The organism is Sinomonas terricola, from assembly GCF_034931225.1.
Lineage (GTDB): Bacteria > Actinomycetota > Actinomycetes > Actinomycetales > Micrococcaceae > Sinomonas > Sinomonas terricola.
The window spans coordinates 1-44,703 of sequence record NZ_JAYGGQ010000025.1; the positions used below are offsets into that span (position 1 = coordinate 1).

Below are 44,703 nucleotides of genomic sequence, written 5' to 3' on the forward strand. Positions count from 1 at the left end.
TCTACGTCGACGACGCCCAATTCCAACAGATCGTCCCAGCCAACTAACCCCACACACCCGACCCCCTGACACGACACTGTTCCGCCGCACCCCGACAGGGCGGCGGAACAGTGTCGTTCTCCGCATTAGGAGCTCAAGGCGGCTTGGGCTACTTCAGCACCAGCAACGGAGTCAAGTCTGGTTTTCTCCAGGTCATTCCATCGTCGATCCCACGGGCCGGCTTCACGGCGACCAATCCATAGCCCGCGCCTGAGCCCGGTCGGTGGGGGAAATCGACCGGCGCGCGGTCAGACTCCTTCTTGATCGCGAGGTGGTGAGGGAGCATCATCAGCATCAGCGACTCCGGCCCCGAGCTGATCGTGCGGCCCGGCACCGCCGTCGCGTTATTCCGCGCGGCCGGAACCTCGAAGCCTGGCCCCGGGAGTTAGGGGTAGCACGGGTCGCCCTTTGGGACGGGCCAGCTTCGGTAGCATCCTCAGCGTTGGGGGAGATCGCCCAAGTAGACCACTTGGCCTACCGAGCGAGCGACTTGGCGCATGGCCAGCTCGTGCAGGCCAGGGCTCGTGTCGGCAAGAGCGTCGGTTACCACGATGAACTCAACGTCCCGGGCTAGCGCCTCGAAGGCGGTCGCAACGACACCTTGGGATGCGAAGACGCCGACGACCAAGCGGCGCCCCCACCAGGTTGGCAGCGCCAAGCGGGTCTCATCTTCTCCAACGTACTTCAACCCTCCGTCCCACGGCTGTGCAGCGACTCTGCAGATCACCCCGCTGGCAGACCAACAAGGGATTCCGATAAGGGTCTTCGAGCTGCACGAAGATGACGGATGGGACTGTCCGAATAACGGTGGGAACGGCATGGCGTGCATTTAGTTGATCCGGCCTTCGAAGGCGATCGCGAACGCGTTCAGTGCCGGCTTCGTGCGCCGTGAGGCGCTGTTGATTCGAGTGGAGGTGAGAGACCGTCACCGCCGGGCCGTCGCAGCGGCCCGGTAGGAGCTGAGGGCAGCCTGTTCCGGGAGACGCCGGTGCGGGTGGGAGCAGCCCTGACAAAGCCGGGGTGCCGTAGCACTGCCAGATGCGATAGGTCCGGTGAGCAGGTTGGAGAGGAGTACGCGAGGAACCGATGCCATAACGCCCCTCAACGCTTTACCGGCTCGAATCTGGTGGATCTGGGCCGGGAGCGGCGCGCACTCGTCCTTTGGGCGGGAAACTCCCGGAAGCTGTGAAGCCTGTGACCGGGAGGCTGCCGGGAAGGACTGCGGCGTACTTGCAGCGAAGCCGCTGGGGCAGAGTCGGGCTCCTACTCCGACGAGCGAATCACAGTGAACACGGGAACTGCCCTTGGGCTGCCCCTCGGCCGTGCTTCCAGCGCGGCCGGGCGGGCTGGGTCCGTCGTCGGCCGATCGGTCAGGGGCAGGGCGGAGCCGCCGTAGTACTCCGAGCCGGGGAGAGCCCGGCGCATGGGGAAGGGCGGCAGCAGTTTCGAGGAGATGAGGATGTTGCAAGACCGAAAGACGCACCGGTGAACGCCGGTGCCCTGACAGTGGCGGCCGCGGGGCCGCGCGGGCGGGTATCGGAGATGCAGGCCAAGCTCCACCGTTGGGCGGTGGCCGATCCTGGCCGCCGGTTCGACGACCTGTTCAACTTCGTGCATGACCCGGCGACGCTGATCGTGGCGTTCGATCGGGTCGCGGGCAACCGTGGTGCGAACACTCCCGGCGTGGACGGCCTCAGCGTCGCCTGGGTCGAGGAGAGCATCGGGGTGCCCGGGTTCCTCGAGGGGCTGCGCGCAGCGCTGAAGGCGGGGACGTTCCGTCCTCTGCCGGTGCGAGAGCGTGCGATCCCGAAGCCCGGAGGTTCGGGGAAGGTCCGGAAGCTGGGCATTCCCACGATCGCCGACCGGGTGGTCCAAGCGGCGCTGAAGCTCGTGCTGGAGCCGATCTTCGAGGCGGGGTTCTCCCCGATCTCGTACGGTTTCCGGCCAGGGCGGCGGGCGCACGACGCAATCGCCGAGATCCACATGTTCGGCTCACGGGGATACCGGTGGGTGCTGGATGCGGACATCGAGGCGTGCTTCGACCGGATCGACCACACGGCTCTGCTGGAGCGCGTGAGGGCCCGGGTGAAGGACAAGCGTGTGCTGGCGCTGGTGAAGGCCTTCCTAAAAGCTGGTGTGCTCACCGAGCAGGCCGGGCTGAAGGAGTCCGATACCGGCACCCCGCAGGGTGGGATCCTCTCGCCGCTGCTGGCCAACATCGCCCTGACCGTGCTCGATGAGCACGTGATGGCACCATGGCGGCCCGAAGGGACGATGGGGACCACCTATCGGCGCCACGCGCGTCGGAGGAAGGGCCTGCCGACATGGAGGATCGTCCGCTACGCGGACGATTTCGTCGTGCTCGTGCATGGCAGCGAATCCGACGTCGAGGAGCTGCGCGAAGAGATCGCCGCTGTGCTCGCCCCGCTTGGCCTGCGCTTCTCGCCGGCCAAGACCCGGGTAGTGCACATGAGCGAGGGGTTCGACTTCCTCGGGTTCCGCATCCAGTGGCGCCGCAAGAGGGGAACCCAGCAGTGGTACGTCTACACCTTCATCGCCGAGCGTCCGTTCAAGGCGGTGAAGGAGAAGATACGGTCCATGACCCACAGGGTCTCGCAGGCCGATCCCGGCGCCATCCTCACCCGGATCAACCAGATCCTGCGGGGATGGGCGAACTACTTCCGGCACGCGGTGTGCAGCCATACCCTCGACAGCCTCAGGCACTTCGTCGAATGGCCGGTGATCAGGTGGCTGAGGAAACGGCACCGCATGCGCTGGAAGCAGCTGCGACGGCAATTCACCACCCCATCAGGGCGGTGGCTCCCGCTGTCGTGTAACGGGGTCGTGCTGTTCAACCCGGCATCGGTGACGGTTACCCGCTATCGGTACCGGGGAGCGATCCCCACCCCGTGGGCTGCATCGGACTGACCGACGGCAGAGACTGTGGAGAGCCCGGTGCGTCGAGAGGCGCACGCCGGGTTCGGCGAGCGGCCCGCAGAAACGGACCGGTGGCAACACCGGAACCGCGCTGCGGGCCGACTCAACCAGCGTGTGGCCCAGCGTGCCCTGCCGCGCCCTGTGGGGTCAAGGGACCTGGTGACCAGGTACAGGCACTTCAGTGCCGCTGCGTCGTTGGGGAAGTGGCCTCGGGCCCTCACCGCGCGCCGGTAGCGGGCGTTGAGGGACTCGATCGTTATCTCCAGTCCGAGGGCGGTTCATGCCTCTGACGTGGGGTTATGCGTTGTGGACGGTGTCTTCGACGCGGCTGCCTGAGGTGTTCTGAGCTCGTCCGCCGGTGTCTGATTGTTGTTCAAGCGTGATTTCCGTGGCTTCGGCTCGGCCCCTTGGGCATGCTGGCCCGTCCGCTGGTCGCCGAGGGCATGGGCGAGCCGGCGTCGGAGCTTGCCGTTTTCCTCGGTGAGCGTGCGGATGCGTTCGTTGGCCGCGTGCAGCCGGGCCAGCAGCGAGGCGTCGGAGGCGCGCTGGCTGGCTGGGATCGCGGGCGTCGGTGCGCGGCGGGTCGCAGCGCGGAGCCTTTCGATGTCCGCGCGGAGGTCGGGCTGGGCGTAGAGGAAGGCCCGCGAGACGCCGGCGTGGCGGGCGACGGCTTCGAAGGTGACGGGGGCGCCGGCCCGCTCGAGTTCTCTGAGAGTCCGGATCGTCTTGGACCGGGCGAGCTCGTGGCGCCGGTGCGCGGTGGCGGTGAGGTGCCCCGCGTTCTCAGCTGGCATCGGCTGCCCTGTCCGTGGGGACGGGATCATTCTGGAGTGTGCTGATGATGGTGTCGAGGTTCTGGGCGACCTGCCGGTTCATTTCGGCCAGCCGGGTCTGGCCGCGGGCTTCGGCGGCGCTGATGATCTGCAGGACCTGGGTGCGGTGTTCGCGGTGCTGGGGGAGGAACTCGCCGGTGGTGATGAACATAGGGCAGGTCAGGCAGGCGTTTGCGTGCGGGCACGTCTTCTGGACCGGGAGTCCGCAGAACCCGTTGGGCAGGGCTTGGGTGGCCCGGCCGAGGCGCTGCTTGGCCCAGGCCGCCTCGGCCAGTGTGCTCTGCGGGTCCAGGACGACGGTGGTGCCGCTGATGTCGATCTTCCGTGCGGTCTCCCAGTGGCGGCGGATGGTGGTGTCGTGGAGGCGGGCATAGTGGGCGGTCATCTGCGGCGAGTCGTGGTCGAGGATGCGGCGGACGACTTCCTGGGGGACGTCTTTGTTGATGAGGCGGGTTCCTAGCGTGTGCCGCCATTGGTGCGGAGTCAGATGCACCGGGCACCCGTGTTCGTCGCGGACCTCGCAGCGCTCCAGCCACCGGTAGAGGGCGCCCCGGTAGGTGCTGCCGCTCATCGGCTGGAGCCCGTCAGGGTTCTTCGTCGGTCTGGGGAACAGCAGCGGGGAGCGCCCGTGGCTGGACTGGCGGGCGGCGATCAGGGCCTGGAGCTCCTCGTCGATCGGCACCAGGGCCTCGCGTTTCATCTTGTGGTTGAAATAGCGCAGGTAGGGTGCCCGGTCCGCATCGAGCACGATGCAGTCGCGTTCCAGTCTCAGGGCGTCGTTCACGCGCAGGCCGCAGCGGATCAGGATCAGGGTGGCCAGCCGATGCGCGTCGTCCTCGAAGCGCTCGAGGTTCTCCCGATGTTCGATCTGGGCCATGACCTGTTCGGCCAGTGCCCGCGGAGGCCGTTCGGACCGGTGGGGATGGTCGGTGCCGAACAGCATGGCCGTGGCTGGCAGGGTTGTGTCCCATGCCTGGGTGCGGATGGCGGTGAGGAAGGAGTCGAGCTGGCCGATCTGGTCGCCGTGGCGCTGGCTGCCGGCCAGCTCGGCCTGCAGATCGGCCAGGTAGCGTTCGAGCACCGCCCGGTTCACGTCTGCCAGCGACCTCACCCCGGCCCGTTCGCAGACGAGGGCGAAGCGGATCAGGGAGCGAAGGCCGCGGCGAACTGTCTCCAGTACCAGGCCGGCAGAGAGCCGCCAGCGCACCCACCGCTTGGCCAGGCTCCGGAGCCAGGGCTGGGGAATCGGCTCGAAGCTCAGGGTGGGGTTGCCCTCGAAGCCGAGCCGGCGCAGCTGCCACACGTCCCGGCCGTACTCGCCTTCCCAGCCTCCGGCCTGGGCGAGGTCCTCGATCCGGCGGCGCGCGTAGAGCAGCAGCGCCCGGGGGGTGGAGTCCTTCGGCGCGGGTCGGCCGATGCTGGACCGCCAGTAGTTCTCGCTGTGGTCCAGCAGGGATGAGGCCGCCGTCCGGCGGAGGAACCTCACGACCTGCATCACCACGGCCGGGGGCGTCTTGGTGCTGCGGTCCCCGCGCCTGCATTGGAGTGCGTACTGGAGTTCGAGTTTGAGCTGCGGCGGGAGCCCGTCCAGCCTGACGACCTGGTCTCCGAGCACCGCGGACGGTTCGAACCTGCCGATGAACTCTTCGATGTCGGGCCGTCCGTTCGTCCGCCAGGTCGCGTCGTGGGCGTGGCACAGCTGTCCTGCGCCCTGGGGCCACAGAGTGCAGTGCGCGACGCGGCAGAGCGCCCCGGCCTGAGGCTGCTTGACCGTCGGCGCGGCCCGCAGCCAGCTCTCCAACTCGGGCTGGCCGCTGCGTTCCCATCGCTGAGCGTGCAGGGCACACATCCCCGACCGCGCGGAACCGTAGCCGCACCCTTCGATCCGGCAGGCCATGTTCGGCTGCTGCAGGCGCCACCGCGGGTCGGTCGCGGCGGCGAAGGCCTCCACGTCCGGCCGGCCGGCCTTCTGCCACCGCCCATGGTGGCCGGAACAGAACCCGTAACCCGCACGTCCCGCACGCCCGCACCCCTGCACACGGCAGAAGCCGGAGCCGAAGACCGGATCATCAGCCGCGAAGACCAGAGTGTCGCAGCGGAATTCCGCGGTCACGACGCCCAGCAGCCTTTCCAGAAGCCCCGCGCCGCCCACCCCAAGGCCGGGCTCCCGGGCCGCGGACGTCACAGGGTCACCCCGGTGCCGGCGAACCAGCCGGCCTTCTCCAGGACCGTCCGGGCATCCTCGGCAGTGAGATGGCCGTAGGTGTCAATCGTCGTGGTGACCGAGGCGTGCCCCAGCAGCGTGGAGACCACCTCCAGCGGCACCGAGTCCCGCAGCATCCGCGTCGCCGCCGAATGCCGGAACCAGTGCGGGTCGAAATCCACGCCGGTCCGCCGCCGGAGCCGCCCGACCAGGTCATAGACGGACCGGTAGGACAGGGCGTGGCCGACCCGCCCGCCCCAGAGGTTGACGAACACGTAGTCGTTGTCCAGATCGCCGTATTCGAGGTGCAGATAGTCCGAATAGAGCCGCAGCAGCTCGGCGCTGACCGGCACCGTCCGGGACCGCCCCGTCTTGGCCCGGGCCCCGTTCTCGTTCAGGTGCGCAACAACGCGGACCTCGCGCTCTGCCGCCGAGAGGTCATCGTGGCGAAGCCCGAGGACCTCGCCGATCCGCATCCCGGTGTCGAACAGGACAGCGAACAGGAAGCGGTCCCTCAATCGGGTGCACGCGTCCAGGATCGACTGGACTTCCCCGACGGTGAGCACCCGGGGCAGCTTGGCCGGGGCCTTCAGAGCTATTTCCCTGCGTCGTTGCGGGCGCCCCTTGCTGATGTGGTGCAGGAACGGCTTCCACGACGACCTTCCGCCCGGCGCCGCCCACCTCACCAGCAGATCACTCAGCTCGACCCCGTGCCGTGCCTGATGCTGGTAGAAGGAGCTCACCGCGGCGAGCTTCCTGTTGATCGTGCCGGGCCCGACCTGCGGGGACGTCACGGGCAGCACGGCCACCTGCCCCGTCCGCCCGGCGGGCGGCATCCGCAGCCACTCCACGAACCCGCCGACGTCCTCGAGCGTGACGCGGCGCCAGTCCAGGTCCCGATGGGCGAGGAAGACGAAGAAGTCCTTCAAATCGTGGGCGTACGCCTTCACCGTGTTCGGCGACCGCTCGATCGCGCTCAGAAAGGCCAGATAGGCCTCGAGCGGGGCGACCGGGACGTCATCGTCTCCGAGCACCGTCCACGACTCGACCCGAGACCCCGGGATAATCACCCTCTGCACCAACATTGGCCCTCCAGCCTGCTCCGTGATGGACACACCGGAGATAACCACGTCCACGACGGCGGTCAAAACAGCCAGAACGCCCCTCACCGACGTCAAGCACACGGCTCGGAGGACTGGAGATAACGATCGCGTTGGTCGAGCAGACCACGCGGCGGATCTCCACGTCCCAGTCCAGGAACGGGGCGAACTCGGCCCACGCGTTGCGCCAGAGCCTGCTGATGGCCGGGTACTGTGCGCCCCACTTCTCGTCGAACTCCTCGAACCGCTCTCTGGCCGCGGCCTCGGTCGGGGCCGTGTAGACGGGCTTGAGGTCCTTGCCCATCTCCTCCCAGTAGTGCCGGGAGGCGAACCGGAAGGTGTTGCGGATCAGGTGCACGCTATGCCGACGTCGGCATAGCGTGCATTATGCCGATGTCCTGATTATGCCGATGATGCCGGTGGATCCGTTGCGGGGCGCGGGGTCGGCGCTGGCGAGGTCGGCATAATCCGGTGGTCTGATCGACGCTCTTCTCATCCGTTCTTGGAGAGGGGAGCGTCATGGTCAAGGTATTGTGGTCGCTCGTGCGCGGCCCGTTGGAGTTGCATGTCGTCGGGTTCGCGGCGGCGTTGCTTGAGCAGGGCTATGCACGAAGTTCCGCGGAACAGCATGTGTGCTTCGTCGCTCATTTGGATCGCTGGATGCTCAGCGAGGGCGTCGGTCTGGATGAATTGAGTGGGCCGGTGCTGCAGCGGTATCTGGGAGAGCGACGAGCGGCCGGGTATCGGGAGTATCTGTCGATGAAGGCGTTCGCGCCGTTGCTGGCCTATCTGACGCCGTTGGGGGTCCTTCCGGTTGAGGAACCTGTTGCGCTGGGCCCGGTCGAGGAACTGCTGGACTGCTACCGCCGCTATCTGCTCGTCGAGCGTGGGCTGACGGTGAGGACTGCTCGGGGGTACGTGGACTGCGTACGCCCGTTAGTGACCGTCCGGATGCGGGGCGAGGCGCTGGATCTTGCCGGCATCAGCGCGGGCGACGTTACGGGGTTCGTGTCGTCTGCCTGTCCAGGCAGGGCAATGGGTTCCGCGAAGTTGATCGTGTGCGCACTGCGTTCGCAGCTGCGTTGGCTGCATCTGACCGGGCAGCTGCCGGCGTCGCTGGCCGCTGTGGTGCCGGCGGTGGCCGGGTGGCGGCTGTCGAGTCTGCCCATAGGGCTGGAGCCTGGCCAGCTGGAGCGGCTGCTGACCAGCTGCGACCGGCGCACGCCGACGGGTCGGAGGGACTACGCAGTGATGCTGCTGCTGTCCCGGCTGGGTCTGCGCGCCGGGGAGGTCTCCCGGCTCGGGCTGGATGACATCGACTGGCGTGCCGGTGAGATCACCGTCATCGGGAAGGGCAATCGGAGTGAGCGGCTGCCGCTGCCGGGGGACGTGGGAGCGGCGATCGCGGCGTATCTGCGTCACGGTCGACCGGCGGGCTCGGAAGGACGCAGCGTGTTCGTGCGAGTTCACGCCCCGCTGCGGGCGTTGACCACCGGCGGGGTGACGATGATCGTGTTCGACGCGGCCCAACGCGCGGGGCTTGGCAAGATGCACGCGCACCGGCTCCGGCATACTGCCGCGACCGCGATGCTCCGTGCCGGCAGCCCGCTGCCGGAGATCGGGCAGGTGCTGCGTCACCGGTCCGTGTTGAGCACGGCGATCTACGCGAAGGTCGACCGGGATGCGCTGAGTGTGCTGGCCAGGCCCTGGCCGACCATGATCGGGGATGGTCTCTCATGACCGGGCCGCTGCGGGACCAGCTCGCTGACTACCTGGCGTTGCGTCGTGCCCTGGGTTACCGGTTGGAGCGGCCTGAGAAGCTGCTGGGTCAGTTCCTCGGGCACCTCGAACACGACGGCGAGACGGTGATCACCGTCCCCAGCGCTCTGGCCTGGGCGCAGCTGCCCGCTGGCGGAGACTCGAACTGGCGGGCGTACCGGCTCTCCGTGGTGCGTGGGTTCGCGACCTACTTGCATGCGATCGACCCGGTCCACGAGGTGCCGGCCGCGGGCCTGTTGCCGCAGCGGCCGCTGCGCGCCAGCCCATACCTGTATTCCGATGCCGAGGTCGCGGCGTTGATCGCTGCCACGGCGACGTTGCGCACGCCGCTGCGCCGCGCCACTTTCGCGACGCTGATCGGGCTGCTGTCGGTGACCGGGATCCGGATCGGCGAGGCGATCAGCTTGGACCGCGGCGACGTCGACCTCGCCGGCGGGCGGCTCACGATCCGGTTCGGGAAGTTCGGCAAGACCCGGGAGCTGGCCCTGCACCCCAGCGCGGTCCAGGCGCTGCGCAACTACCGGCAAGCGCGCGACAGGTCCGCACCGCAGACAGGGACACCGGCGTTCTTCGTCTCAGCCGCCGGAACGCGGCTGATCTACTGCAACGTCCACAACACGTTCCACCGCCTCGTCCGGCACATCGGTCTGCTGCCGCGTTCGCCGTCGTGCCGGCCACGCATCCACGATCTGCGACACACCTTCGCAGTCAGGGCGATGCTCGACGCCTACGCTGCCGGCGAAGATGGGCAAGCCCGGCTCACGCTGCTGTCCGCCTGGCTCGGCCACGTCCATCCGGACAATACCTACTGGTACCTCTCCGCGGCCCCAGAGTTGATGGCGCTGGCCGGGCAACGGCTCGAAGCCCTCCTGACCGGCGGACCGGAGGCCCGATCATGAGCACGCTGGCCCCCACTCTGCAGGCGTTCTTCACTGACCGGCTGATCCGGCAACGGCTCTCCAGCGACCACACGATCGCCGCCTACCGCGACACGATGCGGCTGCTGCTCGGCTACGTCGCCGCCCGCACCGGCGTCGCACCCTCACGGTTGGACATCGGCGAGCTTGACGCGCCGATGATCGGCGGGTTCCTGGACTACCTCGAGCAGGAGCGCGGGAACAGCGTACGCACCCGCAACGCCAGGCTGTCCGCGATCCACTCGCTGTTCCAGTTCGCGGCCCTGGCCCATCCCGAGCACGCCGACAGCATCGCCCGCGTCCTCGCCATTCCACCCAAACGCTTCGACCGGGCGCTGATCGCATACCTCACCGACGACGAGGTCGACGCGCTGCTGGCCGCCTGCGACCTGGACACCTGGACCGGGCGGCGTGATCACGCATTGCTGCTGCTGGCCGTGCAGACCGGGCTGCGAGTCTCCGAGCTGACCGGCCTCAGCCCCGGCGACGTGCACCTCGGCACCGGTGCGCACGTCGCCTGCCACGGCAAGGGCCGCAAGGACCGGATCACCCCGCTCACGCAGGCCACCGTCACCGTGCTGCGCGACTGGATCACCGAACTCGGCGCGCTCCCCGGAGCCCCGCTGTTCCCGTCGCGCCGCGGCAGCCGGCTCAGCCGCGACGCGATCGAGCACCGCCTTGCGCACTACACCGCCAAGGTGAGCAACGTCTGCCCGTCGCTGCGCAACAAGACGATCACCGCGCACGTGCTGCGGCACACCACCGCGATGCGACTCCTGCATGCCGGAGTCGACACCAGCGTGATCGCGCTCTGGCTCGGACACGCCAGCGTCGACACCACGCAGATCTACCTGCACGCCGACATGACCCTCAAGGAGAAAGCACTCGCACGAACCAGCCCACCCCACGGGCAAGACAGCCGTTACCGGCCGCCGGACAGCCTCCTCGCGTGGCTCGAAGCGCTCTGATTATGCCGACCGCGCCAGCGCCGACCCCGCGCCCCGCAACGGATCCACCGGCATCATCGGCATAATCAGGACATCGGCATAATGGATGACGCAGGCCTGGACCATGGCGAGCTCCCAGACCGCGGTGATCGCGTCCGGGAGGCCCTTGAGCCCGTCGCAGACGGCGATGCACACGTCCTCCACCCCGCGGTTCTTGATCTCGGTCAGGACCCCGAGCCAGAACTTCGCGCCCTCCCCGCCGTCCCCGGCCCAGATCCCCAGGATGTCCCGTTCGCCGTTCACCGTCACGCCCAGGACCACATAGAACGGCTTGTTGCGCACCTGCCCGTCGCGGACCTTGACGTGGATCGCGTCGATGAAGATCACCGGGTAGACCCGGTCGAGGGGGCGGTTGGCCCATTCGGCCAGCTCCTCGGAGACCTTCTCGGTGATCCGGCTGATGGTGTCCTTGGAGACGCTGGCGCCGTAGACCTCCTCGAAATGCGCGGCGATCTCCCCGGTCGTCAGGCCCCGCGCGCTCAGGGACAGGACGACCTCGTCGATCCCGTCCAGGCGTCGTTTGCGCTTCTTGACGATCTGCGGCTCGAACGTGCCCTCCCGGTCCCGCGGGACCTCGATCTCCACCGGCCCGATCTCCGTAAGCACGGTCTTGGACCGCGTGCCGTTCCGCACGTTGGGCCCCTCGGCGGTACCGTGCCTCTCGTGGCCGAGGTGCTCGGTCATCTCCGCCTCGAGCGCGGTCTCCAGCACGGTCTTCGTCAGCCCGGCCAGCAGCCCGCCCGGGCCCACCAGCCCCACGCCCTGCTCCCTTGCCTGCGCCAGCAGCCGCTCCGCAAGCTGCCTCTGATCGATGATCTCCCCAGTCACAGGATCGATCATCTCGACGGTGTCGGTCATAGCCCTTCCTTTCGGTCAGGCCACGCCGTTCCCACCGTTAATCAGACAGTCCCTGACGGATCCGATGTCCTCGACCTCCGGGGCGTTCTGGAACATGTGCTCCACCGTGGCCGCCCTATCACGGGTCCAGAAGAAGAACCGCGGAGGACCTGAAGGGTCGAAGTCCGGGGTGGTTGGCATCGAGGGCATGTCGAAGATCGTGCCTCCATGGGAGGCCTCGCCTGGCTCGAATCCGAGAAGGAAAGCGTGCCACTTCACCGCTCATGGCACATCGCGCACGGGATGATGACTTGGCCGACGGTTCGCTCGATAGGCCTGCTCTTCATGGCAAGGGATCTATCGTGCAGTTGGCCGACGACCTTGTCAGTAGTTGGTCGAAGCGTTTCCGGCAAGCGCTCCGAACGTGATAATCAGCAGGCCGAAGGCGATGCCCGCGGAGCCGATGACGATTGCGGCGATTGCCAGCCCGCGTCCGCCCTCGCCGGTGCGCTTGATCTGGCTGAGCGCAACCACGCCAAGAATGAGGCCCACGATGGAGATGAAGAATGACGTGATAAGGGAGATGATCGCCAGTGCGTTCGTCCCGGTCTTCTGCTGGCTGTACGGGACGTACGCCGGGGCCTGGGTGTCTGGGTAGGCGTGCGGGTTCCGCTCCACGGGGGCGTGATGGGCGCTTTGTTCGCTTTGGGGCTGATGCGGCTGACTCATGTTGGTCCTTCGGGTTCGAGTCGACGTAAGAGTGTGTGATTGGGGACGGAAGGGCGGCTGGCAGGAGCTTGGTCCTGGCCTCAGTTCGAGAGGGCGTTGGCCAGAATGCCGCTCGCGCTGAGAGCGGATGCCAGGGCATTCGAGGTGGTCTCGAAGGCCCTGTTTGTCTTGGACGCTCCAACGGCGCCCCCTTTGAGCGCGCCGGAGGCCATGTTGCGATTGATCCGTGCGACGAGGCGTCCGGCATTGTCGACCATGAAGTCGATGCTGAAGGTGATCTGGAACTTCGAGCCCGCGAGGACGCCGAAGAGTGCCGTCAGCGTGGCGCTTCCTCGCTTGGCCAGCAGGCTGTTGTTAGGGGCGGGCGTGACCTCGAAGCCCTGCGCTGTGAGCGTGCTGGCGATGATCTGGCGCCCTTCCGCGTGGTCGCCGTGGAGGAAGAAGTCATGCGAGGAGGCCATAGCCAACCTTTCGAGGGTGTGTGAGCGGCAACGGGCTTGACGGTGTCGATCGCCCGCACGGTGAAGCTGATACAAGCTTAGACAATTGTTGATCCGAAATGAATGATTGGTCAGGCTTTCAATCATGTCAAATCAACTGGTGGGTGTTCATGGGCGTTTAACCTCAGCTCACCGTGCGGACTGGAGATGCGCGAGGATCGCCCCATCCGCTGCATCCAGTCCCAAACGCTCATTCAACGGCAAAGACCGGAAGATTCCGCGAAACGACCGCCACAACTCATCAACAACCGCCGATCCCCCATTCCTTCGCCCGCCCGGCCGATGATCAGATCGAACCATGCACACAACACCCACGGCAGCCGAGCACTTCGCCGCCAAACTCGCCTACGAAACCGACCCTTCCGACCTCGCCGCCGCCAGGGCGGCGGGCACCGCCCCCCTGGTCATCGATGTCCGCAACGAGCAAGCCTGGAACCAAGGACGAATCCCCGGGGCCATCCATGTGCCCAACCCAGACCTCCCCCGGCGAGCCGCCGAAGTCGCCCCCGACAAAGACGCCCCGGTCGTCCTCTACTGCTGGGGCCCCGGCTGCAACGGCAGCACCCGGGGCGCCCTCACCCTTGCCCGCCTTGGCTACACCAACGTCCGCGAACTCATCGGCGGTTACGAATACTGGACCCGCGAAGGACTCGCCACCGCCACCGACACTGGCCGCACCCGACAAGCACCCGACCCGCTCACGGCACCGACACACCCCAACCCGTGAGGTCCGGAGTTGGCGTCGTTCGCGCGGTCACTGCGTCCGAGTGCGCATCGATCCTCACGCTGGTCAGGGCGCACGCAGATTACGAACGCAGTTCGGCCGTGATATCCGAGGACTGGGCGGCCCGCGCCGCCGGATTGGTCAGGGACGGCAGGCTCGACCTGTTCGTTGCCGTGGCAGGGAGCAAGCCGGTCGGCTACGCGGCCGTCACGTATGACGTGGGCACGTGGAACGCGGCGACTTACGCCCACCTCGACTGTCTCTATGTGGTCGGCGACTACCGGGGCGTCGGCACCGGCAGGCGCCTCTTTGGCGCCGTCGTCCAGCATTCCCGGGACCTCGGGCACAGCGAGCTCCAATGGCAGACGCCCGCGTGGAACGACGGAGCAATCCGGTTCTACCGTCGGCTCAGCCCCGCCGAGCAGGCGAAGCAGCGCTTCACCCTCGACCTCGATCGCCAGTGACGGCGGGCGCCCACTTGCGATCGGGCTGAAGGCCAATCTTCGAGCCGTCCGGATGTGCGGCTACCCGAAGCCGGAGGATCGGCGACCGGCTTCGGGTCCTGCCTGTCGTGCCACCGGAACCTGAATGGGGCCCAGTACACATCCGTTGGCCTTCTGTCGGGGGTTGGCTCTAGCCGGCGTTTTAGGGAGGCTGTTGCTGACAATCAAGTGCCTCGAGGCTGACGGCCACCCCGGCGACGAGAACGGGCAGGGCAACTGGGATGGCGAACCGATGGTACGGGCTCTGCGTGAAGAGCAATTCGCGATTGTGGCGGGCTCCAGCGCTTCGCAGTTGTTACCCTGTGCTGCACGAGGACGGGCGCCCGCCAGTGGGAGACGCGCGCCCGTCCTCGTCACTCGCGCGACCGGGGAACAGGCACGGGCCGGGTCGCTTCCTCGAGCACTTCTAGGAGGTGCTCGTATGCTTCGCCCGTCGCCCGGGCCATCCCGAGCTCGCACGTGCGGTTGACCGAAACGTACCTTTCGAAGTCCCTTGTGGCCAGTTCAGCGGCTTCTGCTGCGGTGGCAGAGGCCGTGAGCTCCGGATGGAGCATGCCGCGATCTCCGGCGAACGCGCAGCACGACCAGTCGATGGGATCGTGGACGTCGTCGGAGAGGAACTCGGCGATGCGGGACACCTTGTCGTTGATTCCCAGACGTGTCGAGGAGCAGGTCCGGTGCACGGCGATCGACGAAATGGACCGTGTCCTGCTGAGCCGGGGCAGGACCATGTCGGCTGTGAATTCGACGGCATCGACGAAGCGCAGCTGCGAGGCCGCCGTCGAGTGCTGTGCGAGTTCGACGAGCCCTTCGGTGCAGGAGGAGGCGTCGACCATGATCGGGAGCCGGCCGTTGTCGCTGGCCCGCAGCAGCGCGTCGGCTGTCTTCTCAGCCATCATGCGGTACCCGTCCAGGTGCCCCTTCGACTTCCAGGGGGTTCCGCAGCACAGGGAGTCGATCCGCTCGGGGATAGCGATGCGGAACCCGGCACGCTCGCAGAGCGCGACGAACGCGGCGGACGAGCCGATGCTGGCGCCGTCGGGTCCGAACATTGCTCCGACGCACGCCGGAAAGAAGACAGCGTCGGGGCCTGCGGAGTGTCCTGGGTCCAGAGCCGCGCGGGGTGCCCCGCCTTTGGGGAGCTCCTTCGAGTAGAGCGGGATGCGCTCTGGCCCGGCGACGGTGCGAAGCATCCGCGTTGACGCGGTGGCCAGAGCGGGCATGGCTTGGGCGGCTGAGAGCGCAGTTGATCCGGCTCGGGTGATGGCTCCCCAGCCGTGTGAGGCTAGCTCCCAGCCGCGTTGCTCTGCTGGTTTCGATTTCTCGGCGCGCAGCCGTCGGATCAGGTCGCCTGTATTGATGTCGACGGGGCAGGCGACGGAGCACATGCCGTCGACTGCACAGGTCTGGATGCCGTCGTATTCAAAGTCGGCTTCCAGTTCTCGGAGCGTGTGGGTGTCGCCGCTTTCGCGGGCGGACTGCATTTCGCGGCGCATGACGATTCTCTGTCTGGGGGTGAGCGTTAGGTCCCGGCTCGGACAGGCAGGCTCGCAGTAGCCGCATTCGACGCAGCGGTCGACCTCGGGGTCGACGGTGGGCGATGTCTTCAGATGGTTCAGGTAGGAGTCCGGGCTGTCGGAGAGGACCACGCCCGGGTTGAGGATTCCCTGCGGGTCGCACAGCTCCTTGACCCGCTTCATGATCTCGTACAGCTCCTCGCCGAATTGGCGGCGCACGAACGGGGCCATGATGCGGCCTGTGCCGTGTTCGGCCTTCAGCGATCCTCCCGCTTCGAGGACAAGGGCGACCATCTCCTCGGTGAATTCCCTGTAACGGCCTAGGGAGGCTGGATCGTCGAATCTTTCGTTGATCATGAAGTGGATGTTGCCGTCCTTGGCGTGCCCGAAGATGACGGAGTCTTCGTAGCCGTGGGCCTCCAGGATGCCGGTGAGGTCCTTGCAGGTCTGGTAGAGCCGGTCGACGGGTACCGCGATGTCTTCCAGCAGGGCAGATGTTCCCGTGGGCCGCGCACCGGCGACGGCGGTGTAGAGCCCTTTGCGGATGTGCCACAGGGCTTCGCGCTTCTTGCGGTCGGTGTGGAAGTCCAGCGGCAGCGCCAGCCCGTAGCGCTGCGCGAGGTCGGTGTTCGCCGCGAGTACGGTCTGGAGCTCTGGAGCGGTTGCCGCTTGGAGCTCAACGAGGAAGGCTGCGTGCTGGTCAACCTCGAGCCCATCCAGTTCGTCGAGCCCGTCCTTGAGACCCTGCGCGACTCTCAGGGAGCGGGCGTCCATCAGCTCGATGGTCGTGAAGCCCCGCTTGGCCAGAGCTGGCAGCGCTTCGGTGGCGGATTCGAGCGTGGTGAAGACCATCAGCCCCGTGGCGGTGTGGGGAAGGACCTCGACAGTTTCGAAGGTTGCCTCGGCCACGAACGCGAGGGTGCCCTCGCTTCCGATGATCAGGTGGGTGAGGATGTCGATCGGCCGGGAGAAGTCCAAGAAAGAGTTGAGCCCGTAGCCCATAGTGTTCTTCATGGAGTATTGGCGCCGGATCTCAGATTCGAGGGCTGGGTCGGCAAGGACCTGCTGACGCATTTCGATCAGGCCGGCTGCGAGGTCGGGTTCGGCGTTGCGCAGCTGTTCGTCTGCGTCGGGATCCTGGGTGTCGAGAGCGGTCCCGCTGGGAAGGACGAATCTCATCGACCTGAGGGTCCGGTACGTGTTCCGTTCGGTGCCGCATGCCATGCCGCTGGAGTTGTTGGCGATGACCCCTCCGATCGTGCAGGCGACCTCGCTTGCGGGGTCGGGGCCGAGCTTCCTTCCGTATCCTGCGAGACGCGCGTTCACGGCTCGGACCGTTGCGCCCGGCTGCGCGCGAACGGTGAGGCCTCCAGGGCCGACCTCGACCTTCTTGAATGCTGAGCGTGTGTCGACGAGGGTGCTGTGCGTCAGGCCCTGCCCAGAGAGGCTGGTCCCCGCTGAGCGGAAGGTGACAGGCCTGCCTGTTGCCCGGGCGCGGCTCAGGATGGTCCTGACGTCGTCCACGGTGCGCGGTGCGGAGACCTCTTCGGGCACGAGCAGGTAGTGGGACGCATCGTGGGCCTTGGCGAGCCTGTCGGCCAGGCGGCTGGATGTGAGCTTGTCCTGGGCTTCGCCGGTCGCGGGTTTCGCAGAGGTGGTCTTCGGATGCATTCTCATCGGTGAGATTCCGCGGGAAACCCCTTGAGGGGCCCGATCAGTCGTCGGGAGCAGGCCTCGGCAGCGCGGGTCAGAATTCCCCCGCTCAGTGGACAGAAAGTCACAGTGCACACCTCGATCACGGTCGTCACGACACCAACAGGCTACAAGGATACCGGCTACATCGGTCCTAGGTCAGATGTAGTTGCAAGGGCACTCATTCGTCGATCAGGTCGCGGCGCGCGTGCGCTGCCCAGGCTGGTCACATGCTTATCTGAGCGCTTCGACTCCCCTCAGCATTCGATGACGTTGACCGCGAGGCCGCCGCGCGATGTCTCCTTGTACTTGACCTTCATGTCCGCGCCGGTCTCCCGCATCGTCTTGATCGCCTTGTCGAGCGAGACCTTGTGGCTGCCGTCCCCGAGCGCAATGCGGGCGCGTTGATCGCCTTGTTGCTCGCGATTGCGTTGCGCTCAATGCACGGGATCTGCACGAGCCCGCCCACGGGATCGCACGTAAAAGAAGAGGACCTCGGCGCCTCGGCGGTGGAGCTCCATGTATCCGAGCTCTTGTCTTAAGAGTCTCGCCGTTGGGTGCAGGCTTCTGCTTCGTAGTGTCCTAACGAGACTCGGCAGCCGCCTGGACGAGTCCTTCCCTGATGGCTCGGTAATTCGCCTTGAGAGAAGCCACTAGTTCCTGGTCGGCCTCCGGCCTAGTGGGTGAACCGGCATCAAAGGGAGGTTGCGGGTCGTATTCCATGGAGAGCTGGATCTTCCGGGCAATATCGGCTCCCGCAAGCTCTGCTGCGAGGGTGAGGGCGAAGTCGATCCCGCTAGTGACGCCACCGCCAGTAATCAGGTTCCCGTCACGAACGACTCGTGCTTCCTCTGGATCGGCCCCCATGAGACTCAGCATCGAATGCGATGCCCAGTGGGTAGTTGCCCGGCGCCCCGACAGTAGCCCCGCGGCGCCCAGAACGAAAGCGCCCGTGCAAACGCTGGTGACATAGCGAGCCCCAGCGGCCTGATGCTTTACGAAGTCGATCGCCACTTGATCGTCAAGGATGTCGAACGCGCCTTGGCCTCCGGGGACCATGAGGACATCTGCCTGAGGAGCCTCAGCGAACGATGCTGTTGGCACGATGGAGAATCCTGAATCCGTGGGCACCGGATCCGTCGAGTGCCATACCAGATCCACGGCTGCTCCGGGAACACGTGAAAGGAATTGCACAGGTCCCGTCAGGTCGAGCTGTGTGACGTTCGGAAAGACAAGGGCGACGATCCTGAGCTCAGCAGACATGAGGCTTATTATCCCGGCCGCCCACCGGCATACGCTGAACATCCACTCCGGAGATCCCAAGGCAAAGCAGGCCGAACCGCTGGCGAGAACTTAAAAGGCAGGACTCTTCTTACCATCAGACGACTGCTTCGAGGGCTTGTGAGGCGAGCTGCCCGGCGGGCTCTCCGTTGTCGCGTGCTCTGGCTAGGGCGCGGGTGTGGGAGGCGATCATCCTCCGGAAGACGGGCGCCGCGGATTTCTTGGGCTGGGCGTGGATGCAGCCGAGGCAGACGAGGCCGCGGCTGCAGTGCTCGAGGAGCTGCGCCGCGGTGGTGAACGGGTACGGCAGCGGCGTCGCATCCTCGACGATGCCGTCAGCGCCCACGGCGTCCTCGTCGACTGACGAAGCCACCGCCCACCGAGTAGAACGTCGCCTCGCGCAGGAGGCTCCCCGCGCCGTCGAACGCCCTGAAGACCATCCCGTTGGGGTGGGCCGGCAGCGAACGCCGCCGGTGCATCACCACGTCGTCCGCCCGGGTGAACGCGATGCGCCGCTCCCCGCGAGAAGGAGCTTGCCGTCGGCGCCCGCCTGAGCGACCCGCGCGTCGTCGGTGTCCACGGTCTCGGGCCGCTCCCCCTGCAGGCCCAGGATGACCGCCTTGTCCGAGCCGTGCCCGTGCCCGGTCGCGCCGAGAGATCCGAACAGCTCCGCCTTAGCGCGTTCGACGGCGCCCAGAAGCCCCTCCGCGCGCAGGTCGTCCGTGAAGCTGGCGGCGGCGCGCATCGGCTCGACCGTGTGCGAGGACGACGGGCCGATGCCCACGGAGAACATGTCGAGTGCGCTCAGTGCCATGGGACGGCCCTGCTGATGCCAGTTCTTATCGAAGCGAGCTTGCGGCAGCGGTCGGAAAAAGGCGCGGCCAGTAGCGGCGGCCCGGGACGGCAATGTCACGAGGTGCACGCGCGCGTCGCGCGCCGTTGAGGTGCTCTGGATGGCCATGGCGAGCTTGTGCAAGTCGTCGACCACGTCGGTCGGTCTCGCGCGGCTCGTTCATCGCCGCGAGGACGTTCTTCAGTCGCCAGCGCCTTCGGCAGCCCCGAGACCGTCAGCGGCTCGCTCACCGGACATCGGCCTCCTCGACAGGCTCAAGCGCCGCCTCCGGGTAGATCTGCACGCTCCCCGGCTCGCGCTCGCTCTCGACGCACACCCCGCGAGGCGTGAGGGCAGTCGAGTAGTACCCGACCACGCGCCCCTGCCACGACGAGCCCCGGACCTTGCGGACGCGGTCTCCCAGCTCGAAGCTCACGCGGTCTCCTCCTCGACCCAGCCGGGGATGTGCACCGTCGGGATCCCCAGCGCCCGCCACATGGCGACGACGCTGGGGTGGTGGAGGAACGGGCTGACGTCGGCGAGCGTGCCGTCGACGTCGACGATGTGACAGGGGATCAACCCTGCCTCCCTTCTGCTACGCGCAGGGCCAGCTTCCGGGAGGCGTCGCCTGCCCGGCGATCGCTGGGCGACCCCGCGATAGTGATCTGCCCCCCGTTGGGGTGGCGCATGATGTTGTGGCTGCCGCGCGAGAAGCACACGAAGTAGAAGCCCAGGCCGCGGGCGAACTTGTAGGCGTCCGGCTGCCACTTGCCCTTGAACCGGACCTCGCTCACGCCGCCTCCGGCCACTCGTCCGGGTGCCTGTGGTAGCCGGGATTGCGGCGCTCCGAGTAGAACGTCATCGGGTCCGGGGCCGTGCCGCACCATGGGATGCTCCGGCCCCTCCCCTCGGCGACCATCTTGTCCAGCCAGGCCGGCAGTAGTCCACGTCCACGGGGCGTCGGTTCTCGTCGTACCACCCGGCCAGCCCGAAGTTGGGGTCGAACCTCACGCGTAGCCCCAGATGCCGAAGGGGGTCGCTCCACTTTCAGGCGAGCAGCCTGCGCAGCCAGGCGAGCTGCCGCGCGACGTGGTGCTCTCCCCCGCCGTCGTGGTTGTTGAAGGCGTACTCCTCGATCGACTTCTCGACGGGCGCTGGGGCGGCTGCGTCTACGGCCGTGCCGTATTCGTTGTACGTGGCGTAGACGGTCGACGGCGGGCAGGTCGTGTCCCGCAGCGCGACCGAGAAGTACGCGGGCACCCGCGCGTAGCGGCCGAGATTGACCACGTCGAAGTACGGCAGTGTCGCGAACGCCGCCTCGACGTGGTCGCGGTGGCGCACGAGGTACCGCTCGAGCTCGGAGTACGGGCCGGTCGTCGCGACGTCGAGCGCGCGCGAGTAGTCCGCGAGGAAGTTGACGTCCGGGAGGCAGGCGATGACGCCGTCGACCCTTCCCGCCGCGAGGCCCGCCGCGGCGACCGCGAGCCCGCCGCCTTGAGAGTGGCCGTGGACGGCGACCCGCGTGTGGTCGACGTCAGGATGGGCCTGGACGGCCTCGATCGCGCGGACCGCGTCGGTGAAGATGCGCCGGTAGTAATACGTCTCGCGGCTCAGGATGCCGCGGGTCATGAGGCCCGGGTAGTTCACCCCGCCCGCGCTCGGGTGCGGGTCCGGGGTCTCCCCGAGCTGGCCGCCGTAGCCCTGACCGCGCGAGTCCATGATGAGCATCGCGTAGCCCGCCTGCGCCCACAGCGTGTTCTGGTGAGCGAGCCCGCGTCCGCCCGAGTAGCCGATGTAGTGCACGACGGCGGGCAGCGGCCCCCGGGCCTCCACCACCCGAGCGGCCGGCAGGTGCAGCCACGCCTTGATGGAGTCGCCGCCGTAGCCGGCAAACGTCACGTCGTACGTCTCGATGAGGGGCAGGTGGGTCTCGACTCGCTCGAAGCGCGCGTCGAGCGGGTACTCTTGCGCCTCGGCAATGGTCGCGTCCCAGAACGAGGTGAGGTCGGCGGGGAGTGGGCTGCTGCCGCGATACGCGCGCAGCTCGGGCAAGGGCAGGTCGATGGCTGGCATGGTATGCGTCCTAGGCGCTCAGGGGGTGTGGCGGATGCGGCGGAAGCGTCGGCCGGCGGTCGCTCATTTGACCGGCCGCGCCGGGGATCCTGGCTCGGCCGCCGAGCGTACGAGCTGGCGCTGGTGGCCAAGCCCATCGATGCCGAGAGTCATCGTGTCTCCGGGGGCGAGGTATACGGGCGGTTTGAAGCCCATTCCGACTCCCGGGGGCGTGCCGGTGTTGATGAGGTCGCCGGGCTCGAGGACCATGAACTGGCTGAGGTACTGGACCAGGAACAGGGGGTCGAAGATCATCTGGGAGGTCGACCCGGACTGTCGCCTCATCCCGTTCACATCGAGCCAGAGCTCGAGCGCCAGCACATCCTCCAGTTCGTCGGCCGTGACGAGCCATGGTCCGCAGGGGTTGAAGGTCTCGGCCGACTTCCCTTTGGACCACTGGCCGGTTCCTTCGAGCTGGAATTCGCGCTCGCTCACGTCGTTGCTGATCACGTAGCCGGCGATGGATGCTCGCGCTTCGTCGGAGGATGACAGATAGGAGGTGCGCTTGCCTATGACGATGCCGAGCTCGACCTCCCAGTCGGTCTTCCGGGATCGTCGGGGGATCAGGACGTCGTCGTACGGGCCGACGAGCGTGTTGGGTGACTTGGTGAAGAGGATGGGTTCCTTGGGGATGTCCTGCTTGGTCTCGGCTGCGTGGTCGGAGTAGTTGAGACCGACGCAGAGAATCTGGTGGGGTCGCGCGATCGGAGCGCCGATCCGCTCCCCCGCGAATCGGGACCATTCCCCGGCGACGATCCTCTGCTCTACCGTCTGTCGAATGCTGGCTACGCCCGAGGCGAAGAACTGCTCGTCGAAGTCCTTCACGAGGTCGCTCACGTCGACGTAGCGATCGTCGTCGATGCGGACCACGGGTCGCTCGTGCCCGGGATTGCCGATGCGCATCAGTTTCATCGTCTGTTCCTTTCAGTTGCCCGTCTCGGTAAGGCCGGGGTGGATTCGGCTTTCTGGCCGAGGGGGCCGGGCGCCGCCGGTCCTCGGATTGGTCTGCGACGCGCGGCTGGGCTTCCGTCCGGGCCTTGGACCCGGCCTTTCCGGGGTAGCCGGGGTGCCCCTTTGGGAGCTGTGTCTGTCGGAGTTGGCTGGCCTGCGGCTAGGCGTGTGCAGGCTGTTCTGGGTCTGATGCCTGGGGTTTGGATGCGAGTGTGCTCAGGAATCGTTCGATGGCTGCGAGAGCTTCACGCTGTGGCGCGCCTTGGGTGGAGTAGAGGAAGCCGTGCTCCGTGCCCGGGATGAGCCGCACTTCTGCCTGTGTTCCCGACTTGCGCAGCTTCTGCGCCCAGGCGTGGACGTAGGAGTGCGGGAACACCTTCTCGTCCTCGGCGAGCAGGATCAGGAAGGGAGGCAGATCTCCGGTGACGTGGTGCTCGGGAGAGATGCTGCGGAAGGCGTCGGGGTGCATTTCGTAGGTGGTCCGGCAGAGCTTCTGCACAGATTCCTTGATTTGCGCTGGGATTCCCTCCCACTCCAGCAGAGTGCCGGGACCGTTGATCGGGATGCACCCGGAGGGTATACGCCATGGGCTGGCCAGTTCCGGTGCCCATGGTGCAGGGCCGGTCTCGGCCAGCATGGTCGCCAGATGCGCTCCCGCGGAGCTGCCCATGAGGACTGGTGCCCGTTCGCCGCGTTCGCCGAGCAGTTCGGCGAAGCGGAGGTATCCGGTGGCGGCGTCTGCCATCTTCTCGGCCATGGTGGATTCTTCGTCGGTGCGGTATCCGACGCTTGCACAGGGGTAGCCTCTGGCTGCGAACCACTCCATGACTTCGTGGAAGGCGTCGCGGCTGCCTGCGTACCACCCGCCGCCGTGGACGAGGCAGACAGCTGGCAGTCCCGTCGCAGTCTCCGGCAGGATCACGTCCACTGCCCGAGGTTCCTGGTGGGAGCTGTCGTAGAAGATGGTTCTGATGCTCATGGTCTGCTCCTGGTTCTGGGTGGCCGGCGAGCCGCCTGGGTCGGGCTTCGGCCTTCGGCTCAGTCGTGGGTCGGGTTCAGGTCGTGCAGAAGGGCAGTCGTGCCGCCGTCGACCATCAGCTCGGTGCCGGTGACCATGCGGCTGGAGTCGGAGACGAGGAAGGCTACAGCGTTTCCGACGTCGATCGGGCGCACCGGGCAGTGGAGTATCTGGCGGGTGTCGGCGAAGGCGAGGTGCCGGCTCCGAACTTCGGGGTCACCCGTCACAGGGTCCAGGTCGCCTTCCTGCCGGACAGCCCCGGGATGGACGACGTTGCATCGGATGCGGTCGGGACCGAGTTCGGTGGCCAGGGCCCGGCTCATCGCCACAAGGGCCGCCTTCGTCGCGGCGTAGAGTCCGTAGCCCGGGGCGGCATTGCGCGCGTGGACTGATCCGATGTTGACGATGCTCCCGCCTCCGGCCTCCGCCATGGCGGGGGCTACGGCGCGGGCGCACCAGAGGGCTCCGCGGACGTTCACGTGCATGAGCCGGTCGAACTGCTCCGGGGTTGTCTCCGTCAGGGGCGAATCAAGTCCGACTCCCGCGGAGTTCACAAGCCCGTCGATCCTTCCCAGGCGGGCAAGGACGCCTCCGACGCAGGATTCGACCGATTCCGTGTTCGCCACATCAACGGCGACTGCGGTTGCCTGGTGGTGGCCGAGACCGGCCAGTCGCGCCACAGTTCCCTCTGCTGCACGGAGGGAGCGATCGGCGACCACGACGTGGTAGCCGTGCTGTGCGAGGGCTTCGCAGATGCCCCAGCCCACGTGCGGTCCTCCGCCACCGGTGACGAGGCACACCTTCCCTGGCTCTTCCGGCCGGTTGGGGCCAGCCGTGTCAGTCCCGTGGTGCACGATCGGCTTCCCGGCATTCCGGAGCTGTCCGGCTTCGGTCAAGGCCATTGGTCCTTCCTACGCGAGGCCCACACGCCCTGGCGGGATGTGTGGTGCCGCCTTCGGGCGACTGTAGCGCTGTCCGGGCGGGTTTGCGCCGGTCGGGAGGGACGATCATGGTCTCTTCCGGTCGGGGCTTGCAGCGGGCGGCGATCATGGCAGGCGTTCGCCGCCCAGCGCGTTCAGGATTCCGTGGAGGAGCCGCGTGTGGGCCCGTTCCCGGTCCCCCTGTTCCCAGTCCAGGAGCCCTTGGCCTGCCTTGGCGCCGAGGCGGCCTCCGTCGACTGCGGTGGTGAGGATCTCCGGGGGGGAGCTGGCCGCGGACAGGCTGGGCAGGACGTAGTCCATGATCGCCCGGACGAGGTCGAGACCGATGAAGTCGGCATTCTCGATTGGTCCCATGGCAGCAAGGCGCAGGCCGAAGGTGTTCCTGGCCACCAGGTCAACGGACCCGGCGTCGCAGACGCCTTCCTCGACGAGGTTGAGCGCCTCGCGCCAAAGGGCGAACTGGAGGCGGTTGCCGATGAAGCCCGGGACGTCCTTCCTCACAGTGACAGGGAGCTTCCCTGCTCCCTCCAGCCAGGCGATGACGGCGTCGGTGACGGCATCGGAGGTGTGCTCGCTGGGAACGACTTCGACGACAGGAATCAGGTAGGGCGGGTTCCACCAGTGTGCGCCGACGACGCGTACACTGTGGGGGCTTCCCGCCGCGATGTCGCCGATTCTCAGCACCGAGGTGTTCGTGGCAAGTACCGCCTCCGGGTTGCACCGGTCGATCTGGGCGACAACGTTCCTCTTGAGCCCGAGGTTCTCCGGGGAGGCTTCGAAGATGACCTCGACTCCGGATACGGCCGCCTCCAGGGAACCGCTCAGACTGACTCGGTCCCCGGTGCTGGCTTGGGAGGTCGGCGCGTGCTGCCACCCTGCGATCTTCTCGAGGTTCGCGTCGATTCGGCGGTGCACGGAGGCGAGGGTGTCGCCGTCGGGGTCCCAGATGCGCACTTCGGAGCCGGCTGCTGCGAAGACCTGGGCGATCCCATGGCCCATGAGGCCCGCGCCGAGGACTGCGACGGAAGCTGGTGCTCCTGGGTTCCGTCGGAGGGCTGCGGGGGCTGCCGGCGTGTTCGGCATGGTCACGGCCTCGGTTCTGAGGCCGCTTTTCGGAGGGCCTCGACGTCCAGGGCGCAGGCGCCGGGGGTGTCCACTTCGATCACGGTTCCTGCGTCTTCGCCGTAGGCCGATCGCCAGGCGAGGGCACCCTTGGCTACGATGACGCTGGCCTGGGAGGGGTCGACGCCGGCGTGGGTGAACTGCTCGCGGTGGAATGGCGGCGTGGGTCGGGTGTTCACCAGCACGGTGGCCGCTCCGTCGCCGATCTCGAGCACCGCGGTGGGACCCATGCGGAAGGTCTGGCCGGTCATGTAGGAGCCCGAGGCCGTGTAGACGCCCGGGGTCGTCCTGGCCACTCGCGCGGTGACCTCGATCGGGGCCCCGTGCAGGCTGTCAGATTTCCCGCCGAGCCTGCAGGTGATGGTGGTGTCCTCCCCTGACGCGTGCGCGAGGGCGGCCACTTCGGGGTCGGCGATGATGGCCAGCGCCCCTCGGGCTCCGCGGTCCAGCAGCGCTGCCAGGAGTGCGGTGCCGTCGCCGGCCGATCCTCCGCCGATGTTGTCCGCGAGGTCGGCGAGGATGACGGGGGTGGTGGCATCCTCGGCCAGTGCTTCGGCGACGGCCTCGGCAACGGTGGGCCGTGTGACCTTGAACTGTTCGGCGCACGCGTCGATGTCGGCGACGACGGCTTCGGCGAGGTGCTCGGCGACCGATGTCCGGTCCTCGTCGTGGACCACCAGAGCGGATAGGCCGATGCGCTCGGGCAGGGTGTAGGCGAATCCGGCGCAGATGCTGACCCGCTCGGTGCCCATGCTTGCTTTCTGGTCCGCGCGGAGCCGGATGCCCTTCATGGGCTCGTCCGCGGTCCCCTGGGATGGGGGAACCGTCAGCAGGGGGGTTCTGCGGATGGCAGTGCGCAGCCGTCTCCCCTGCACGGCCTCGCCGATGAGGGTCGCGACCTCCAGGCCCCGGTCCCACATGTCCACGTGCGGGTAGGTGTCGTAGCAGATCACCACGTTGCATTGCTCGACGAAGGCGGGCGTCGGGTTGGCGTGCAGGTCCAGGACGGCGCCGACGGGTGTCTCCGGGCCGACGATGCTGCGGGCCGCTCGCACAGTCTCAGCCTCGACGTCGGGGAATCCCTCGGCGGTCATGGCGCCGTGCAGGTTCAGGAGCACTCCGGCAAGCGGGCCTTCCTGCATGGCCAGGGCGAGCCATTGGCGGAGGCGGTCGAGGAGCGCATTCATGACGTGGCGGGGAGCGGGCCCTCCGGGCCATGCTCCCGCGGAGAGCGTTGGAACGGCTTCGGCCTCCATCCTGTGGATTCCGTCGAGGAACCCTCCGATGACGGTCTTGACTCCGCGGTGGCGTCCGATGATGTCGTCGCCTTCGAGGAGCTCGTATTCGTCGAAGCGGTCCAGGGTGGCTGCGTGCGGGCCGTAGATGTTGGTCTCGTGCCACATTCCGGCCACGGCGATGCGCGGTCTGCTCATGCTGCGTCCTTCGAAACGACCGCCTCGAAGGCCTCGAGTGCCTTCTCCGCGTCGGAGGCATTGTGTGCCGCCGAGATGTACCAAACGCCGCGGCCGGCGACCCACAGGCCCTCCTCGGCGAACCGGTGGGACAGGCGCGCGTACCGGGCGAGGTCGAGCCCTGCGAGCTCCTCGTAGCAGGTGGCGGGGCTGGCGCTGGCGGGGTCCTTGGGGATTCCGAGGTGGAATGCGGCGTTCACTCCTTGGATGGCCAGCGGGAGGCCGTGGCGTTCGGCGATCTCGGCGAGTCCAGTGGTGAGGGTGGCGCTGTGGGCTGCGATCCCGTCGTACGGGGGCTGTTCCCTGAGGACTTTCTGGGTGGCCAGGACTGCCGCTGCGGCCATGGTGGATGCGTTGAAGGTGCCCGAGTGGTTCACTCTGCCGGAGGCGATGAGGTCCATGAGCTCTTTGCTTCCGGCCATCGCCGACACGGGCCATCCCCCGGCTACGGCCTTGCCGTAGACCGCCAGGTCCGGCGTCACGCCGAAGAACTCGGCGGCGCCGCCTCTGGCGAGTCGGAATCCGGTGATGACCTCGTCGAAGATCAGCAGGCTCCCGTTCCTCGTGCAGAGGGAACGCAGGAGCTCGAGGAATCCGGGGGCGGCGCGGATGACGCCGTTGTTGCACATGACGGGTTCGACGATGACGGCGGCGATGTGTTCGCCGTGCTCGGCGAAGGCGTTCTCGACCGCTGTCCGGTCGTTGAAGGGCACCACGATCCACTCTGACAGGCTTGCCTCGGATTGGCCCTCCGATGCGGGGGAGGTGGGCCCGGCCTGGAAGTCGATCAGGACATTGTCGAGCCATCCGTGGTAGGTGCCGCTGAACCGGAGGACGCGGCGTCGCCCCGTGGCTGCGCGGGCGAGCCTGAGGGCTCCCTGGTCGGACTCGGTTCCGGAGACGCCGAAGCGTACCTGCTCGGCCCATCCGATGGCTTCGACGAGTGCCTCGGCGGCTTCGATCTCCAGGGTGTGCTGGGCGCCGAAGACCATGCCCCTGGAGGTGGCCTCGGCGACGGCCGCGGTGACTTCGGGGTGGCCGTGGCCCAGGAAGGCCGGGCCTTGGCCGAGCAGGTAGTCGACGTACTCGCGGCCGTCGACGTCGAACAGGCGTGCCCCGGATCCGCGGGTGAAGCAGGTGCGGGGCGCGCTGAGCCTGACGTTGGAGGAGACTCCTCCGGGGATCACGGCTTCGGCGCGGGACCGCCAAGTCTCCGAGTTCATTCTGCTTCCCCGTTCCCGAGGCCCTGGGCGGGGGTGTCCCGTGCAGATCGTGCGGGAACCCAGAGGATCGCGTCGATTTCGACGGCGAATCCGGGGAGCGGGACCGGGACGGTGGTGCGCACCGGGTAGGGCTCGCTCAGCCGGGCAGCGCACACCTCGTTCCAGGCTGCGAAGTCGTCGAGGTCGTCCAGGTACCCGCAGATGCGCACGGTGTGGTCCAGGCTGGTTCCGGCCTCCTCGGCGATGGCCGCGATGTTGTCGAACACGGCGTGGGCCTGGTCCTCGAAGGTCTCCCCCTTGCGCTGCCCGTCGGGGCCGAAGGGTCCCTGTCCGGAGACGAAGAGGAGGTCCCCGACCCGGATCCCGGGCGAGTACGGCCCCGCGGGAGGGCCGATGCGGGTTGAGCTGACGCGCACTGGTCCGGGGTTCTCTGTCATGGCGTGGTCTCTCCAGGGGTGTGTGGTAGTCGATGCTGGGTGTTCGGCCCCCAATGTCCGTTCGTGGGGGCCTCGGACGCGGATGGGCGTGCTGAGCAGTTGGGCTTGGTCAGCGGGTCCCGTTCCGGTCGTACTCGTAGCGTGGGGGGTGCTTCTCGATCTCCTCGATGCGCAGGCGGGTGCCCAGCCCCGGGGCGTCGCTCACACGCCATTCGCCGTTGCGGACCTCGGGCGGGTTCTCCGTATAGCGGTCCCAGTAGACCGACTGCTCGGGGGTGATCATGGATTCAGAGATCATGAAGTTCGGCAGTGTGGCGGCGAGCTGCCAGGTGGCAGCGCTGGCGAGGGGGCCGAAGGGGTTGTGGAAGGCCATGGAGATCCCCTGTGTCTCGGCCAGGGCCGAGATCTTCTTGGCTGCGGTGATCCCCCCGCACCAGGCCACGTCCGGCTGTGCGACGCTCACGGCGCGCTGTTCGAGGAATGGCGCGGCGCCGTAGTGGTTGGCCCACCGCTCGCCCGAGGCGATGGGGGTGGTCGAGCGGCTGGCGACCTCGCGCATCCAGTCGGCCCTCTCGTAGGGCACCGGCTCTTCGATGAAGGTCAGGTTGAACGGTTCCAGTGTGTCAGCGAGCCGGAGGGCATTGGCGACGTTGAGGCGTCCGTGGCAGTCCAGCATGAACTTCACGTCCGGTCCGGCCTCCTCTCGGGCGGCCTCGAAGTACTCAGCGATCATGGGCCAGACCCAGTTCGGAAGCGCTTCGGTCTCGGTGAGCCGGGCCGGGATGGCCGCGGGCACGTCGTGGTGGACGCTGGAGACCTTGGTGTAGAAGCCGGGCAGGGTGGTCTTGATCGCGGTGAAGCCCTTGTCGAGCCGGTCCCTGATCTCCTGGGCGAAGAGCTCCGGGGTCTCCGTTGCCCTGGCGTGTGTGTACACGGGCACGGTGTCGCGGAATTTGCCCCCGAGGAGCCTGTGGACCGGGACGCCGAGGTCGCGGCCGTTGAGGTCCCAGAGGGCGTTGTCGAGAGCCGAGATGCCGATGGTCAGCAGTGTGCCGCCGAGGAAGGAGTCCCGGTAGAGGCGCTCGGAGTGCTGCTCGATGGCTGTCGGGTCCTTGCCAATCAGGTATTCACCGAGCTCCTCGATGAGCGCTGCGACAGTGCGGGATCTGCGGCGCATGCCGACCTCGGACTCGCCGACGACCCCGGAATCTGTCTCGATGCGGACGTAGTGCGCGTTGTAGTAGCCGAATTCGGCGACCCATTGGCGCACGGCGGTGATCTTCACGTGGATTCCTTCGTCAGGGACGCGGCCGGGAGGCGTGCGTCGGGGTACGTGGGTTCTCTGGCCTGCTGCGCGGCCGTCCCTCGAGGAACTGGAGGGCGAATGCCAAGGCGTTGGCGCTGGCCTCGGCGGCTATCCGCTCGCCTCGCTGGGCCGAGGCACGGCGCGGGTCGCCCAGGGCACCGGTCTCCGTCCAGGCGTCGAACCAGATCGGCAGGTCAACGGAGGCGTTCGTGGGTTCGGTGAAGTCGTCCTTGGCTCCGATCAGATGCGATTCGCCGATGCGGTCCGGCCTGAGGAGGCTTTCGTCCAGGACCATGGCAAGCGAGGTCTCGATCTCGCACGCGTGGTTCCTGCGCCAGCTCGGTCCGGCCTCGTCGGCGATCGCGTCCCGTGCCAGCTGGGCCCACATCAGGTGGGCGACCTGCATGCCGAAGTCGCGCAGTGCCTCCCTTGCCACCAGGCGGATGGCGTCGATGTTGCCTCCGTGGCCGTTGACGATGAGGACCTTGTCGATGCCGTGGTGGCGGATCGACTCGAGGATGTCCAGCAGCACCGCCCGCAGGGTGGTCGGCCGCAGTGTGAGGGTTCCGGCGAAGGGCAGGTGGTGCTCGGAGAGGCCATAGCCGATCTCCGGCAGTACGACGGCGCGGTCACCGAGGCCGGCGGCAAGCTCGGCGGCCAGTGCGGATGCCAGGGCCGTGTCGGTGCGCAGTTCGAGGTGCGGGCCGTGCTGCTCGGTGGCGCCGATCGGGAGGATCGCCACGGAGGCCCTGCGGAGCGCTTCTCGGGCCTCGTCGGTGGTCATGTGGGACAGCCGGTTCACAGTGGGCCTGCGCCTTCCGGTCTGCCGCCGGTGAAGGCGGTGGACTCTTTGACGTATCGGAGGGCGCTGAGACCCATGATCTGTGCGAGGTCGGTGTCGCCGACGAACGGCAGGGCGTCGTAGGCGTGCCAGACGGCCCTCCGGTAGTAGTCCTCGGGACGCTGCGGGTCCAGGTCGTTGCGGTTCCAGTCCCCCGCCCACATGATCCGGTGGGCGCCGAAGGCGGCCAGCGACTCCTTGAGGAACGGGTAGGCATCCTTGTGCGGATAGGGCTCGTCGCTGAAGTCGTAGTACCCCGACCACATCAGGTAGGTCCGTGGCCGACGGGACATCTCCATGAGGCGTTCGAGCTGCGCGGCCGAGTGGTGCCGGTAGCGGAAGAATGCCGAGTGCTCGAAGCGCAGGGCCAGCCCGGGGACTTCATCCAGCATCTCGGCGAAGGACGGCTCGAGGATGTCTTCGAGCGGCCCGCGCACCGATGCGGCCAGCCCTGCGGCGGCGATGGCACGCCAGGCTTCGTACGGGTCCGCACCGGCGGAACGGCTGCGGGCCTCGAGCCGGATGCCGGCGAACGCCCCATCGCGGGCCACCTTCTCGATGTCGGTGAGCACATCGGGACCGGCCATGTCGACCATCGCTATTCCGACGAAGCTGCTGGGGGCGGTGCGGACGCAGCCCGCAATGTAGGCGTTGTCGTAATGGCCCATGTACTGGACCAGGAATGCCCGATCCACCCCGCATTCCTGGGCGTCGTGCCAGTACTCCTCGAGTGGGCGGTACTTCTCGCGCCCGACATGGACGTGCGCGTCGACGACAGGGGTCCGGCCGGTGGGCTCGTCGAAGGACTGTGCGCTCACGGTAGCTCTCCGCCCCTCGGTGCGAGGGCAGCCATGGGAGCAAGCCTGGACCCGATCATCTGGGTCCCGACATTGCCGCCGAGAGAGCGTTCGACTTCGACGGCTGCGTCACGGGCCAGTTCCGCAAGGGGAAGACGGAGCCCGAGCCGCTCGCCCTCGCCGACGACCAGGTCGAGGTCCTTGCGCAGGTGGGAGACCTTGAAGCCCGGCGTCCGGTCGCCCGCGTCGAGGCGTTCGAGGACGAAGCGGGAAAGCGGCGATCCAGCGGCACCGGCCGAAAGGGACTGTGCCACATTCCGGATGTCGAGTCCGGCCCGCCGGGCAACGAGGAAGGCCTCCGCGCACGATTCGGTGACCGCGGCGACGACCAGCTGGTTCACGAGCTTGGCACACTGGCCTGCCCCGCTGCCTCCGTGGTGGACGACGACCCGGCCGAGGACCGAGAGGACGTCGCGCACCCGGTCAAGTGCCGAGGCGCTCCCGCCGACCATGATCGACAGGGACCCGGACTCTGCACCGAAGGGTCCGCCGCTGACGGGAGCATCCAATGCGTGGGCTCCCCTTTCGGACGCGGCGGAGGCCACCCTCTGGGCGACTTCCACCGACGACGTTGTCATGTCCACGAGGACCGCACCTATCCGCGTGTTGGAGGCCAGTCCGTCCGCAGAGAGATAGACCTCCTCCACGTCCCGGGGGCCGCCGAGGATCGTAAAGACGACCTCGCTGGTTCGGGCGAGCTCCCCGACACTGTTCGCGACTGGCAGGTCCAAGCCTGTCAGGGACGCGGGCGGGGAGCCCGAGCGCGTGTACAGCGTGACTTCGTGTCCTGCCTCGAGCAGGCGCCGCACCATGGGGGCGCCCATCAGGCCCGCACCTATCCAACCGATGTTCAAATCAGCTCAGCTCCTGAACTTATGTCCTAGGTCAGATCATAATGCTAAAATCGGCTGAGGATATCAACCCCCGAGCGATAGGAAGAGGACCATGGTCGGGATCAAGGTCGGATGGACCGGTGTCTACCCTGCCGCGCTCACCCATTTCACCCCAGGGGGCGAGGTGGACTACGACATGACTGCCGAGCATATCGACTGGCTGGTCGGCCAGGGAGCCCACGGGCTCATCGTCGGGGGCACCAGTGGGGAGTTCGTCGGCATGGACCTCGCCGAACACAGGCGACTGATCGACACCGCCGTTTCTGCCGTGGCCGGCCGGGTGCCGGTGATCGTGGGCAGCGGGCGGTACTCGACTGCCGAATCGGTGTCGCTGACCGAACATGCACAGCAGGCCGGCGCCGACGGTGTCCTGGTGGTCCAGCCGTACTTCCAGCGTCCCAACAGGCTCGAGGTGCTCACGCATTACCGCGCGGTGGGGAACGTGGGCATGCCGCTGATGGTCTACAACATCCCCGCCAATTCGGCGGCAGACCCAGTCTCGGTCTCCGACCTGGCCCTCCTCCACGCCGAGGGCGTCGCCCATGCGGTCAAGAGCACGCTGCCGACGGTGAACCAGATCCATGAGATCCGGATGGCGACGGACGATTCGTTCCGGGTCTTCTACGGCGGGATCAGCAGCCCGCTCGAGGGCTTGGCGGGTGGGGCGCATGCCTGGGTCAGCGGGGTGCTCAACGTGATCGTCCCCGAGGCCGTCCGGCTCTGGGACGCCATGGCTGCCTCGGACCTGGCCGCCGCCCGTGCGGCGTGGCAGCCGATCGCCCGGGTCGCGGGCTTGGTGTCCCAGTTCCGCGGCGAGGCCGGCGATCTCGCCGTCTACCGCGCGCTCCTGGGGATCATGGGGCGCCCTTCCGGGGCGAGCCGCGCGCCGCTGTTGGGGCTCACGCCGGATCAGGCGAAGCGCCTCGAGAGCGCTCTGGCCGCAGCCTAGGGCGGACGACCGGTCGGGTTGGCCAGTGCCCGGATGCCGGCCCGGGCACCGCCCGACCCGACCGGTCGCAGCCGGCCCGCGACAGCGGCGCCCGCCCAGAGGAGCCTCGCGAACTGGGAGAAGCGGAACATTGAACCGGCAGAAGCCGATTCCGACAGAGCATTGGAGCAGACCAGATGGCCGCAGCGGACAACCTCAGGATCCTCGACGTGAAGCGCACCATGATCCACCTCCCCTTCAGGGAACGGGTCAAGCCGTGGAACGACCTGCTGGTCTCGGGCTGGGGCCTCATCGAGGTACTAGAGGTTCACACCAATGCCGAGGGCGTTCTCGGGGTGGGTGAGACCCTTGTCGACTACACCTGGCAGCGCGTGACCGACGAGAAGATCGCCTCCGTCATCGGCACAAACCCGGCGGAGCATCTCTTCGACGACTCGCTCGGGGCTGGGCTCCAGATCGCGCTGCTGGATGCCGTGGGTCAGGCGCTCGAAGTGCCCGCCCACCGCCTTCTGGGGCTGCCTGCGGTCAGGGACTGGTGCCCCATCTCGTGGTGGAACACGAAGATGCCCCCCGAACTCCTGGCCCGGGAGGCGAGGCAGGCCCTCGACGAGGGCTACCTCGCGCACAAGTTCAAGGCCAGGCCGTGGTTCGACGTACGCGAGCAGGTGAAGGCCATCGCTGCCGCCACCCCGGAGGACTACCTCATCGACATCGACTGGAACGGGATGCTCCGCAGCCCCGGGGAGGCACTTCCGGTCCTGTCCGAGCTCGACGAGCTGCCCAAGATCGGCCTGTACGAGAGCCCCATCCGCCAAGACGACATGATCGGGCAACAGCAGCTGCGCGGCCGCATCCGCCGCCCGCTGGCCGAGCACTACCGCAAGGACCTCTTCCCCGTGTGGATGCGGGACGACGCGCTGGACGCCTTCGTCGCCGTGTGCACGCCGGGCATGAGCGGCATCTTGAGCCAGGGGATCACCGCTGCGGCGTTCAACAAGACCTTCTGGCTCCAAGTCGTCGGAAGCGGGATCACGACGGCCTTCACTACCCACCTCGGCGCGGTCCTCACCCACGCCTCCTGGCCGATGGTCACGGGAATGAACACCTTCGCCGACGATCTCATCGAAAAACCCCTCGCGATCGCCGGAGGCCACGTGAAGGTTCCGACTGAACCCGGACTCGGCATCACCCTGGACAGGAACGCCCTCGAACGGTACCGCGTCCCCCCGGCCTACCGCGTCCAGACGCCCCGGCACCTGCTCACCTTCAACACCGGGACCGCAGGGACCCGTATGTATGGCGACATGCTCCAGATGTGGGAGGACTGCCGGGTCAACCACAACGTTGCTGTCCAGCCGGTCGGGGCTAGCCTGGAGGTCCGGACCGACGACGGCTCCCCCGAATTCGACCGCATCTGGCGCAGAGCCCGCCAGAAGCCTATCTGGAGCTTCTCCTGAGCCGCAGTGATGCACGGGGAGCGGAATCGAATCCGATGACGGACCACACCAACCGGCCCAGTGCCGCCAGCGCACAGGACGAGGTCGCCAGGATCTGTTCCGACCTCATCCGCATCGACACGTCGAACTACGGCGACGGCAGCGGACCCGGAGAACGAAAGGCCGCCGAATACGTCATGGAGCAGCTGGCGGAGGTGGGCCTCGAGGGCACCCTCTACGAGAGTGCTCCCGGGCGGGCCACCGTTGCACTGAGGATGGACGGGGCGGATCCGACGCGGCCAGGTCTGGCCGTCCACGGCCACCTCGATGTCGTTCCCGCCGATCCCGCCGACTGGCGGGTCGACCCCTTCGCGGCCGAAGAGCTCGACGGCTGCATCTGGGGCCGGGGGGCAGTTGACATGAAGGGCATGGACGCGATGATCCTGGCTAACATCCGCCAGTTGGCACGCACCGGCACGAAGCCGGCACGTCCCACGACCTTCGTCTTCTTCGCCGACGAGGAGGCCGGTGGCCTGCAGGGAAGCCATTGGCTCGTGGACCGCCACCCCGAGTGGTTCGAAGGCGTGACCGAGGCTGTAGGCGAGGTCGGGGGGTTCAGCGTAACGCTGGGCAGCCCGGCAGGATCGCGCCGGGTTTACCTCCTTCAGACCGCGGAGAAGGGGATCGCCTGGCTGCGTCTGCGTGCCCGCGGCCGAGCAGGCCACGGCTCCATGCCGAACCAGGACAACGCGATCACCCACCTCGTCGAGGCCATGGGCCGCATCGCAGCCCACCCATGGCCGATCGAGTACATCGGCCCGGTCCGGGCCCTGCTCGAGGGCCTCAGCGACATCACCCAGGTCCCGTGGGCACCCGGGCCCGAGCCGCTCGTCGCAGAGCTGGGCCAGCAGGCGGGATTCGTCGCGGCCACCCTGAGGAACACAACCAACCTCACAATGCTCAGCGCGGGCTACAAGCACAATGTCATCCCCCAGACCGCCACGGCTGCGCTCGACTGCCGCTTCCTGCCCGGCCACGAGGAGTCTGTCATGGACACCATCCGCAGGCTCGCCGGCGAGCATGTGGAAGTCGAAGTCGTGCATCGCGACATCGCCCTCGAAGCCCCCTGGGAGTCCGACATCGTGGACGCCATGAGCCGCTCGCTTCAGCGGGCAGACCCCGAAGCAGACGTGCTGCCCTACTGCCTTTCGGGTGGAAGCGACGCCAAGGCCCTCGCGCGCCTCGGCATCTCCGGCTACGGATTCGCGCCACTGCGCCTGCCGCCCGACCTCGACTTCGCGCCTATGTTCCACGGCATTGATGAGCGCGTGCCACTCGACGCTCTCCGCTTTGGCACTCGAGTCCTCGGAGACTTCCTCAGGACATGCTGAGCACGCAGTCCCGGCGCAGGCGATCCCGACATCCCAACTCGGGATCAGGCGTGTCCCGACCTGCCGCTTGCGCCGGCCCTACGGCACCTGCCTAGGCGAGCTCGCAATGAACGCATCAATGCCGATTAGAGAAGAGCCAGACGAGCTGCTTGACTCGGCCGGTCCGCTCCCGGGCGATACAGCAGAGTTGTATGCGGTGCGGTACGGCGTCTCGCGTCTGAGTGAACGGCACATCTTTCGCGACGGCGACCCGAAGTCGATGAGGCCGATCGCATGGTCGTTCTACGTCGCACGCAAAATGGGCATCACCACTCTCGTCGACGTCGGGTTCCGCGACACAGCGACGGCCGCCCAATGGGGTGTCCGGTTACTGGACGTCGCGAAGGAGATGAGATCCATTCTCGATCCGCTTCGCGTGGACACCGTCTGCATAACGCACGGACATTTTGACCACGTCGACAACCTCGATCTGTACCCCAATGCGCGAGTGGTCGTCGCGGAAGCGACCTACCAGAGCATTCTCGCGAGTGGTTCACACGCCACTCGCGCAGCCATGCGCAGAGCTGAAGTGATCCGGACAACTGGGCAGGTTTCCGTCGCCGACGGCATGACCTTCTCCGTCGTCGACGGCCATACGCCAGGATCATCCGTAGTCACCGTCGGCAGGCGCCAGCGTGACTACGTCATTACCGGCGACGAGTGCTATCTCATCGAGAATGTGGAAGCTCAACGGCCTATAGGCGTGTTCTCGGACGCTGAACGGAATACAGGGTTCCTCGCGAAAGCCCTGAGCGAAAGGCTGATTCCGTTGCCGTCGCACGATCCGGAGGTATTCATTAGATACCCACTCGTCTCGCCGAACATTGCCCGCATATTCTGATCGACATCCTGGTCTGAGGGCCGAGGGATGCTCCGTCCGTGCGCACGAGTCAATGCCGACAGGGTGACGGCGCTCACCCGCACAACGCGGATAGTGGCGAACGCTCGCGAAGCACTGGTGTCGGAAGGACGTGCTCAGCCGTGACGGGGCGGCCGAGTTCGATGCCGTACGGGAGAGAGCGCACGGAAGACGCCAACCTGGGGGCCTTGCCTGAGAACTCGGCCGAGGCTCGCCCTCGTGATCAACAGTCGATCACCAGGGCGAGCCTCCTGTCCTTCAGGTGCGGCGCCTCGAACGCGGGACCCAACCGAGGACCTCGCGCGTCCGCGTCAGATCCAGGGATGTGTGCGCAAAGTCGCCGGCCACGGTGAACGTATCAAACCCGCCCTCGGGGCGGTGAGTCAACGCGGCAGCGAACGCGCGGGCGACGTCGGTGCCTGAGGTGACCACGTCGATGTAGCGAGGATCGTCGTACACGGCCCAGCTCTCGTCGTCCATTGGTCCGACCAGCCGTAGTACCACCACGTCGATGCCTTCGCGCTCAGCCACGGCGTGAGCGACCTGCTCGCCTAGTCGCTTTGTGAGGCCGTACACGTCAGTCGCCGCAGGGGGTGCAGACTGTTGTCGCGGATCAAGATAGTCTGCGAAGACCGACATCGAACTTGCCACGACCGCCTTGCTGCACCCCGCCGCGCTTGCCGCGACCAGGCATGTGTGCAGGCCCTTGATGTTGACGTCGAATTGCGATGCCGCCCACGTGGGGCTCGCGTTCCACCCCTGCTTCGACCCCATGGCCATGTAGATCATGGCATCGCAGCCCTTTACCGCGGCTTCAACCGCGGAATAGTCGGTCACGTCTCCGACGTAGACACGGACGCCGTCGACCTGTCCGGGATCCTGCAGGTCATAGATTCTCACGTCGAATCGCTCGGCCAGATACGGAACGGTCATACGACCGACCGCGCCGCTCCCGCCGACAACCAGCACCTTCATGGTCTTCCGCTTTCCATTGCGCTCGTACCAACTCCAGACAGCACCGAACCGTTGCCCGCCAGCTCATTCAGCCTTTTCATGCGGACAACGGTTCAGCACCGGACGCTACTAGTTCTCGATGGTCACACCCTTGAGGGAGTACACCGAACCGTAGTACCACGGCTTGAGGTTCTTGACCCGCGGCTTCACAAGCAGGTTGTAGCCGCCCCAGAGCACCGGAATGGTGTTGTAGGTCTCGTTCCGAGCTGTCTGGGCATCGACGAGCAGGCCGAGCTGCTTCTGGGGATCGGTCTCGCCGAGCGCCTTGTCCGTGAGGCTGATGACCCTGGCGTTCTCGGCGAGGCGGCCCTTGTCAAGGATCGCGGAGAGGGCCTTTGCATCGGCGCCCGCCGCCCTGGCCTGGGCGTACTGCTTGGACGCCTCGACGCTCATCATGTTGACGCCGTCCATCGCAGGGGCGGACCCTCGCGCGGTCAGTGCGTTCGAGAGCAGGGTGGGTGGGTTGAATCCACCTGTCTGTACGTAGAAGCCTACGTAGTCAGGACCGTGCAGCTCTGCGCGCTTGGTGCCGTAGACGCCGACTTCCTGAACATCGATCGTGACGTTGATGCCGAGCTTGTCGCGCCACATCTGCGCCACGGCCTCGACCCACGGGGTGCGCTGGTAGTCGAGCAGCGTGATTGTCGGCATACCCTTGCCGTCGGGATAGCCGGCCTGAGCGAGCAGTTGCTTGGCGTGGGATGCATCCGAAGGAATCGCCTTGAAATCAGGGCTCTGCTTCACGGCTGCGGGCACGAGCGACGGACCGGCTACGGAGGGCTTGGCGACCTTTGCGACCTCGTTGCGGTCGATCGCCTCTGCCAGCGCCTGACGGACGCGAACGTCTGTGAGCACCGGGTTCTGGCTGCTCATGACCACCAGCTGGCTCACCTGGTTGGTCGGCGAGCTGACGAGCTGAGCCGACACGTTGGACGACGTCACAGCACCAAGGTCTGCCTCGATGCGGCCCGTGATGTCCAGCTTGTCCTGCTGGTAGGCCAGCAGATCCGCAGTCGTGCCTCCGTCGTTGAAGGTGACGTTCACCGCGGTGATCGGGTAGTCCTTGGCGTCCCAGTACTTGTCGTTCTTCGTAAGGGTCGCACCCTGGTTCACGGTGAAATTGGTCAGCGTGTAAGCCCCGTTGCTCACCCAGTTCTTGGGCTGCGACCAGTCGGTGCCGTTCTTTTCGACCGCCTTCGGGTTCAGCGGGAGCGCCCAGTACGACGCGAGCTGCACCAGGAAGTCTGCGTTGGGCCGGTCCAGGGTGAGCACCAGCGTGCTGGAGTCCTTTGCCTCTACGCCGACGGTCGAGAAGTCCTTCGACGCGCCGGTCATGAAGTCCGCGGCACCCTTGATGCCGATTTGGGCGTTGTAGGACGGTGTCCCCTTGCCCGCAACGCCGGGGGTGAGGATGCGCTTGAAGTTCCAGGCGAAGTCTTCCGCGGTAACTGGGTCGCCGTTGGACCAGCGTGCGCCGTCCCGGAGGTGGAACGTGTACTTCAGGCCGTCGCTCGAGATGTCCCAGCTCTTCGCTGCTCCTTCCGTCACATGGAGAGGATCGTCCTTGTTGATCACGACGAGACCCTCGTACAGCCCGAGCATCAGGATCTGCCCGTACGAGGAGTTGCCGGCGACTGCGGGATCAAGCGTCGTCACCGGTATCATCGAGATGCGGAGGACGCCGCCTTGGCTGGCGTCTGGTCCTGGGGTCTTCCCGCTGAAGCTGCACGCCGACGTGGCCACAACCATTGCCAGCGCGGCGATCGCGGCGGCGAAACGCCAACGCCGACTGCCTCGAGTCTTCATTCCACTTCCTCTCTATGTGCGCGCACCAGGTGGCCCGGAGCGACTTCTCGGATCTCTCCGCCGTCGGCATCCGGGCCGACCGCGAGGTGCAATGGCCGAGCCGCAGACCTCACAGGGAGGACCGCTGAGATCAGGGCTCGGGTATATGGGTGCAGCGGGTTCGCGAAAAGCGCATCGCTGCCTGCTGATTCGACGATCCTGCCCGATCTCATCACCGCGATACGGTCGCTCATCCGCTGGGCGACCGCGAGGTTGTGGGTGATGAAGAGCATCGACAGATTCAGGGTGCTCTTGAGCTCGTCGAGCAGATCGAGCACCTGGGCTTGGATGGAGACATCGAGCGCGGAGGTGGGCTCGTCGCAGATGAGCAGATCGGGATCTAGTGCGAGCGCTCGAGCGATCGCGACCCGTTGCTGCTGGCCCCCGGAGAACTGGCGCGGATAGTCGCCTGCGCGCTCGGTGGGTAGTCCGACGAGGGCCATGAGTTCGAGCGCTCTGGCGTACCGGCGCCCCTTGCTCCCGACGCCATGGACACGGAGCGGTTCGGCGATGTTGTCGGCGATGCTGCGGTGCGGGAGCAGCGAACCAAAGGGGTTCTGGAACACCATCTGTGTGCGCCGGCGGAAGTCTCGTCGCGCGTCGCGTCGCATCTCGCTGACGTTGGCACCGTCGAACTCGACCACGCCGGCGTCCGATGCAATCAGCCCCATCGCGAGTCGAGCCAGCGTGGACTTTCCGCTCCCAGATTCCCCGACGACGGCGAGGGTCTCGCCGGGCGCGACGTCGATGTCGACGCCTGCCACGGCCAGCACATCGCCTCCGCGCCCGTGGAACGTCTTCTGGAGCCCTTTCGCATGCAGCAGCGGCGTCGCCGGCTGCGCGACGGGCGTGGCCGTCTCCGCGGCGAGTGGGGCGATCCGGATCTCAGGCGAGGAATTCGTGAGTTCGCGGGAGTACTGGGCGCGCGGGTGCGAGACGAATTCCTCAATCGGCGCGGTCTCGACGACCTTCCCGTGCCGCATCACGACAACGTCGTCGCACAGGTAGCGGGCGACTCCGAGGTCATGCGTCACCATGATGATCGCGAGCCCGTCTTCTCTCAGCTGCCTGAGCACGTCGAGCACCTGGCGCTGGACCGTCACGTCGAGAGCGGTGGTGGGCTCGTCGGCGATCAGCACTGATGGCTCGGTGACGATGGCCATCGCGATGGTCGCGCGCTGGCGCATGCCGCCTGAGAGTTGGAACGGATACATGTTGATCCGACGCTCGGGCTCGGGGATGCCGACTCGCCGCAGCGCTTCGACCGCGCGCTCGTGCGCCTCACGCTGACTGCAGACATGGTGCCAGCGGAGGTGTTCGGTCAGCTGTACTTTCAGCGTTCGTGTCGGGTTGAGCGCTGACAACGCGTTTTGGAAGACCATCGCGACTTGGCGGCCGCGCACTTGCCGGATCTCCTCGTCTGACAGCGTGAGCAGTTCGCGGCCTGCCAGCACTGCGGAGCCATGAACCTCGGCGCCCTCCGGGAGCAGCCGGAGAAGAGAGCGCATCGACACGGTCTTGCCGGATCCAGACTCGCCGACGAGGGCGACGGAGCGGCCGGGGAGCACGTCCATAGACAACGAGTGCACCGCCGAGGTGCTGTTGTCGCGGCCGCCGAAGCGCACCGAAAGGTCACGGATGGACAGTAGCGGTGCCTGCGCGACCAGTGGCTTCTCCGCCGACAGATGCAGTTCAGGGCCCGGCATCACAATCCCACCTCTTCATTCGAGTCGAACGCATCCCTGAGCCCATCGCCCACCCAGGTGAACGCGAGCGTGGTGAGTGCGAGCAGGGCGACCGGCGCCGCGATCAGGTGCGGGCTGGTGAGCACGTAGGTGTACCCGTCGAGGATCATTCCGCCCCAGGACGGAGTTGGCGGTGCGACGCCGAGGCCGAGAAGTGCAAGGCCGGACTCGGCGATGATCGCCGCGGGGATGCCGAAACTGGTCGCCACGAGCAGGGGCCCGACAGCCAGAGGAAGGATGTGCCGGACCACGATCGACGTTCCCGGAGTGCCGATGGCGCGTGCCGATTCGACGAATTCGAAATTCTTCAGCTTGAGGACCTGGGCGCGAACCAGGCGCGCCTGGGTGACCCACGAGGCCACTCCGATCGCGATCACAATCGACAGGGGCGAACGGCCCAAGACGACGACGAGAAGGACGGCGAACAAGTACGTCGGGAAGGCGAACATCACGTCGACGAATGCCATCAGGATCTGATCGGCCCGGCCACCCCGATAACCAGCCCAGAGCCCGATCGCGAGTGCCAGCGCGAGGGCAACGGCCTCTGCGCCGAAGCCGATCATCAGGGCGGTGCGCAGGCTGAACAGCAGCCGTGAGAGCACATCTCGTCCGAGTTCATCCGTGCCCAGAAGATGCCCCGCGCTCATCGGGGGCTGAAGCCGCCCCAGAAGGTCCTGCTCGGTGTACGAGTACGGCGCGATGACGGGAGCCAGTACAGCGACCACCACGAGGATCGCGATGAAGACAAGGCCAGTCATGGCAAGGCGATGCTTGCTGAAACGTGCCCATCCGCGTTGGAACTCGCTTCGCGGTCGAGGTGACGCTGTGTCACCGCGGTCGACGGCCGTGGCGGTCATGGGCGCTCTCCTTGAATCGCGCTGACGGATAGGCCGGCGGAGGCGGGCGCTGCCCGCTCGGGCCGGCGGCGAACGAGCCGGCGTCGCTGGGACGCTTGTTCGGCGTGCCTGATCCTGGGGTCCAGAAGCCCGTATGTAAGGTCCACGAGCAGGTTCACGAGCATGAGGATCAGAGCGAAGACGAGCGTGGTCGCCATCAACAGCGGCATGTCACGCGTGCGCGCCGCAAGCGTGAACAGCCGACCGATGCCAGGTATCCCGAGAAGGACCTCCACGAACACCGTTCCGATGGTCAGGCTCGCGAAGATAGGGCCGACCGCGGTCACGAGCGGAATCAGGGAGTTGCGCAGCACATGCCGCACGACGACGGTTCCGGGCTTCCCGCCTTTGGCGAGGGCTGCGACGACGTACTCCTCTCGGAGTGACTCGAGCATCGATGAGCGCACGTAGCGAGCGAGGATTGCGGTCGGATATGCAGCGAGAGCAATCACAGGAATGACGAGGTTCGCTGGGCTCTCCCAGCCACTGAGCGGAAGAACCCGCAGCCAGACGGAGAACACGAGGACCAGGAGAAGCGCGAACAGGTAGCCCGGCAGCGCCTGCAGGAGCGTAAGGACGAACATCGTGCCAGTGTCGGCCAGTCGACCTTTGCGCAGGGCGGCGATCACCCCGATCGGTACCGCGAGCAGGAGGGTCACGATGATCGCGAGGGTGGCGAGGGTCAGCGAGACCGGGAGTGCCTCTCCGATAAGGCTCTCGACGCTGTTCTGAGGGTACTTGTATGACGGGCCCATGTTCCAGACGAGGAACCCGCGCATGAACGTCACGTATTGCAGCCACGCCGCCGGGTCGCTGACGTGCGTAGCCTCGACATCCGTCTGTCCCGAAGTCGATCCGAGCGACGTGGCGCTGAGCGCGGACAACTGAGCGAAAGTCCCTGGGACGAGCTGCAGCATGCCGAACGTGATCAATGAGACCGCGAACAGCGACAGGACGAGGCGGACCACACGTCCGACCGCGTACCGGATCACGTTCGACACCTCGCGACGTTCTCGTCGCGATGGATCTTCACAGCCATGGGATCGACCTCTCTTCGGACAGAGGGCCTGTCGCACCGAGGCGGATAGCCGCGCCGTGCAGGCCCTCGTGAACAATGTATGAACACCTAGGTCCTAGGTCAAGTGTTGTCCGGCTACGGTCTTGTTGCGGCTCATCCGCATGGGCTCAGCGGCCCGGTGGGAATTCAGGAGCGATGGCTCTGCCCTCTTGCCAATCATCCCACCTAGGACCTAGGTTCAACGACAACGAATCGGGGACCGCCCGGTGCTTGTAGGCCTGGAGGCTGGGCCGGAGAACGAGGCGGGGCCAGCGAGCCCAGTCCAAATGCCTCCGGCAGCCGCGGGCGGCGCTGGTCCGATCATTCGGGCGGCGTGCATCTTCCCCGTTGCCGTTCCAGCCCACGAGGCCGATCCGGCGGGCGCACCCACCAATGATCGGAATTCTCTACGCCCCTCTGAGAGGACTAGCTGAATGGAACACAACAGGCGCAATGTCTTGCGGCTGATTGCCGGTGCCGCGATCGCGCCCCTGGCGGTTCAGGCGGCCATAACACCCGCGGTGGCCAGTGCACCGGATGCCCGCATCAGGCAGGCCACGGCCTCGACCGTGACCCTGGTCGCCAACGGAGCCGCCCAGGCCGTGGTCGTGGTGGCCGACGATGCCGATACCGTCACGCAGGCGGCCGCGGCCGACCTTGTCCGGGTCATCGGGATCGCCACAGGCGTCCAGCTGCCGCAGTCCACGTACTCTCTGGCCCAGTCCACGTATCCGACCCTGGTGCCGGTGAATGTCGGCCCGGTGCCGGGCAGCGCAGATGCGCCGCTCGTGCAGCAGCTCGACCAGGAGGGCTTCGTCATCCACGTGTGGCCGGACGCGGTGAACATCGTCGGGGCAACCTCTGCCGGG

39 protein-coding genes and 6 pseudogenes are annotated in these 44,703 nt (G+C 67.0%); 11 read left to right on the forward strand and 34 right to left on the reverse strand.

The genetic code is table 11. From position 1 onward, the window contains the following. Nucleotides 1-148: 148 nt before the first annotated feature. A complete protein-coding gene (locus SPF06_RS21225; RefSeq protein WP_323281159.1) occupies nt 149-334 on the reverse strand; it encodes a hypothetical protein in 186 nt (61 codons plus the stop codon). Between the two features lie 141 nt (nt 335-475). Further along, on the reverse strand, nt 476-868 hold the full coding sequence (locus SPF06_RS22195; RefSeq protein WP_428985814.1) for an isochorismatase family protein: 393 nt from the start codon (nt 866-868) through the stop codon (nt 476-478). Between the two features lie 656 nt (nt 869-1,524). Between SPF06_RS22195 and ltrA the strand changes: the two genes are divergently transcribed. Beyond that, the gene (gene ltrA / locus SPF06_RS21230; protein ID WP_323281160.1) at nt 1,525-2,967 is read left to right on the forward strand and encodes a group II intron reverse transcriptase/maturase; all 1,443 of its coding nucleotides are present in this window, start codon (nt 1,525-1,527) and stop codon (nt 2,965-2,967) included. A gap of 116 nt (nt 2,968-3,083) precedes the next feature. On the opposite strand, the pseudogene SPF06_RS21235 reads toward ltrA, so the two are convergent. The 5 genes and pseudogenes from SPF06_RS21235 to SPF06_RS21255 form a co-directional block, all read right to left on the reverse strand. Continuing rightward, a pseudogene (locus SPF06_RS21235) lies at nt 3,084-3,230 on the reverse strand (transposase); the annotation flags it as partial. 24 nt (nt 3,231-3,254) lie between these two features. After that, on the reverse strand, nt 3,255-3,770 hold the full coding sequence (locus SPF06_RS21240; RefSeq protein WP_323281161.1) for a DUF6262 family protein: 516 nt from the start codon (nt 3,768-3,770) through the stop codon (nt 3,255-3,257). Further along, on the reverse strand, nt 3,760-5,994 hold the full coding sequence (locus SPF06_RS21245) for a tyrosine-type recombinase/integrase (protein WP_323281162.1): 2,235 nt from the start codon (nt 5,992-5,994) through the stop codon (nt 3,760-3,762). The genes SPF06_RS21240 and SPF06_RS21245 overlap by 11 nt, the downstream gene beginning before the upstream one ends. Continuing rightward, the gene (locus SPF06_RS21250; RefSeq protein ID WP_323281163.1) at nt 5,991-7,160 is read right to left on the reverse strand and encodes a site-specific integrase; all 1,170 of its coding nucleotides are present in this window, start codon (nt 7,158-7,160) and stop codon (nt 5,991-5,993) included. Before SPF06_RS21250 ends, SPF06_RS21245 begins: the two co-directional genes overlap by 4 nt. Before the next feature lie 58 nt (nt 7,161-7,218). Beyond that, nucleotides 7,219-7,470 (reverse strand): annotated as a pseudogene (locus SPF06_RS21255) (transposase); the annotation flags it as partial. A gap of 161 nt (nt 7,471-7,631) precedes the next feature. Here SPF06_RS21255 and SPF06_RS21260 point away from each other — a divergent pair. The 3 genes from SPF06_RS21260 to SPF06_RS21270 are packed head-to-tail and all read left to right on the forward strand — an operon-like array spanning nt 7,632 to nt 10,776. Further along, nucleotides 7,632-8,852, forward strand: a complete 1,221-nt coding sequence (locus tag SPF06_RS21260) for a site-specific integrase (protein WP_323281164.1) — start codon at nt 7,632-7,634, stop codon at nt 8,850-8,852. Next, entirely contained in the window at nt 8,849-9,790 is a 942-nt protein-coding gene (locus tag SPF06_RS21265) for a tyrosine-type recombinase/integrase (protein WP_323281165.1), read from the forward strand. Before SPF06_RS21260 ends, SPF06_RS21265 begins: the two co-directional genes overlap by 4 nt. Beyond that, nucleotides 9,787-10,776 (forward strand): tyrosine-type recombinase/integrase, encoded by a 990-nt coding sequence (locus tag SPF06_RS21270; protein ID WP_323281166.1) that lies wholly within the window; start codon nt 9,787-9,789, stop codon nt 10,774-10,776. Before SPF06_RS21265 ends, SPF06_RS21270 begins: the two co-directional genes overlap by 4 nt. A gap of 81 nt (nt 10,777-10,857) precedes the next feature. On the opposite strand, the pseudogene SPF06_RS21275 reads toward SPF06_RS21270, so the two are convergent. The 3 genes and pseudogenes from SPF06_RS21275 to SPF06_RS21285 all read right to left on the reverse strand — a co-directional run. Continuing rightward, a pseudogene (locus SPF06_RS21275) lies at nt 10,858-11,655 on the reverse strand (IS256 family transposase); the annotation flags it as partial. 381 nt (nt 11,656-12,036) lie between these two features. After that, nucleotides 12,037-12,381: a DUF4190 domain-containing protein gene (locus SPF06_RS21280; RefSeq protein WP_323281167.1), complete on the reverse strand. Its 345-nt coding sequence runs from the start codon at nt 12,379-12,381 to the stop codon at nt 12,037-12,039. Nucleotides 12,382-12,461: 80 nt separating this feature from the next. Continuing rightward, entirely contained in the window at nt 12,462-12,842 is a 381-nt protein-coding gene (locus SPF06_RS21285; protein ID WP_323281168.1) for a hypothetical protein, read from the reverse strand. 337 nt (nt 12,843-13,179) lie between these two features. Between SPF06_RS21285 and SPF06_RS21290 the strand changes: the two genes are divergently transcribed. Further along, entirely contained in the window at nt 13,180-13,608 is a 429-nt protein-coding gene (locus tag SPF06_RS21290; protein ID WP_323281169.1) for a rhodanese-like domain-containing protein, read from the forward strand. Between the two features lie 98 nt (nt 13,609-13,706). Then, on the forward strand, nt 13,707-14,069 hold the full coding sequence (locus SPF06_RS21295) for a GNAT family N-acetyltransferase (RefSeq protein WP_323281170.1): 363 nt from the start codon (nt 13,707-13,709) through the stop codon (nt 14,067-14,069). Between the two features lie 392 nt (nt 14,070-14,461). Here the strand turns inward: SPF06_RS21295 and SPF06_RS21300 are convergent, their stop codons facing one another. The 19 genes and pseudogenes from SPF06_RS21300 to SPF06_RS21390 all read right to left on the reverse strand — a co-directional run bounded on the left by SPF06_RS21300 (nt 14,462) and on the right by SPF06_RS21390 (nt 32,564). After that, nucleotides 14,462-17,302: an FAD-binding and (Fe-S)-binding domain-containing protein gene (locus SPF06_RS21300; RefSeq protein WP_323281171.1), complete on the reverse strand. Its 2,841-nt coding sequence runs from the start codon at nt 17,300-17,302 to the stop codon at nt 14,462-14,464. Nucleotides 17,303-17,574: 272 nt separating this feature from the next. Beyond that, a pseudogene (locus SPF06_RS21305) lies at nt 17,575-17,798 on the reverse strand (L-serine ammonia-lyase, iron-sulfur-dependent, subunit alpha); the annotation flags it as partial. Between the two features lie 101 nt (nt 17,799-17,899). Further along, nucleotides 17,900-18,580, reverse strand: coding sequence for a DJ-1/PfpI family protein (locus SPF06_RS21310; RefSeq protein WP_323281172.1), 681 nt, complete (start codon nt 18,578-18,580; stop codon nt 17,900-17,902). Nucleotides 18,581-18,857: 277 nt separating this feature from the next. Further along, a pseudogene (locus SPF06_RS21315) lies at nt 18,858-19,412 on the reverse strand (serine dehydratase beta chain); the annotation flags it as partial. Nucleotides 19,413-19,677: 265 nt separating this feature from the next. Further along, a pseudogene (locus SPF06_RS21320) lies at nt 19,678-19,863 on the reverse strand (hypothetical protein); the annotation flags it as partial. After that, the gene (locus SPF06_RS21325) at nt 19,863-20,009 is read right to left on the reverse strand and encodes a hypothetical protein (protein ID WP_323281174.1); all 147 of its coding nucleotides are present in this window, start codon (nt 20,007-20,009) and stop codon (nt 19,863-19,865) included. The pseudogene SPF06_RS21320 and the gene SPF06_RS21325, both read right to left, overlap by 1 nt. Further along, nucleotides 20,006-20,224, reverse strand: a complete 219-nt coding sequence (locus tag SPF06_RS21330) for a type II toxin-antitoxin system HicA family toxin (RefSeq protein ID WP_323281175.1) — start codon at nt 20,222-20,224, stop codon at nt 20,006-20,008. The genes SPF06_RS21325 and SPF06_RS21330 overlap by 4 nt, the downstream gene beginning before the upstream one ends. 253 nt (nt 20,225-20,477) lie before the next feature. Then, nucleotides 20,478-21,503, reverse strand: coding sequence for an acetylxylan esterase (locus tag SPF06_RS21335; protein ID WP_323281176.1), 1,026 nt, complete (start codon nt 21,501-21,503; stop codon nt 20,478-20,480). A gap of 63 nt (nt 21,504-21,566) precedes the next feature. Beyond that, a complete protein-coding gene (locus SPF06_RS21340) occupies nt 21,567-22,454 on the reverse strand; it encodes a fumarylacetoacetate hydrolase family protein (protein ID WP_323281177.1) in 888 nt (295 codons plus the stop codon). Nucleotides 22,455-22,653: 199 nt separating this feature from the next. Next, entirely contained in the window at nt 22,654-23,421 is a 768-nt protein-coding gene (locus SPF06_RS21345; RefSeq protein ID WP_323281178.1) for an alpha/beta hydrolase, read from the reverse strand. A gap of 110 nt (nt 23,422-23,531) precedes the next feature. Next, nucleotides 23,532-24,413 (reverse strand): SDR family NAD(P)-dependent oxidoreductase, encoded by an 882-nt coding sequence (locus SPF06_RS21350; RefSeq protein ID WP_323281179.1) that lies wholly within the window; start codon nt 24,411-24,413, stop codon nt 23,532-23,534. A 144-nt stretch (nt 24,414-24,557) separates the two neighbouring features. Next, complete coding sequence (locus tag SPF06_RS21355) at nt 24,558-25,535, reverse strand: 3-hydroxyacyl-CoA dehydrogenase family protein (RefSeq protein WP_323281180.1); 978 nt, start codon at nt 25,533-25,535, stop codon at nt 24,558-24,560. 2 nt (nt 25,536-25,537) lie between these two features. After that, nucleotides 25,538-27,007 carry a M81 family metallopeptidase gene (locus SPF06_RS21360; RefSeq protein WP_323281181.1) on the reverse strand — a complete coding sequence of 490 codons (1,470 nt, stop codon included), beginning with the start codon at nt 27,005-27,007 and terminating at the stop codon, nt 25,538-25,540. Next, nucleotides 27,004-28,269, reverse strand: coding sequence for an aspartate aminotransferase family protein (locus SPF06_RS21365; protein ID WP_323281182.1), 1,266 nt, complete (start codon nt 28,267-28,269; stop codon nt 27,004-27,006). Before SPF06_RS21365 ends, SPF06_RS21360 begins: the two co-directional genes overlap by 4 nt. Next, nucleotides 28,266-28,706 carry a RidA family protein gene (locus SPF06_RS21370; RefSeq protein WP_323281183.1) on the reverse strand — a complete coding sequence of 147 codons (441 nt, stop codon included), beginning with the start codon at nt 28,704-28,706 and terminating at the stop codon, nt 28,266-28,268. The genes SPF06_RS21365 and SPF06_RS21370 overlap by 4 nt, the downstream gene beginning before the upstream one ends. Nucleotides 28,707-28,815: 109 nt before the next feature. Further along, complete coding sequence (locus SPF06_RS21375) at nt 28,816-29,991, reverse strand: mandelate racemase/muconate lactonizing enzyme family protein (RefSeq protein ID WP_323281184.1); 1,176 nt, start codon at nt 29,989-29,991, stop codon at nt 28,816-28,818. Between the two features lie 13 nt (nt 29,992-30,004). Next, nucleotides 30,005-30,796 carry a creatininase family protein gene (locus tag SPF06_RS21380; RefSeq protein WP_323281185.1) on the reverse strand — a complete coding sequence of 264 codons (792 nt, stop codon included), beginning with the start codon at nt 30,794-30,796 and terminating at the stop codon, nt 30,005-30,007. Between the two features lie 14 nt (nt 30,797-30,810). Then, nucleotides 30,811-31,671 (reverse strand): amidohydrolase family protein, encoded by an 861-nt coding sequence (locus SPF06_RS21385; protein ID WP_323281186.1) that lies wholly within the window; start codon nt 31,669-31,671, stop codon nt 30,811-30,813. Continuing rightward, nucleotides 31,668-32,564, reverse strand: coding sequence for an NAD(P)-dependent oxidoreductase (locus SPF06_RS21390; protein WP_323281187.1), 897 nt, complete (start codon nt 32,562-32,564; stop codon nt 31,668-31,670). Before SPF06_RS21390 ends, SPF06_RS21385 begins: the two co-directional genes overlap by 4 nt. A gap of 91 nt (nt 32,565-32,655) precedes the next feature. Between SPF06_RS21390 and SPF06_RS21395 the strand changes: the two genes are divergently transcribed. The 4 genes from SPF06_RS21395 (at nt 32,656) to SPF06_RS21410 (ending at nt 37,259) form a co-directional block, all read left to right on the forward strand. Further along, nucleotides 32,656-33,552 (forward strand): dihydrodipicolinate synthase family protein, encoded by an 897-nt coding sequence (locus SPF06_RS21395; protein WP_323281188.1) that lies wholly within the window; start codon nt 32,656-32,658, stop codon nt 33,550-33,552. Between the two features lie 176 nt (nt 33,553-33,728). Further along, nucleotides 33,729-35,009, forward strand: coding sequence for a mandelate racemase/muconate lactonizing enzyme family protein (locus tag SPF06_RS21400; RefSeq protein WP_323281189.1), 1,281 nt, complete (start codon nt 33,729-33,731; stop codon nt 35,007-35,009). A gap of 35 nt (nt 35,010-35,044) precedes the next feature. After that, complete coding sequence (locus tag SPF06_RS21405) at nt 35,045-36,379, forward strand: M20/M25/M40 family metallo-hydrolase (protein WP_323281190.1); 1,335 nt, start codon at nt 35,045-35,047, stop codon at nt 36,377-36,379. 106 nt (nt 36,380-36,485) lie between these two features. Then, nucleotides 36,486-37,259 carry an MBL fold metallo-hydrolase gene (locus SPF06_RS21410; protein WP_323281191.1) on the forward strand — a complete coding sequence of 258 codons (774 nt, stop codon included), beginning with the start codon at nt 36,486-36,488 and terminating at the stop codon, nt 37,257-37,259. Nucleotides 37,260-37,535: 276 nt separating this feature from the next. On the opposite strand, the gene SPF06_RS21415 is transcribed toward SPF06_RS21410, so the two are convergent. From SPF06_RS21415 to SPF06_RS21435, 5 genes are all read right to left on the reverse strand, one after another. After that, entirely contained in the window at nt 37,536-38,252 is a 717-nt protein-coding gene (locus SPF06_RS21415) for an NAD-dependent epimerase/dehydratase family protein (protein WP_323281192.1), read from the reverse strand. A 108-nt stretch (nt 38,253-38,360) separates the two neighbouring features. Beyond that, the gene (locus tag SPF06_RS21420; RefSeq protein ID WP_323281193.1) at nt 38,361-40,097 is read right to left on the reverse strand and encodes a peptide ABC transporter substrate-binding protein; all 1,737 of its coding nucleotides are present in this window, start codon (nt 40,095-40,097) and stop codon (nt 38,361-38,363) included. Next, entirely contained in the window at nt 40,094-41,842 is a 1,749-nt protein-coding gene (locus SPF06_RS21425) for an ABC transporter ATP-binding protein (RefSeq protein ID WP_323281194.1), read from the reverse strand. The genes SPF06_RS21420 and SPF06_RS21425 overlap by 4 nt, the downstream gene beginning before the upstream one ends. Further along, nucleotides 41,842-42,738, reverse strand: coding sequence for an ABC transporter permease (locus SPF06_RS21430; RefSeq protein WP_323281195.1), 897 nt, complete (start codon nt 42,736-42,738; stop codon nt 41,842-41,844). Before SPF06_RS21430 ends, SPF06_RS21425 begins: the two co-directional genes overlap by 1 nt. Further along, complete coding sequence (locus SPF06_RS21435; protein ID WP_323281196.1) at nt 42,735-43,778, reverse strand: ABC transporter permease; 1,044 nt, start codon at nt 43,776-43,778, stop codon at nt 42,735-42,737. Before SPF06_RS21435 ends, SPF06_RS21430 begins: the two co-directional genes overlap by 4 nt. Before the next feature lie 490 nt (nt 43,779-44,268). Here SPF06_RS21435 and SPF06_RS21440 point away from each other — a divergent pair. Continuing rightward, nucleotides 44,269-44,703 (forward strand): hypothetical protein (locus SPF06_RS21440; protein ID WP_323281197.1); only part of this gene is annotated, 435 nt, incomplete at its 3' end.

Coding starts and splice junctions, on each gene's coding strand:
- SPF06_RS21225 (WP_323281159.1), bottom strand. CDS start 334: ATGCTGATGATGCTCCCTCACCACCTCGCGATCAAGAAGGAGTCTGAC.
- SPF06_RS22195 (WP_428985814.1), bottom strand. CDS start 868: ATGCACGCCATGCCGTTCCCACCGTTATTCGGACAGTCCCATCCGTCA.
- SPF06_RS21240 (WP_323281161.1), bottom strand. CDS start 3,770: ATGCCAGCTGAGAACGCGGGGCACCTCACCGCCACCGCGCACCGGCGC.
- SPF06_RS21260 (WP_323281164.1), top strand. CDS start 7,632: ATGGTCAAGGTATTGTGGTCGCTCGTGCGCGGCCCGTTGGAGTTGCAT.
- SPF06_RS21265 (WP_323281165.1), top strand. CDS start 8,849: ATGACCGGGCCGCTGCGGGACCAGCTCGCTGACTACCTGGCGTTGCGT.
- SPF06_RS21270 (WP_323281166.1), top strand. CDS start 9,787: ATGAGCACGCTGGCCCCCACTCTGCAGGCGTTCTTCACTGACCGGCTG.
- SPF06_RS21280 (WP_323281167.1), bottom strand. CDS start 12,381: ATGAGTCAGCCGCATCAGCCCCAAAGCGAACAAAGCGCCCATCACGCC.
- SPF06_RS21285 (WP_323281168.1), bottom strand. CDS start 12,842: ATGGCCTCCTCGCATGACTTCTTCCTCCACGGCGACCACGCGGAAGGG.
- SPF06_RS21290 (WP_323281169.1), top strand. CDS start 13,180: ATGCACACAACACCCACGGCAGCCGAGCACTTCGCCGCCAAACTCGCC.
- SPF06_RS21300 (WP_323281171.1), bottom strand. CDS start 17,302: ATGAGAATGCATCCGAAGACCACCTCTGCGAAACCCGCGACCGGCGAA.
- SPF06_RS21310 (WP_323281172.1), bottom strand. CDS start 18,580: ATGTCTGCTGAGCTCAGGATCGTCGCCCTTGTCTTTCCGAACGTCACA.
- SPF06_RS21335 (WP_323281176.1), bottom strand. CDS start 21,503: ATGCCAGCCATCGACCTGCCCTTGCCCGAGCTGCGCGCGTATCGCGGC.
- SPF06_RS21340 (WP_323281177.1), bottom strand. CDS start 22,454: ATGAAACTGATGCGCATCGGCAATCCCGGGCACGAGCGACCCGTGGTC.
- SPF06_RS21350 (WP_323281179.1), bottom strand. CDS start 24,413: ATGGCCTTGACCGAAGCCGGACAGCTCCGGAATGCCGGGAAGCCGATC.
- SPF06_RS21355 (WP_323281180.1), bottom strand. CDS start 25,535: ATGCCGAACACGCCGGCAGCCCCCGCAGCCCTCCGACGGAACCCAGGA.
- SPF06_RS21360 (WP_323281181.1), bottom strand. CDS start 27,007: ATGAGCAGACCGCGCATCGCCGTGGCCGGAATGTGGCACGAGACCAAC.
- SPF06_RS21365 (WP_323281182.1), bottom strand. CDS start 28,269: ATGAACTCGGAGACTTGGCGGTCCCGCGCCGAAGCCGTGATCCCCGGA.
- SPF06_RS21370 (WP_323281183.1), bottom strand. CDS start 28,706: ATGACAGAGAACCCCGGACCAGTGCGCGTCAGCTCAACCCGCATCGGC.
- SPF06_RS21380 (WP_323281185.1), bottom strand. CDS start 30,796: ATGACCACCGACGAGGCCCGAGAAGCGCTCCGCAGGGCCTCCGTGGCG.
- SPF06_RS21395 (WP_323281188.1), top strand. CDS start 32,656: ATGGTCGGGATCAAGGTCGGATGGACCGGTGTCTACCCTGCCGCGCTC.
- SPF06_RS21400 (WP_323281189.1), top strand. CDS start 33,729: ATGGCCGCAGCGGACAACCTCAGGATCCTCGACGTGAAGCGCACCATG.
- SPF06_RS21405 (WP_323281190.1), top strand. CDS start 35,045: ATGACGGACCACACCAACCGGCCCAGTGCCGCCAGCGCACAGGACGAG.
- SPF06_RS21410 (WP_323281191.1), top strand. CDS start 36,486: ATGAACGCATCAATGCCGATTAGAGAAGAGCCAGACGAGCTGCTTGAC.
- SPF06_RS21415 (WP_323281192.1), bottom strand. CDS start 38,252: ATGAAGGTGCTGGTTGTCGGCGGGAGCGGCGCGGTCGGTCGTATGACC.
- SPF06_RS21420 (WP_323281193.1), bottom strand. CDS start 40,097: ATGAAGACTCGAGGCAGTCGGCGTTGGCGTTTCGCCGCCGCGATCGCC.
- SPF06_RS21425 (WP_323281194.1), bottom strand. CDS start 41,842: ATGCCGGGCCCTGAACTGCATCTGTCGGCGGAGAAGCCACTGGTCGCG.
- SPF06_RS21430 (WP_323281195.1), bottom strand. CDS start 42,738: ATGACCGCCACGGCCGTCGACCGCGGTGACACAGCGTCACCTCGACCG.